60 protein-coding genes, 1 tRNA gene and 1 other RNA gene (2 of these 62 running past the window's edge) are annotated in these 53205 nt (G+C 64.4%); 36 read left to right on the forward strand and 26 right to left on the reverse strand.

Annotated features, from left to right (window positions below):
- A protein-coding gene (locus tag DSM104635_RS06010) for a methylmalonyl-CoA mutase family protein (protein ID WP_158765336.1) crosses the window boundary here: on the reverse strand, positions 1–1881 show its 5' portion. 87 nt of this gene lie to the left of the window's left edge; the window shows 1881 of its 1968 coding nt (coding positions 1–1881); its start codon is at positions 1879–1881; the stop codon falls past the left edge of the window.
- A gap of 157 nt (positions 1882–2038) precedes the next feature.
- On the opposite strand from DSM104635_RS06010, the gene DSM104635_RS06015 reads away from it, so the two are divergent.
- Both DSM104635_RS06015 and ccrA read left to right on the forward strand, forming a co-directional pair.
- Positions 2039–3346: a NupC/NupG family nucleoside CNT transporter gene (locus DSM104635_RS06015; RefSeq protein WP_158765337.1), complete on the forward strand. Its 1308-nt coding sequence runs from the start codon at positions 2039–2041 to the stop codon at positions 3344–3346.
- A gap of 51 nt (positions 3347–3397) precedes the next feature.
- The gene (gene ccrA, locus DSM104635_RS06020; protein WP_158765338.1) at positions 3398–4669 is read left to right on the forward strand and encodes a crotonyl-CoA carboxylase/reductase; all 1272 of its coding nucleotides are present in this window, start codon (positions 3398–3400) and stop codon (positions 4667–4669) included.
- Between the two features lie 48 nt (positions 4670–4717).
- Here the strand turns inward: ccrA and DSM104635_RS06025 are convergent, their stop codons facing one another.
- Together DSM104635_RS06025 and DSM104635_RS06030 are read right to left on the reverse strand one after the other, a co-directional pair.
- Positions 4718–5011 (reverse strand): hypothetical protein, encoded by a 294-nt coding sequence (locus DSM104635_RS06025; protein WP_158765339.1) that lies wholly within the window; start codon positions 5009–5011, stop codon positions 4718–4720.
- 100 nt (positions 5012–5111) lie between these two features.
- Complete coding sequence (locus DSM104635_RS06030) at positions 5112–5555, reverse strand: DUF6841 family protein (RefSeq protein WP_158765340.1); 444 nt, start codon at positions 5553–5555, stop codon at positions 5112–5114.
- A 176-nt stretch (positions 5556–5731) separates the two neighbouring features.
- Between DSM104635_RS06030 and DSM104635_RS06035 the strand changes: the two genes are divergently transcribed.
- The 7 genes from DSM104635_RS06035 (at position 5732) to DSM104635_RS06065 (ending at position 11511) form a co-directional block, all read left to right on the forward strand.
- Positions 5732–6484: a hypothetical protein gene (locus DSM104635_RS06035; protein WP_158765341.1), complete on the forward strand. Its 753-nt coding sequence runs from the start codon at positions 5732–5734 to the stop codon at positions 6482–6484.
- Positions 6485–6487: 3 nt separating this feature from the next.
- Complete coding sequence (locus tag DSM104635_RS06040; protein ID WP_158765342.1) at positions 6488–7213, forward strand: aspartate/glutamate racemase family protein; 726 nt, start codon at positions 6488–6490, stop codon at positions 7211–7213.
- Positions 7214–7314: 101 nt separating this feature from the next.
- Positions 7315–8793 (forward strand): M20/M25/M40 family metallo-hydrolase, encoded by a 1479-nt coding sequence (locus tag DSM104635_RS06045; protein ID WP_158765343.1) that lies wholly within the window; start codon positions 7315–7317, stop codon positions 8791–8793.
- Positions 8790–9770 (forward strand): DUF1028 domain-containing protein, encoded by a 981-nt coding sequence (locus tag DSM104635_RS06050; RefSeq protein ID WP_158765344.1) that lies wholly within the window; start codon positions 8790–8792, stop codon positions 9768–9770. The genes DSM104635_RS06045 and DSM104635_RS06050 overlap by 4 nt, the downstream gene beginning before the upstream one ends.
- A gap of 10 nt (positions 9771–9780) precedes the next feature.
- The gene (locus tag DSM104635_RS06055) at positions 9781–10224 is read left to right on the forward strand and encodes a protease inhibitor I42 family protein (RefSeq protein WP_158765345.1); all 444 of its coding nucleotides are present in this window, start codon (positions 9781–9783) and stop codon (positions 10222–10224) included.
- 34 nt (positions 10225–10258) lie between these two features.
- Positions 10259–10456, forward strand: coding sequence for a hypothetical protein (locus DSM104635_RS06060; protein WP_158765346.1), 198 nt, complete (start codon positions 10259–10261; stop codon positions 10454–10456).
- Complete coding sequence (locus tag DSM104635_RS06065; protein ID WP_158765347.1) at positions 10453–11511, forward strand: Rieske 2Fe-2S domain-containing protein; 1059 nt, start codon at positions 10453–10455, stop codon at positions 11509–11511. The genes DSM104635_RS06060 and DSM104635_RS06065 overlap by 4 nt, the downstream gene beginning before the upstream one ends.
- Before the next feature lies 1 nt (position 11512).
- Here DSM104635_RS06065 and DSM104635_RS06070 read toward each other — a convergent pair whose 3' ends face one another.
- Both DSM104635_RS06070 and DSM104635_RS06075 read right to left on the reverse strand, forming a co-directional pair.
- Positions 11513–11950, reverse strand: coding sequence for a Gmad2 immunoglobulin-like domain-containing protein (locus DSM104635_RS06070; protein WP_158765348.1), 438 nt, complete (start codon positions 11948–11950; stop codon positions 11513–11515).
- 38 nt (positions 11951–11988) lie between these two features.
- Entirely contained in the window at positions 11989–13287 is a 1299-nt protein-coding gene (locus tag DSM104635_RS06075; RefSeq protein WP_158765349.1) for a M24 family metallopeptidase, read from the reverse strand.
- Positions 13288–13438: 151 nt separating this feature from the next.
- Between DSM104635_RS06075 and DSM104635_RS06080 the strand changes: the two genes are divergently transcribed.
- From DSM104635_RS06080 to DSM104635_RS06100, 5 genes are all read left to right on the forward strand, one after another.
- A complete protein-coding gene (locus DSM104635_RS06080) occupies positions 13439–15046 on the forward strand; it encodes an acyl-CoA dehydrogenase family protein (protein ID WP_228445903.1) in 1608 nt (535 codons plus the stop codon).
- Positions 15047–15074: 28 nt separating this feature from the next.
- Entirely contained in the window at positions 15075–15461 is a 387-nt protein-coding gene (locus DSM104635_RS06085) for a VOC family protein (protein ID WP_158765351.1), read from the forward strand.
- 6 nt (positions 15462–15467) lie between these two features.
- Positions 15468–15779 carry a hypothetical protein gene (locus tag DSM104635_RS06090; RefSeq protein ID WP_158765352.1) on the forward strand — a complete coding sequence of 104 codons (312 nt, stop codon included), beginning with the start codon at positions 15468–15470 and terminating at the stop codon, positions 15777–15779.
- A gap of 59 nt (positions 15780–15838) precedes the next feature.
- Positions 15839–16222 carry an META domain-containing protein gene (locus DSM104635_RS06095; protein ID WP_158765353.1) on the forward strand — a complete coding sequence of 128 codons (384 nt, stop codon included), beginning with the start codon at positions 15839–15841 and terminating at the stop codon, positions 16220–16222.
- A gap of 85 nt (positions 16223–16307) precedes the next feature.
- Positions 16308–16577, forward strand: coding sequence for a hypothetical protein (locus DSM104635_RS06100; protein ID WP_158765354.1), 270 nt, complete (start codon positions 16308–16310; stop codon positions 16575–16577).
- 2 nt (positions 16578–16579) lie between these two features.
- Here the strand turns inward: DSM104635_RS06100 and DSM104635_RS06105 are convergent, their stop codons facing one another.
- The 6 genes from DSM104635_RS06105 to DSM104635_RS06130 form a co-directional block, all read right to left on the reverse strand.
- Positions 16580–16978, reverse strand: a complete 399-nt coding sequence (locus DSM104635_RS06105; RefSeq protein WP_158765355.1) for a DoxX family protein — start codon at positions 16976–16978, stop codon at positions 16580–16582.
- 65 nt (positions 16979–17043) lie between these two features.
- Entirely contained in the window at positions 17044–17655 is a 612-nt protein-coding gene (gene recR / locus DSM104635_RS06110) for a recombination mediator RecR (RefSeq protein WP_187448171.1), read from the reverse strand.
- A gap of 5 nt (positions 17656–17660) precedes the next feature.
- Positions 17661–17981 (reverse strand): ribonuclease E inhibitor RraB, encoded by a 321-nt coding sequence (locus DSM104635_RS06115; protein ID WP_158765356.1) that lies wholly within the window; start codon positions 17979–17981, stop codon positions 17661–17663.
- 1 nt (position 17982) lies between these two features.
- A complete protein-coding gene (locus DSM104635_RS06120; protein WP_158765357.1) occupies positions 17983–18168 on the reverse strand; it encodes a DUF433 domain-containing protein in 186 nt (61 codons plus the stop codon).
- 7 nt (positions 18169–18175) lie between these two features.
- The gene (locus DSM104635_RS06125; protein ID WP_158765358.1) at positions 18176–18499 is read right to left on the reverse strand and encodes a YbaB/EbfC family nucleoid-associated protein; all 324 of its coding nucleotides are present in this window, start codon (positions 18497–18499) and stop codon (positions 18176–18178) included.
- Positions 18496–20289: a DNA polymerase III subunit gamma/tau gene (locus DSM104635_RS06130; RefSeq protein WP_158765359.1), complete on the reverse strand. Its 1794-nt coding sequence runs from the start codon at positions 20287–20289 to the stop codon at positions 18496–18498. Before DSM104635_RS06130 ends, DSM104635_RS06125 begins: the two co-directional genes overlap by 4 nt.
- Positions 20290–20417: 128 nt before the next feature.
- Between DSM104635_RS06130 and DSM104635_RS06135 the strand changes: the two genes are divergently transcribed.
- Entirely contained in the window at positions 20418–21830 is a 1413-nt protein-coding gene (locus DSM104635_RS06135; protein ID WP_228446031.1) for a sensor histidine kinase, read from the forward strand.
- On the opposite strand, the gene DSM104635_RS06140 is transcribed toward DSM104635_RS06135, so the two are convergent.
- On the reverse strand, positions 21827–22450 hold the full coding sequence (locus DSM104635_RS06140) for a TetR/AcrR family transcriptional regulator (RefSeq protein WP_228445905.1): 624 nt from the start codon (positions 22448–22450) through the stop codon (positions 21827–21829). The genes DSM104635_RS06135 and DSM104635_RS06140 overlap by 4 nt on opposite strands.
- Before the next feature lie 368 nt (positions 22451–22818).
- Here DSM104635_RS06140 and DSM104635_RS06145 point away from each other — a divergent pair, with 368 nt between their 5' ends.
- The gene (locus DSM104635_RS06145) at positions 22819–24156 is read left to right on the forward strand and encodes a tetratricopeptide repeat protein (protein ID WP_158765361.1); all 1338 of its coding nucleotides are present in this window, start codon (positions 22819–22821) and stop codon (positions 24154–24156) included.
- A gap of 71 nt (positions 24157–24227) precedes the next feature.
- On the opposite strand, the gene ffs is transcribed toward DSM104635_RS06145, so the two are convergent.
- An RNA gene (gene ffs / locus DSM104635_RS06150) (signal recognition particle sRNA small type) lies at positions 24228–24325 on the reverse strand.
- Between the two features lie 117 nt (positions 24326–24442).
- Here ffs and DSM104635_RS06155 point away from each other — a divergent pair.
- The gene (locus DSM104635_RS06155; RefSeq protein WP_158765362.1) at positions 24443–24763 is read left to right on the forward strand and encodes a hypothetical protein; all 321 of its coding nucleotides are present in this window, start codon (positions 24443–24445) and stop codon (positions 24761–24763) included.
- Here DSM104635_RS06155 and DSM104635_RS06160 read toward each other — a convergent pair.
- Both DSM104635_RS06160 and DSM104635_RS06165 read right to left on the reverse strand, forming a co-directional pair.
- Positions 24725–25330 carry a hypothetical protein gene (locus DSM104635_RS06160; RefSeq protein WP_158765363.1) on the reverse strand — a complete coding sequence of 202 codons (606 nt, stop codon included), beginning with the start codon at positions 25328–25330 and terminating at the stop codon, positions 24725–24727. The genes DSM104635_RS06155 and DSM104635_RS06160 overlap by 39 nt on opposite strands.
- 35 nt (positions 25331–25365) lie before the next feature.
- Complete coding sequence (locus DSM104635_RS06165; protein WP_158765364.1) at positions 25366–26337, reverse strand: OmpA family protein; 972 nt, start codon at positions 26335–26337, stop codon at positions 25366–25368.
- Between the two features lie 157 nt (positions 26338–26494).
- Between DSM104635_RS06165 and def the strand changes: the two genes are divergently transcribed.
- Complete coding sequence (gene def, locus DSM104635_RS06170) at positions 26495–27031, forward strand: peptide deformylase (RefSeq protein ID WP_158765365.1); 537 nt, start codon at positions 26495–26497, stop codon at positions 27029–27031.
- Between the two features lie 4 nt (positions 27032–27035).
- On the opposite strand, the gene DSM104635_RS06175 is transcribed toward def, so the two are convergent.
- Complete coding sequence (locus DSM104635_RS06175; RefSeq protein ID WP_158765366.1) at positions 27036–28007, reverse strand: YihY/virulence factor BrkB family protein; 972 nt, start codon at positions 28005–28007, stop codon at positions 27036–27038.
- Positions 28008–28058: 51 nt separating this feature from the next.
- On the opposite strand from DSM104635_RS06175, the gene fmt reads away from it, so the two are divergent.
- The 3 genes from fmt to truA all read left to right on the forward strand — a co-directional run bounded on the left by fmt (position 28059) and on the right by truA (position 30359).
- Positions 28059–28979, forward strand: coding sequence for a methionyl-tRNA formyltransferase (gene fmt, locus DSM104635_RS06180; protein WP_158765367.1), 921 nt, complete (start codon positions 28059–28061; stop codon positions 28977–28979).
- Between the two features lie 65 nt (positions 28980–29044).
- Positions 29045–29611 (forward strand): hypothetical protein, encoded by a 567-nt coding sequence (locus tag DSM104635_RS06185; RefSeq protein ID WP_158765368.1) that lies wholly within the window; start codon positions 29045–29047, stop codon positions 29609–29611.
- A 7-nt stretch (positions 29612–29618) separates the two neighbouring features.
- Positions 29619–30359, forward strand: coding sequence for a tRNA pseudouridine(38-40) synthase TruA (gene truA / locus DSM104635_RS06190; RefSeq protein ID WP_158765369.1), 741 nt, complete (start codon positions 29619–29621; stop codon positions 30357–30359).
- Here truA and dapE read toward each other — a convergent pair.
- Positions 30347–31486 carry a succinyl-diaminopimelate desuccinylase gene (gene dapE / locus DSM104635_RS06195; RefSeq protein ID WP_158765370.1) on the reverse strand — a complete coding sequence of 380 codons (1140 nt, stop codon included), beginning with the start codon at positions 31484–31486 and terminating at the stop codon, positions 30347–30349. The genes truA and dapE overlap by 13 nt on opposite strands.
- 43 nt (positions 31487–31529) lie before the next feature.
- Here dapE and DSM104635_RS06200 point away from each other — a divergent pair, with 43 nt between their 5' ends.
- Entirely contained in the window at positions 31530–32750 is a 1221-nt protein-coding gene (locus DSM104635_RS06200) for a DUF418 domain-containing protein (protein ID WP_158765371.1), read from the forward strand.
- A 20-nt stretch (positions 32751–32770) separates the two neighbouring features.
- Positions 32771–33121: a hypothetical protein gene (locus DSM104635_RS06205; RefSeq protein ID WP_158765372.1), complete on the forward strand. Its 351-nt coding sequence runs from the start codon at positions 32771–32773 to the stop codon at positions 33119–33121.
- Here the strand turns inward: DSM104635_RS06205 and dapD are convergent.
- Genes dapD through rpmH form a run of 8 tightly spaced genes read right to left on the reverse strand, consistent with a single transcriptional unit; the run spans position 33118 to position 39911 of the window.
- Positions 33118–33963, reverse strand: a complete 846-nt coding sequence (gene dapD / locus DSM104635_RS06210; RefSeq protein ID WP_158765373.1) for a 2,3,4,5-tetrahydropyridine-2,6-dicarboxylate N-succinyltransferase — start codon at positions 33961–33963, stop codon at positions 33118–33120. The genes DSM104635_RS06205 and dapD overlap by 4 nt on opposite strands.
- Before the next feature lie 9 nt (positions 33964–33972).
- Entirely contained in the window at positions 33973–34638 is a 666-nt protein-coding gene (locus tag DSM104635_RS06215; RefSeq protein ID WP_158765374.1) for a pyrimidine 5'-nucleotidase, read from the reverse strand.
- Positions 34638–35816 (reverse strand): DUF1036 domain-containing protein, encoded by a 1179-nt coding sequence (locus tag DSM104635_RS06220; RefSeq protein ID WP_158765375.1) that lies wholly within the window; start codon positions 35814–35816, stop codon positions 34638–34640. Before DSM104635_RS06220 ends, DSM104635_RS06215 begins: the two co-directional genes overlap by 1 nt.
- The gene (gene argB / locus DSM104635_RS06225) at positions 35791–36726 is read right to left on the reverse strand and encodes an acetylglutamate kinase (RefSeq protein WP_228446033.1); all 936 of its coding nucleotides are present in this window, start codon (positions 36724–36726) and stop codon (positions 35791–35793) included. The genes DSM104635_RS06220 and argB overlap by 26 nt, the downstream gene beginning before the upstream one ends.
- Before the next feature lie 53 nt (positions 36727–36779).
- Positions 36780–37412, reverse strand: coding sequence for a ribosome biogenesis GTP-binding protein YihA/YsxC (yihA, locus tag DSM104635_RS06230; RefSeq protein WP_158765376.1), 633 nt, complete (start codon positions 37410–37412; stop codon positions 36780–36782).
- Between the two features lies 1 nt (position 37413).
- On the reverse strand, positions 37414–39315 hold the full coding sequence (yidC, locus tag DSM104635_RS06235; RefSeq protein ID WP_158765377.1) for a membrane protein insertase YidC: 1902 nt from the start codon (positions 39313–39315) through the stop codon (positions 37414–37416).
- A gap of 6 nt (positions 39316–39321) precedes the next feature.
- Positions 39322–39741 (reverse strand): ribonuclease P protein component, encoded by a 420-nt coding sequence (gene rnpA / locus DSM104635_RS06240; RefSeq protein WP_158765378.1) that lies wholly within the window; start codon positions 39739–39741, stop codon positions 39322–39324.
- A gap of 29 nt (positions 39742–39770) precedes the next feature.
- Positions 39771–39911: a 50S ribosomal protein L34 gene (rpmH, locus tag DSM104635_RS06245; RefSeq protein ID WP_135212605.1), complete on the reverse strand. Its 141-nt coding sequence runs from the start codon at positions 39909–39911 to the stop codon at positions 39771–39773.
- Positions 39912–40278: 367 nt separating this feature from the next.
- On the opposite strand from rpmH, the gene DSM104635_RS06250 reads away from it, so the two are divergent.
- Together DSM104635_RS06250 and DSM104635_RS06255 are read left to right on the forward strand one after the other, a co-directional pair.
- Positions 40279–41721, forward strand: a complete 1443-nt coding sequence (locus tag DSM104635_RS06250; RefSeq protein WP_158765379.1) for a sensor histidine kinase — start codon at positions 40279–40281, stop codon at positions 41719–41721.
- 99 nt (positions 41722–41820) lie between these two features.
- Positions 41821–42282, forward strand: coding sequence for a hypothetical protein (locus DSM104635_RS06255; RefSeq protein WP_158765380.1), 462 nt, complete (start codon positions 41821–41823; stop codon positions 42280–42282).
- Here the strand turns inward: DSM104635_RS06255 and DSM104635_RS06260 are convergent.
- Positions 42279–44027: a gamma-glutamyltransferase family protein gene (locus DSM104635_RS06260; protein WP_158765381.1), complete on the reverse strand. Its 1749-nt coding sequence runs from the start codon at positions 44025–44027 to the stop codon at positions 42279–42281. The genes DSM104635_RS06255 and DSM104635_RS06260 overlap by 4 nt on opposite strands.
- Before the next feature lie 49 nt (positions 44028–44076).
- Between DSM104635_RS06260 and DSM104635_RS06265 the strand changes: the two genes are divergently transcribed.
- The 11 genes from DSM104635_RS06265 to DSM104635_RS06315 all read left to right on the forward strand — a co-directional run.
- The gene (locus DSM104635_RS06265; RefSeq protein WP_158765382.1) at positions 44077–45087 is read left to right on the forward strand and encodes a P1 family peptidase; all 1011 of its coding nucleotides are present in this window, start codon (positions 44077–44079) and stop codon (positions 45085–45087) included.
- The gene (locus tag DSM104635_RS06270; RefSeq protein WP_158765383.1) at positions 45084–45686 is read left to right on the forward strand and encodes a YdeI/OmpD-associated family protein; all 603 of its coding nucleotides are present in this window, start codon (positions 45084–45086) and stop codon (positions 45684–45686) included. Before DSM104635_RS06265 ends, DSM104635_RS06270 begins: the two co-directional genes overlap by 4 nt.
- 102 nt (positions 45687–45788) lie before the next feature.
- A tRNA-Arg gene (locus DSM104635_RS06275) sits at positions 45789–45865 on the forward strand.
- Between the two features lie 225 nt (positions 45866–46090).
- Positions 46091–47119: a Leu/Phe/Val dehydrogenase gene (locus DSM104635_RS06280; protein ID WP_158765384.1), complete on the forward strand. Its 1029-nt coding sequence runs from the start codon at positions 46091–46093 to the stop codon at positions 47117–47119.
- A gap of 8 nt (positions 47120–47127) precedes the next feature.
- Positions 47128–48369, forward strand: a complete 1242-nt coding sequence (locus tag DSM104635_RS06285) for a thiamine pyrophosphate-dependent enzyme (protein WP_158765385.1) — start codon at positions 47128–47130, stop codon at positions 48367–48369.
- 5 nt (positions 48370–48374) lie between these two features.
- On the forward strand, positions 48375–49388 hold the full coding sequence (locus tag DSM104635_RS06290) for an alpha-ketoacid dehydrogenase subunit beta (RefSeq protein ID WP_158765386.1): 1014 nt from the start codon (positions 48375–48377) through the stop codon (positions 49386–49388).
- A gap of 7 nt (positions 49389–49395) precedes the next feature.
- Entirely contained in the window at positions 49396–50760 is a 1365-nt protein-coding gene (locus DSM104635_RS06295) for a dihydrolipoamide acetyltransferase family protein (RefSeq protein WP_158765387.1), read from the forward strand.
- Positions 50761–51231, forward strand: a complete 471-nt coding sequence (locus DSM104635_RS06300; RefSeq protein ID WP_228445907.1) for a hypothetical protein — start codon at positions 50761–50763, stop codon at positions 51229–51231.
- A gap of 124 nt (positions 51232–51355) precedes the next feature.
- Positions 51356–51547, forward strand: coding sequence for a hypothetical protein (locus DSM104635_RS06305; RefSeq protein WP_158765389.1), 192 nt, complete (start codon positions 51356–51358; stop codon positions 51545–51547).
- 33 nt (positions 51548–51580) lie between these two features.
- Positions 51581–51982 carry a VOC family protein gene (locus DSM104635_RS06310; protein WP_158765390.1) on the forward strand — a complete coding sequence of 134 codons (402 nt, stop codon included), beginning with the start codon at positions 51581–51583 and terminating at the stop codon, positions 51980–51982.
- A gap of 140 nt (positions 51983–52122) precedes the next feature.
- Positions 52123–53205, forward strand: the 5' portion of a protein-coding gene (locus DSM104635_RS06315) for a toll/interleukin-1 receptor domain-containing protein (protein WP_158765391.1). 495 nt of this gene lie beyond the right edge of the window; 1083 of the gene's 1578 nt are visible here — the first part of the coding sequence; it begins with the start codon at positions 52123–52125; its stop codon lies beyond the right edge, outside the window.

Genomic DNA, 53205 nt, shown 5'->3' on the forward strand with positions numbered 1-53205 from the left:
CATTTGTTTGAGGGCGAGCGCATCGGCGGGCGGGATGATGCCGCCGACGACGAGGGGGACGTTGTCTAGGCCCTCGGCGCGCATGAGGCGCACGACTTCTTGCACCAGATCGACGTGGCTGCCGGAGAGGATGGAGAGGCCGACGGCGTGCGCCTTCTTCTCCTTCGCGGCGGCGACGATCTCGGCAGGCGTGAGCCGGATGCCTTCGTAGATCGCGTCCATGCCGACGGCGCGGGCGCGGGCGGCGATTTGTTCGGCGCCGTTGGAGTGGCCGTCGAGGCCGGGTTTGCCGACGAGAAAGGTGAGTTGGCGGCCGAGTTTTTCGCTGAGCGCGGCGACGTCGCGCTTTACGGCCTCGGTATCTTCGCCGCTGGTTTCGATGACGAGTGCGACGCCGGTGGGGCCGCGGTACTCGCCGTAGACTTTGCGCAGTGTGGCGGCCCATTCGCCGGTGGTGACGCCGGCTTTGGCGGCGGCGAGACTGGCGGGCATGATGTTTTTGTCGGCGCGGGCATCGGCTTCGAGTGAGGCGAGAGCCGTTTCAGCTGCGTTATTGGCCCGCGCCGCGCGCCAGGCTTTGAGGCGCGCGATCTGTTCGGCTTCGACGCTGAGATCGACAGTGTGAATGTTCTTTTCGCCGGCTTCGAACGGCGAGGGTTCGCCTTCGGTGAAAGCGTTCACGCCGATGATCTTCTGCGCGCCGCTTTCGATTTGCTCGATGCGGCGGCGGTTGGAGTCGACGAGCGCGGCTTTGAGGTAGTCAAGCGCGGCCGCTGCGCCGCCCATGGCTTCGATGTTGGCGAGTTCGGCGCGGGCGCCGATGGCGAGGTCGCGGACCTTGGCCTCGATGACTTTGGAGCCTTCGAAGATGTCTTCGTATTCTAGCAAGTCAGTCTCGTAGGCGAGCACTTGCTGCATGCGCAGCGACCATTGCTGATCCCAGGGCCGCGGCAGGCCGAGTGCTTCGTTCCATGCTGGCAGTTGCACAGCGCGGGCGCGAGCGTCTTTGGAGAGCGTGACGGCGAGGGTTTCGAGCAGGATGCGGTAGACGTTGTTTTCCGCTTGCTGCTCTGTGAGGCCAAGTGAGTTGACCTGCACGCCGTATCGGAAGCGGCGCGCTTTTTCGTCGGTGACGCCATAACGGTCGCGGCCGATCTCGTCCCACAGCAGCGTGAACGCGCGCATCTTGCAGGTCTCGGTGATGAAGCGGAGGCCTGCGTTCACGAAGAAGGAGATGCGGGAGAACACGTCGGCGAAGCGCTCGGGCGCAATCTCGCCACGCGCTTTGACTTCGTCGAGCACGGCGATGGCGGCGGCAAGCGCGAAGGCGAGTTCTTGCTCTGGCGTGGCGCCAGCTTCTTGCAAATGGTAGCTGCAGACGTTCATCGGATTCCATTTTGGAATCGTCGAGAGGCTCCAGGCGATGGTGTCGGCGGTGAGTTTCAAGCTCGGCGCCGGTGGGAAGATGTAGGTGCCGCGTGAGAGATATTCTTTGAGGATGTCGTTCTGCGTGGTGCCGGTGAGCTTGGCCGGATCGGCGCCTTGCTCTTCGGCGAGCGCGACATAGAGCGCTAGCAGCCAGGCGGCGGGCGCGTTGATCGTCATCGAGGTGTTCATCTGCTCGAGCGGGATGCCGTCGAGCAGTGCGCGCATGTCGCCGAGGTGGCCGACCGGCACGCCGACTTTGCCAACTTCGCCGCGCGCGAGGATGTGGTCGCTGTCGTAGCCGGTCTGGGTGGGGAGATCGAAGGCGACGGAAAGCCCGGTTTGGCCACGGGCCAAGTTCACCCGGTAAAGCTTGTTCGACTCCGCCGGCGTGGAGTGGCCGGCGTAGGTGCGGAAGATCCAGGGCGGGTCCGGGGGGTGCTGGAAGCGAGTCATGGCGCGCCTGTGATCATGGAGCGGGCATTGTTGCCGTGCAACAGAGGGCGCGCGGCGCGCGATTGCGCCTGCCTTGCCGACACCACGCAAAAAGCACCGGCCGCGATTGCAGCGATTGCGCGCGCTTCCTAGCGTCGGCGCTGCCTGAGGGAATCGCATGGTTTATTCGCTCGAAAACGCGCGCAGCTTGATCGCGGTCGTTTTGATCATTGCGATTTGCTGGCTGTTGTCGGAGCGGAAGCGGCGCTTTCCGTTCATGCTCGCGATCGGCGCGCTGGCGGCGCAGGCGGGGCTGGTGCTGGCGCTGTTCGCCATCCCCAACTCACAGGCGATGCTGAGCGGCATGACTGCGGTCGTCGATGCGCTGGCCGATAGCAGCGATCGCGGGGCGCAGTTCGTGTTTGGGCATTTGAGCGGCGGCCTTGCGCCCTTCGCCATGCAGCCTGATGGCGCCGTGTTGCCGTTCATTTTCGGCTTTCGCGTGCTGCCGTTGATCCTGGTGATCTCCGCGCTCTCGGCGCTGCTGTGGCATTGGCGCATCCTGGAATGGGTGACGCGGTTCTTTGGCTTTCTGTTCGAGAAGACGATGGGCCTTGGCGGCGCCTCCGCGCTTGCAGTGGCGGCCAATATTTTCATGGGCATGGTCGAAAGCCCGATCGTCATTCGCGGCTATCTCGACAAGCTGTCGCGCTCCGAGCTGTTCTTGATGATGGTGGTGGGGCTGGCGACGGTCGCGGGCTCGACGATGGTGGCGTACGCCGTGATCCTCGCGCCGGTGCTGCCGAATGCGGCGGGCCATGTGCTGGCGGCGTCTATTATCTCGGCGCCGGCGGGTATTTTGCTCGCGCGCATCATGATTCCTGAAGCGCCGGACGCCGCGCCGCCGGACTATGACGTCACGCTGAAATACGAGAGCTCGAAGGACGCCATCACCAAGGGCGTTCAGGACGGCGTCATGGTCGCGGTCAACGTCGCGGCGTTTCTGATCGTGTTCGTGGCTTTCGTTTGGATCGCTAACCATCTGCTCGCATCGGGACAGGCGGGCGCGGTGCAACTGGGCTTGGTTTCGCCAAGCGCGAGCGTCGTCACGCTTCAGAGCATTTTCGGTTACGTCTTTGCGCCGGTCGCCTGGATCATCGGCGTGCCGTGGAATGAAGCGCTGGCCGCGGGCAACATCCTCGGCACTAAGCTTTTCCTCACCGAGTTCATCGCCTTCATCGATCTCGGCGCCATTCCCGCCGACGCGATGACCGACCGCACGCGCATGATCCTGACCTACGCCATCTGCGGTTTCGCCAACGTCGCCTCCGTCGGCATCATGACCGGCGGCATGACCGTGTTGATGCCGGCGCGGCGGAGCGAAATCCTTGGGCTCGCGTGGAAGGCGTTGCTGCCTGGGTTCATGGCGACACTGATGACAGCCGCGATTGTCGCAGCGTTTCCGGCGGACTTGTTCGGGCGTTGACGCTCCGACCAATGTCGGCCCATTGTGCGCCGCAGCAAATTCGAGAGACTCATGGCCCAGGCGAACCTGAAAGCGGTGAAGGACATCTACGACGTAGGGGAAATCCCGCCCCAGTTTCACGTCCCGGAAAAGATGTGGGCGTGGGCGATCCGCAAGGAGCGGCACGGCCGCCCGCTGACGGCGATGCAGCTGGAGCAGGTGCCGACGCCGCAGATCGGCGAGGACGAGGCGCTGGTGCTCGTGATGGCGGCGGGCGTGAACTACAACGGCGTGTGGGCGGCGCTGGGCGAGCCGATGAGCGTGCTCGATGTGCACAAGCAGCCCTATCACGTCGCGGGCTCTGATGCGGCGGGCATCGTGTGGGCGGTTGGCTCGAAGGTGAAGCGCTGGAAGCCGGGCGACGAAGTTGTCATCCACTGCAACCAGGACGATGGCGACGACGAGGAGTGCAATGGCGGCGATCCGATGTTTTCGCCAAGCCAGCGCATCTGGGGTTACGAAACGACGGACGGTTCGTTCGCGCAGTTCTGCAAAGTGCAGGCGCGCCAGATGATGGCGCGGCCGAAGCACCTCACCTGGGAAGAGAGCGCTTGCTACACGCTGACGCTGGCCACGGCGTACCGGATGCTGTTCGGCTGGCGGCCGAACGTGCTGCGGCCGGGTCAGAACGTGCTGGTGTGGGGCGCATCGGGCGGGCTTGGCGTGTTCGCGGTTCAGCTTTGCGCCGTGAGCGGGGCGCACGCGATCGGTGTTGTTTCTAGCGATGACAAGAAAGACTACGTGCTCTCGATGGGCGCGAAGGCGGTGATCAACCGCAATGACTTTAACTGCTGGGGTCAGCTGCCGAAGGTGAACGGGCCCGAGTTCGGCGACTACATGAAAGAGAGCCGCAAGTTCGGCAAAGCGATCTGGGAAATTACCGGCGGCAAGGATGTCGATATCGTGTTCGAACATCCGGGCGAGGCGACGTTCCCGGTTTCGGTGCTGGTGTGTAAGCGCGGCGGCATGGTCGTGATCTGCGCCGGTACGACGGGCTACAATCTCACCATGGACGCGCGTTTTCTCTGGATGCGGCAAAAGCGCGTCCAGGGCTCACACTTCGCGCACCTATATCATGCGAGCCAAGCCAATCAGCTGGTGATTGACCGCCGGATCGATCCGGCGATGTCGGAAGTGTTTCCGTGGGACAAGATCCCGGACGCGCACGAAAAGATGCTCGATAACAAGCACGCGCCTGGCAACATGGCGGTGCTGGTGAGCGCGCAGCGCAGCGGGCTGCGGACGGTCGAAGATGTCGTGGAGCTTAGCGGTTCGCGCGGCTGATCACGATCCGCCGCCGCCGACATCGGCAGCGGCGGAGTCATCTTCGACCTAAGGCGTTGTGGTCGTGGCGGCGGTGACGCCGCTATCGGTGATCGTGATCGACGTGGTGGCGCCGTTTTGCGTGCCGGTGGCGGTCCATGTGCCATCGGCGTTCTGCATCAGGCCCGTGATGGCGGTGTAGCCTGCGCCTTCGGCGCGCGTGCGCGCGTCGGCTTCCGTAAGCACGACTACCGTCGGCGCTGGGGCTTCGACTGTAGCCGGTTCGGCGGGCGCTTCGACGGTCGTGGTCTGGCCGCAGGCGGCGAGTGCTGCGACGGCGGCGATGGTGAGTAGAGTACGCATGGGGCCTCTCCCTTGGGTTGGAAGCCGGTAAACGGATCGCGGCGCGCCCTGTTCCGCGCGGTGAGCTATGCATTCGCGAATCGGGAACCGCCGCTTTTGCCTAGTTCGGCTTTTCCGCGCCTTGCATCACCGTGATGCGGAATTTCCAGGCGCCGTCGCCTTCGCGAGTCAGCGTGTAGGTTGAGGTTTCTGCGCCGCGCTCCATGCCTTGCACGTCGAGGTAGGGCCAGCGGACGCGGACCATGACGAGGTGATCGTTGATCTCGTCCAGACGGACGATCTGTGGCCTGGTGTCAGTGATGCCGAGTTCGTTGTACTGATCTTTCGCGCCTGCGAAGAAGGCTTCGACTTCTTCGCGCGAGTTGACCGCGCGGGCCATGCCGTCGCCGAGCACGAAAGCGGGCGTCTCCCACATGTCTGCTATCGCAGCGCCGTCGCCGGCGGTGAGTGCTTTGCCGAAGCGATCGAGGAAATTTTGCACGCCGAGATCGTCATCGGGCTGCGCCTGAGGCAGCATGCTTTCCAAGTGCGGTTCGCGCGCCATGAAGGGTCTCCAGGAGGTTCAGAAGGCAAACTCAGGCGATGGCGACGCGTTCCGCCCCTGACGGGATGCTCGCGGGGCGAAGGCTCGCGTGGTTCGGGAGTCTGGCGCGTTAAAGTTGAACGCGCGCCTTCGCGCGCGTAGCGTTGTGTTCCGTTCGGCGAGAGGGACGCCGCGTCGTGCACGCGACAGACACCGTAGCGCTTCATGAAACGCCCGCCGGACGACGCGCCGGCGTGCTGCGCTGGTTTTTTGTCATTCTCGCGGTGTGGTGCATGGCGTTGGCGCTGTCCGGTTTCGGACCGAGCTTTGTCCAGTATCTATCCGGCCGATCGCCATTTCCGCCGATCATCCATTTCCACGGCGCGATCATGATGGCCTGGCTCGTCACCTACGCGACGCAGGCCACCTTCGCCGCGCGCACCGATCTGCGCATGCACAAGAAGGTGGGCCAGCTCGCGATCGGCGTCGCCGGCGCGGTGTGGCTGGCGATGGTGGCCGTCACAATCGTGACGTTGAAGCGGCTCGACCCGACAGTCTATCAATTCCTGGTGCCGCCGCTCTTGGTGCAGGTGGGCGCGATCGTGATGTTTCCGCTCTTTGTCAGCTGGGCCTATCTCGGGCGCCGGAACGCCGGCTGGCACAAGCGCATGATGACGTTTGCAACGTTCACGCTGGTGCAGGCCGCGCTCGATCGCATGGACCTGCTGCCGAACCAAGTCTCGCACGGCTTCCTCGATAGCGCGCTCAGGCTCTACGTGCTTCTGATCCTGCCGCTGATCGTGTTCGACTTTGCGACGCAGCGACGGCTGCACCCGGCCACATTGATGGGTGGGTTCATGGTCGTCGCCATGCATGCCATCATCGCCGCTTTGGTGACCCATCCAGCCTGGAGTGTAGTGGCCAACGCGTTCTGGAACTGGCTAAGATGAGCCGTGCTCCACATCGGTATTCTCGGCCACTCGGCTGACGGCTCGGCGCTCTGCTATCTGGAGACGGTGCGCGAAAGCGCGCGGCGCCTGGGCGATCACACGCATCCCGAGATTACGCTGTCGCTGATGCCGATGGGGCCGACCATCCCGTGGTGGGAAGCCGGCGATCTGGATCAGATCAACGTGCACCTGCGCGCCACGGCGGAGCGCTTGGCGAGAGCCGGCTGTGACTTCTTCGTGTGCCCCGACAACACCGCGCACATTGCACTTGAAGCATCCCGCGAACTTTATCCATTGCCAGGGCTGCACATCGCCGAAGTCGTGGCGCGGCAGGCGAAGGCGGAAGGGCGCCGTCGCATCGCGTTGCTCGGGACGCGCTACACGATGGAAGGCTCGGTCTATACGGCGGCGTTTGCGCGCCATGGTCTGGAGATGCGGACGCCCGGCGCGGCTGACCGTCGGTTGCTGAATGCGATTATTTTCGACGAGCTCTGCCTTGGACGTTTTGAGGAGTCGGCGCGCAGCGAATTCCTGCGCGTGATCGATGCGCTGAAGACTGAAGGGTGCGACGCGGCGGCGCTCTGCTGCACCGAAATCCCGATCCTGATCACACCGGAGATTTCGCCGCTGCCGACGCTGGATTCGACGCGTTTGCTGGCGCACGCGGCGGTGGCCGTGGCCACAGGCCAACAGCCGAAGGCGACATGGCGTGGCGGGCCGCTGAATTGAGCGCATTCTATCGAAGTTCTGGGCGTTGACCTGACTGCGCGGCAGGTCCCTAATCTTGGGTCAAGGGAGCGCGCCGAGACGCGCATAGGGGACGTCTACTTATGGTGCGCTTAATTTTGGCGGCGCTCGCGGTGCTGCTGGTCGCGGTCGCGGGCTTTGTTGGCTACCGGACGTATTCGTTCACGGCGCCACCGCCGCCAGCGGAAGCGGCGATCCCCGATACGAGCGCGTATCAGATCGATGCGAGTGCCGCGGCGATGCGGCTGGGCGAAGCGATCCGCTTCCGTACCGTGTCGTTGGTGGAAGCGACCGACGACCGCGCGCAGTTCGAGCAATTCCATGCGTGGATGCAGGCGCGCTATCCGGCCTTTCACGCGGCGGCACGGCGTGAGGTGATTGGCGAGCTTTCGCTGATGTACACCTGGGAAGGCAGCGATGCGGGACAGCCGCCTATTCTGTTGTTGGCGCACCAGGACGTGGTTCCGGTGCCTGAGGACACGCGCACGCAATGGCAAGTCGATCCGTTCGGCGGCGTGATTCAGGATGACGCGATTTGGGGCCGCGGTTCGATTGACGACAAAGGCTCGCTGGTCGCGCTGCTGGAAGCGGCGGAGTATCTCGCGGCGCAAGGCAAGCGGCCGGTGCGGACGATCGTCTTCGCGTTCGGGCACGACGAAGAACTTGGTGGCGACGGCGGCGCTGTGCTGATGGCGCAGGCGCTTGCCGATCGCGGCATTCGCGCGTGGTTCGTGCTGGACGAAGGCTTGGCGGCGTTGGAGCGGCATCCGCTGACGGGCGGGCCTGCTGCGATGATCGGGATTTCGGAGCGCGGTTCAAGCACGATGCGGGTGCGCGCGGTGGGGCAGCCTGGGCACTCGTCGATGCCGCCGCCGGAGACAGCAGTGTCGCTGTTGGCGGAGGCGATCGATCGAATTCATTCGATGCCGATCGAGCAACGGCTCGAAGGCGGGCCGGCTTTGGGTATGATGCGGGCGTTGGCGCCGGAGCTCTCCTTTACCAATCGCATGGCGGTGTCGAACGAATGGCTGTTTGGGCCGCTGTTGAAGCAGCGCATGGATGGCAATCCAGCGGCGCGGGCGCTGTTGGGCACGACGGTGGCGCCGACGATGGTTTCGGGCGGCTCGCGGCCAAACGTGTTGCCGGCGGAAGCGACGGCGATGATCAATTTCCGCATTCATCCACGCGATACGACGGCGGATTTACTGCGCGAGGCGCGGCAGGCGGTGGCGGATCTCGACGGTGTGACGGTGGAGTGGGCCGATGAGCCGACGGATGCGAGCCCGATCTCGAGCACGACATCGACGAGCTACGGCCTTATCGCGGCGTTGTCGCAGCAGATGATGCCGGACGCGCCGGTGGCGCCGGGGCTGGTGCTCGCGGGCACGGATTCGCGGCACTACACCGATGTCGCGGAGAACGTGTACCGGTATCAGCCGATCATGCTGAACGATCAAGATTTAACGCGGCCGCATGGTTTGAACGAGCGGCTGTCGGTCGAGAACTTCGAGCGCATGATCCGGTTCTATATCGGGTTGATGGAAGCAGGGGCGATGCAATGAGGGCATTGATTGTTGCGTTGGCGCTGTGCGCCGCTGCGCCTGCATTCGCTCAGGAGACGGAGCCGCGCCGCCCTGTGCATACGTTCTCCATCGTCGCGCGCGATGCTGCGACCGGGCAGATGGGTGTGGCGGTGCAATCGCACTGGTTCTCGGTTGGCGGCGTGGTGACGTGGGCGGAGCCAGGCGTCGGCGCGGTGGCGACGCAATCGTTTGCGCTGCGCAGCTATGGCCCGCTTGGGCTGGAGCTGATGCGCAACGGCATGACAGCGGATCAAGCGCTGACGGCGCTGGTTGCAGGCGATGCGCACCCGGAAGGTCGGCAGGTCGGTATGGTCGATGCGCACGGCAATGTCGCGAATCACACCGGGCCGAGTGCGATCCGCGAAGCGTGCGACATCGAAGGCGAAGGCTTCACAGTGCAGGCCAATATGATGGGGCCATCGACGGTGTGCACGGCGATGGCGGCGGCGTATCAAGCGGCGCAAGGCGATCTCTCGGCGCGGTTGATGGCGGCGTTGCACGCGGCGCAGCGTGAGGGTGGCGATATTCGTGGGCAGCAATCGGCGGCGTTGCTGGTGGTGTCGGGCGATCGCGCGCAGCACGCATGGAGCGGGCGGATTTTCGATCTGCGGGTGGAAGATCATCAGCGGCCGATTCAGGAGTTGGAGCGGCTGCTCGGGTTGGCGCGCGCTTACAATCTGATGACCGAAGGCGATGACGCGATGGCGGCGGGCGATGTCGCGACGGCGCGGCAGCGTTACACCGCGGCGATGGCGTTGGCGCCGGACAACCACGAGATGGTGTTCTGGACGGCAGTGACGCTCGCGAGCACCGGCGACGTGGACGAGGCGTTGCCGCTGTTTCGCCGTGCGTTTCGTATGCATCGGCCATGGCGTGAGCTGCTACAGAGATTGCCTGCGGCAGGACAGTTTCCGGATGACCCGGCTTTGATGAGCCGCATCCTGGCGGTGCGATAGGAGTGAACTCATGCGCTTTGCATTTTTCGCGGTCGCGTTGCTGGCCGCCGCGTGCGCGCCGGCGCCGAGTGAAGACGTGGCTTCCGTGAACGGACCGGTTGCCGCGCCGACGCCGGATGATGTCGCGGTGCGCATCACGGCGGAGCAAGCGGGGCAGACGGTCGAGATCGGTGTCAATCAGCGTTTCGCCATCGAACTCGTGGGCGTGCCGACGGCGGGATACGTCTGGGCGCCGGCGCAGATGCCGGCGTTCGTGCAGCGCGCGGGCGAGGCCAGCGGCGCCACCACGCAAGCGCAATCGCAGCCGGGCTTTACCGGCGGCAATCATTGGGAGGTGACGATGTTCGTCGCCACCGCGCCGGGGACGGGCGAGATCGTGATGGAGCAGCGGCGGCCTTGGGAAACCAATGAGGCGCCGAACAACACGTTTCGCGTGACCGTGACGGCGCGCTGACGTTTTGCTCGTTATCGCGCAGACCATTCTTTACATGGCGGCTGTAGGCGGGATTGTCGCCGGGTCGCTGGGGCTGATCTTCTTCGCCGGCGGCGCCATGAACCAGGCGCGGCCGGCGGCGATGCGGATGCGGCGTTGGGGGCTGGCGGCGCTTTGCCTGTGCGGAATCGTCGCCTCAGCGGCGTTGGGGTTTGTCGGCGTGCCCGCGATCCTCTATCTCGCGCAGCAATGAGCGATCTTCTCCGGGACCTTTGGTACTTCGCCGCGCCCTCGCGCGAGCTGAAGCGCGGCGAAATGTTTCGCCGTGAGATTCTGGGCGATCCGGTGTTGCTCGGGCGGGACGAAGAGGGCCGCGCCTTTGCGATGCGCGATATCTGCCCGCACCGCGCCGTGCCGCTGTCGGCCGGGAGGATCGTGTCGAATGATGGCGTGCAGACGGTCGAGTGCCCGTATCACGGCTGGCGCTATGGCACGCAGGATGGCGTCTGCAAGCTGATCCCGTCTTTGGTGGAGGGGCAGCCGTACGACGCGGGCCGCATTCGGGTGCGCCATTTTCCGACGCATGAGGCCAACGGCATTGTGCTGGTGTTCGTCTCCAGCGACCCAAAATTTGCGGGTGCAGCGCCACCGGCGCCGGAGTTTGGTTTGGCGGAGCTGACCGAACCGAAGTTTGTGATCCATCGTGTCTTCGCGGCGGCGATGGACAACGCGGTGGTGGGTCTGATGGACCCGGCGCACGTGCCGTACGTGCATAACCAGTGGTGGTGGCGCCCGCCGAGCACGGGCAAAAAGCTCAAAGAGAAACGCTTCGTGCCGCGTGAACGCGGGTGGTCGATCGAACGGCACAAGCCGGCGTCGAATTCGCTGGCGTATAAGTATTTGTTTGGCGGCGATGTGACGACGGAAATATCGTTCATGCTGCCCGGCTTTCGCTGGGAAGTGGTGGAGACGCCGCGCTCCCGCTTGTTCACGCTGACGTGCCTCACGCCGGAGAACGAGAACTCCACACGCATTACGCAAGTGACGTATTGGCGGGACGCGATTTGGCTCGATCTGATCAAGCCGATCCTGATCCCGGCCGCCAGCGAGTTCCTTGATCAGGACGGCCGCATGGTCGATCTGCAGAACAGTGGGCTGGCGTATAGCCCTTCTATGCTCTGGATCGACGACATCGACGTGCAGGCGAAGTGGTACCTGAAGCTGAAACGCGAATGGGCCAAGAGCCGCGAAGAGAACCGCGACTTCGTCAATCCGATTGAGCCGGTGACTCTGAAGTGGATGAGCTGAGTTAGTTCGGCGCCAGGATCACCGGCACGCGAACTTCGCGCGGCGCCTCGCCCTCGCCGGGCATGTCTTCCTGCAGCACGAGCGTTGCGGGCGTTTCGCGGGTGACGCTGAAGCTCAATTGCGCGTCGAATTCCTTCGGTTCGGCGTTCTCGGTCCAGTTCACGCGCGGCGTCGCTGGCGCCATAGCGATCTCGACGCCCTGCGCATCGACCAAACGCACAGGAAACTGGTTCTCGAAATACCAATTGGCAGGCGCCGTACCGGTGACTGCGAGCGGGCTGGTCACGCGTGCATTCGCCGCTGGCGCCGAGACGGTGGTCAGCGTCGCGTCTGGCGCGAGCGTCGCGCTTTCGGCGGACGGCGCTTCCGGCGTTGGTGACGAAGGCGGCGAACACGCGGCGAGTGCCGCGGCGAGGGCAAGCGATGCAATCAGGCGCATGACGCCTGATCGCACACGAATGCGGCGATTGCCAGACGTTAGGCGCCGCCGGCGATCCAGGCTTCGACTTCGGCCACCGTGCGCGGGACGGATGCGGTCATGTGCTCGCAGCCGTTGCGGGTGATGAGGTACATGTCTTCGATGCGCACGCCGAAGCCGCGATCTGGTAGATAGAGGCCGGGCTCGATGGTGAAGCAGGCGCCGACGGGAAGCGGGCGGTTGTAATCGCCGGCGTCGTGGACTTCGAGGCCGACGAAGTGGCCAAGGCCATGCCAGAATGAATCGATCAGGCCAGCTTGGCGGAACACGTTGTCGGCGGCGTCTTGCAGCGCGCTGTAGTGCACGCCTGGACGCGCGACGCGAAACGCGGCTTCCTGCGCTTGCAGCACCAGTTCGTAGATGCGGCGCTGTTCGTCGTTGAAGCGGCCGCTGATCGGGAAGGTGCGGGTGATGTCGGCGCAATAGTAATCGTATTTCGCGCCGAGATCGCACAGCACCATGTCGCCGGCTTGGATGGTGTTGGTGTCGAGCGGGTAGTGCAGCACGGCGCTGTTGCGGCCGGCGCCGACGATGGACGGGAACGCCATGCCGCGCGCGCCTTCGGCGCGGAATTCGAACTCGATGATGTCCTTCACGTCGTATTCGTGCATGCCGACGCGGGCGCGGCGCATGGCGGCGCGATGGCCGCGTTCGGTGGCGGTGATGGCGCGGCGAATTTTCTCGACTTCGCGCGGCTCCTTCTGTTCACGCATGTAGGGGATCATCATCGCGGATTGTTCGATGCTGACGCCGGGTACGCGAGTTTGGATATTGCGGTAGAGTTCAAGCGCGCGCGGCACAGGCGCGTTGGGGCCAGCGAGCGGTCCCATGAAGCAGAGCTTGCCCGCGCGTGAGGCCATGCCTGTGACTTGGCCGCCGAGGCCGCCCATGCGGCTCACATTGGCGATGCCGGTGATGCGTTCGACTTCGCTGCCGAGCGGCATGCGCGCGCCCTCCCAGCGTTCGCTTTCGATATCGCGGTTGGCGAGGAAGAGGGTTTCCTTGTTGATGCGCTCCTCCGGCGCCAGGACGAGGGCGCAGTTCACTTCGTCGGCGATGCCGGTGAGGTAGAGAAAGTTCGGGTCTTGGCCTTCGCCTTCGAGCGTTGTGGCGGAGTAGATCACGGCGACGCCGCCGCGAATCTGATCCATCAAGCGCCGGCGGCGCTCGCGGAAGACTTCCGGCGGAAACGGCTGTGGCGGCCCGGGGGTGGCGTAGGTGTTCTCTTGTGCGGACGCTTGTCCAAGCGTCGCGCTGGCGCCGGCCAACGATCCCAAAAGCGCGCGGCGATGCATCATAGTCCCGTCCCCCGTCGTTTAAGACGGCGACCGTACCGTAGCGTCGCCCTGACGGGAAATGCGCTCGTCGAATAGTGCGTGTGAATGGCCGCAGGACGCGCGCCGCGAAAGCCGTTTTGCAACTGCGAAAAGCCGGTTAGAGAGCATGGGTATGAGCGATTTGTTCTCCGATCTCGATGCTGTCGTCACAGACGCTTCCGCCTACGCCGATCGCGCGCGGCAGGCGGTGAAGGCGCGCGTGTCGATCAAGGATCGCGCGGCGCTCGATCGCGAACAGCACATCGTCCACGGCCTCGCGTGGGTGGCGACTTATGCAGAGACTTTGCGCGAAGTGCGCGACTGGGCGCGGGCGCTGAAGGAGGCGGGCAAGCTCGGCGAAGTGGAGCAGCTGTTGGCGAAGCTGCTGGCGGCTGAGTACGCGGCGCAGCTCGCGGGCGGCGTGCCGATGACGCAAGTCGAGACGATCCGTCCGGCGGACTTTGGCGTTGAAGCGCCGCGCGTGGCGTTGGCGATTTCGCAGGAGGAGAAAACGCGGCTGGCGGCGTTGCTGCGCGAGGGGCGCGGGCGGGCGACGTTGGAGAACACCGGGCTCGATGACGACTTCGAGTTGATCCGCGATCAGTTCCGCAAGTTTGCCGACGCTGAGGTCGTGCCGTTTGCGCACGGGTGGCATTTGAAGGACCAGCTGATCCCGATCGAGATCGTCGAGCATATGGGTGAGCTCGGTGTGTTCGGGCTGACGATTCCGGAAGCGTTTGGAGGCTCGGGGCTGGGCAAGACGGCGATGTGCGTGGTGTCCGAGGAGCTTTCGCGCGGTTATATCGGCGTAGGCTCGCTGGGTACGCGCTCGGAGATCGCGGCCGAGCTCATTCTCACCGGCGGCACCGACGAGCAGAAGGCGTACTGGCTGCCGAAGATCGCGAACGCCGAAATACTGCCGACGGCGGTCTTCACTGAACCGAACACGGGGTCGGACCTTGCTTCACTGCGTACTCGCGCGGCGAAGGATGGCGATGCGTATGTCGTGACCGGCAACAAGACGTGGATCACGCACGCGGCGCGGGCCGACATGATGACGCTGCTGGTGCGTACCGATGCCGCAAGCACCGATCACCGCGGGCTTTCGATGCTGTTGGCGCCGAAGGCGCGCGGTGATGGCGACGAGCCCTTTCCAACGGAGGGCATGTCGGGCGGCGAGATTGAGGTGCTGGGCTATCGTGGCATGAAGGAGTTCGAGATCGGGTTTGATGGCTTCCGCGTACCAGCGGCGAATTTGCTTGGCGGCATTGAGGGGCAAGGCTTCAAGCAGCTGATGGCGACGTTTGAGAGCGCGCGGATTCAGACGGCGGCGCGCGCGGTTGGCGTGGCGCAATGCGCGCTGGAGCTGGGGCTACAGTATGCGTTGGAGCGTAAGCAGTTCGGCGTCGAAATTTTCAGCTTCCCGCGTGTGGCCAACAAGCTGGTGATGATGGCGGCTGAGATCATGGCGTCTCGGCAGATCGCGTATTTTGCGGCGCGGCGGAAGGACAGCGGCAAACGCTGCGACCTGGAAGCAGGGATGGCGAAGTTGCTGGCGGCGCGGGTGGCGTGGGCGGCGGCGGACAACGCGCTGCAAATTCACGGCGGCAACGGCTTTGCGCTGGAATATCCCATCAGCCGCGTGCTGTGCGATGCGCGCATTCTCAACATCTTTGAGGGCGCAGGCGAAATCCAAGCGCAAGTGATCGGTCGCAGGCTGCTGGAAGAGAGCGTCAACTAGCGGTACCAACGCGGCGGGAGGATTGCCGATGGCCCGCGTCGTCCACTTTGAACTTCACGCCGCAGATCCCGAGCGCGCCATGCGCTTCTACGAAAGCGTGTTTGACTGGCGTTTCAGCAAAATGCCGGGCGAAGGCGTGGCGTATTGGCTGATCTCGACTGGCGAAGGTGATGGCATCAATGGCGGGCTGTTGCCGCGCCAGGGTCCGCCGCCAAGCGATGGCCAACCTGTCAACGCCTACACCTGCACGCTCGCGGTCGATGATATCGACGCTTCAATGAAGGCGGGCGTGGAAGCCGGCGGAAGCGTCGCACTGCCGCGCATGACTATTCCCGGGGTCGGTTATGTCGGGTACCTCAAGGATACCGAGGGCAACATTTTTGGCCTGCACCAGGCTGATCACGATGCGAAGTGAGGTTTGATGCGTCTGGTTCTTGCTCTTGCCGTGTTCGCACTCGCGGCATGCTCGCCGCGTTCGGGCGAATATCCGCCGGACATCGAAATGAACTTCATGCGCGCCTGCGAGGCGCAAAGCACGGTGCCGGGTCTGTGCGCGTGCACTTGGGACAAGATCAAGATGGAGGTGCCCGTCACCGACTTCCAGGCGCTTGAGCTATTGCCTGGCCCGGAGCGACTGGCCCACCCGCTGTCGCAGCAGATCAACGGCTATGCGGTGGCTTGCGGTGCGCAACTCACTCAACAACCAGCTGGGGAACCGGCTGGCGGTCAGTGACGTTGAGGAGCGTCATGGGCGCCGTGCCGCACCGTATCCCTTTGAGGCTGACCGCCTGTATGAGCGCGCTGGTCGCGGCGGCGTGCGCTTCTCTCGCACCTGCACCCAGCTCCGATCTCGCCGGTACGCGCTGGGCGGTGCGGTCGATCAACGGCCAGCCCACGCAAATTCGCACGCCGTCGGTCGAGTTTGCGGTGGAGGATCGCATCGCCGGCGGCGGCGGCTGCAACCGGTATTCCGGCGTCTATGAAGCGGCTGACGGCGCCATCGCCGTACGCGCTCTGGGGCGCACCGAAATGGCCTGCGATACGCCGGTGATGCGCCAGGAGGATGCGTTCTTCACGGTGCTGGATGACGCGGATCGCTATCGCCGCGACGGCGAACAGCTTGTGATCACGGCGGAAGATGGGGGCTCTCTGGTCCTGGCTCCGCTAACGCTTTAACGACGTTCTCGTGGCTCTCCTTTAACGCTATTGGCGCATACTCGCTTCGTGGCGCGGCAAGATTTGCCGAGTCGGGAGTAGGACAATGCGGTGGGCCTTCATCGCCCTCGTGGCGATCGGACTAGCAGGGTGTGGCGAGGCTGCGCCCAATCCGTATCCGGAAGCAGCGCAGGCGCGGTTTGAAGCGTCTTGCCCCAGCGAGAACGCGGTTTGCACCTGCACCTGGGACAAGCTCACGCGCACGATGACGTACGAAGAATACGAAGCTGCGCTCGCGCGCTTCCGCGAGACTGGGCTGATGGAGCCGCGTGTGACGCGCGCGCGCACCGCGTGCGTTGAGCGTCACCGCGAATAGCGTCAGGCTTTTTTGCTGAGCGCCCGATCGAGCGCCCACGGCCCGCCGCCGGCTGCAGCGATGTAGAGGAAGGCGAAGCAGAACAGGATCGCGGCATCGCCCTGGTTTTGCAGCGGGTAGAACGATTGCTGCGCGTGGACCATCCAGTAGGCGACGGCCATTTGGCCTGAGAGCACGAATGCGACGGGCCGGGTGAAGAGGCCAAGCGCCAGCAATGCGCCGCCGACCAGTTCGAGCACGCCCGCGATCCACGTCAGCGTGCCGACTTCCGGCGCTTGCGCGAACATCTCTGTCGGCGGGAAATTCAGCAGCTTTGCGGTGCCGTGCTCCATGAAGAGCAGCGCGCTGACGATGCGGAGGATGCTGAGCAGCGGTCCAGAGAATTTATCGAGAAAGCCCATATCGATCTCCTGTGGCGCCACGCTACCGTGAGGCGACATCTGCGGTCGAGCGAAATGAGTTCCGGTTAGGTCGAGCGGCGGCTTTGTAGCGCCGCGAAGAGCGTGCCGTCGTCGAGAAGATCGAGTTCGCCGCCGACGGGGACGCCGTGCGAGAGGCGGCTGATCGTGATGTTGAGGGAGTGCAGCCGCTCGGCGAGGTAGTGCGCAGTGGTTTGGCCATCGACGGTGGCGGAGAGCGCGAGGATAATTTCGCGCACGCCGGGTGCGCCGGCGCGTTCGAGCAGGCGCGGGATGCGGAGGTCATCGGGGCGGACGCCGTCCAGCGCTGACAATGTGCCGCCGAGCACGTGGTAGCGGCCTTTGAAGGCGCCGGCGCGTTCGAGTGCCCAGACGTCGCCGACTTCGGCGACGACGCAGATCAGGCCGTCATCGCGATCGGGCGCCGAGCAGAGCGCGCACGGGTCCTGCGTGTCGAGCGCGCCGCAATTGGAGCACGGGCGAACTTTCTCAGCGGCTTCCGAAAGCGCGGCGGCGAGGGGGACCATGAGTTGATCCTTACGCTTCATCAGCTGCAACGCCGCACGCCGCGCAGAGCGCGGGCCGAGGCCTGGCACTTTGGCGAGAAGCGCGATCAGCGCTTCTATTTCAGGCGCCGCGATGATGGATTTGGTGCGCATCTTGGTCAGCTAGCGCGGGGTCGAATTAAGACGCCCCACTCCGTACATGCGCCGCCGAAAGGCTCTGCAAGTTCCGACAGATCTGTCTGCATCCGAGTCACAAACTCGTAGGTTAGAAACTCTTCGATCTGCACGACCAATCCGTCCTCTTGAGCGGTGATGGTTGCCAGGGGGAAAGCGGTTGCAATGGCGCTTGCGGCCTGCGGAGCAAGGCGGCTGTTGTGAAAATAGATATCGAAGTCAATCTCTGCACGGTTCGCGAAATTAAATCCCGCTTCCCGAAGTCTGCGCAAGACATCGCCATCCGCGTCTAGCGGCCAATCCATTTTAGCAATCCTCGAGGAACGTCACGACCTGATGGCGCGTCACTGAAGGAAAACCTTCGAGGAAATCATCGATCGTGTCGCCGCCTTCCAGATAATCCAGGAGTGTTTGCACGCGCACGCGCGTCCCTTGGAAGACTGCGGCGCCGCCCATTACATCCTGATCGCGATTGATGGCACTTTCCGGCATGCAGGCCTTAGAACGGCATCTTGAAGCCGGGCAGAATCCCTAGACCGCCGCCCAAGCCCTTCATCTCTTCGTTTTGCGCGTCGTCGAGTTTGCGGCGGGCGTCGTCGTGGGCGGCTTTGATCAGGTCTTCGACGATTTCGCGCTCGTCTTCCTTCATCAGCGATGGATCGATCGAGAGCGACAGCAGCGCGTTCTTGCCGGAGATGCGAAGCTTCACCATACCGCCGCCGGCGGTGCCTTCGACTTCCATGGCTTCGAGCTTTTTCTGCGCCTCGTTGATCTTGGCCTGCATGGCCTGCGCCTGGCGCATGATCTGCGAGATGTCTTTCATCTGTCGGCTTCCTTTTTGCGCGCCGGGGAGGGCGCGGGCGCATCGCGTTGCGGGAAGGGTGCAACATCGCCGCCGCCGTCTTCAACCGGTTGCGTCACCTTGGCGATTTCCGCGCCGGGAAAATGCTTCAGCGCTTCAGCAACGAAAGGCTGGCGCTTCAGCTCTTCAAGCGCTCTTGCTTCCTCGCGTTTGCGGCGGTCGGCGAGGCTTTCGATAGGCGCGGTGGATTCGGTGGTGGAGCGGATGGTCCACTCGAACGGCGTGCGCTCTTCGAGGAACGCTTTGAGCTGGCGCACCAGATCGCGCGGCTGATCGGGATGCGCGATGTAGACGACCTCGCCCGCCGGCGAGAAGCGCGTGACTTTGAGGCGTTCCAGCGCGAGTTCGAGCTCGATATCGCGTTCCTCTGCGACGGCCTTCGTGACGTCCTCGAACGTTTGGAACGGAGAATCGACTGTATGCGCGGGAGGCTGCGCTTGGACCGCCGGCGTCTCGCCGGCGGTTTTGTTTGCTACAGGCTGCGCCGGCGCAGCGTTCACGGTGGGTGACTTTTGCGCTGACGGCGCTGAACCCGCCGGCGAGACGCCGGCGGTCCAAGACGCGCCATCGCGCAGCAGGCGCGCGGCTTCCTCTGGCGGCGGCAGCGATTGCGCGGCGCACAAGCGCACCATCGCCATTTCAACAGCGGCGATGGGGTCTGGGGCCTTGCCGGCTTCTTCTAGCGCCTTCAGCAGCATCTGCCACAAGCGCGAAAGTTGCGCGGGCGAGAGCTGTTCGGCCAAGCCACGCACGCGCTCGACCCAATCGGCCCCACCAATGATGCGGGCATCGGCGCCGAGCGCTTGAGCGCGCGCGGCTTCGTGACCGACATCGAGGAGATCGCGGAGAATGAGCGTTGGGTCGGCGCCGCTGTCGTATTGGTTGCGTACGTCCGTGATCGCGGCCTTGGCGTCCCCTTTGGCGATGGCTTCGAACACGTCGAGCACGCGGCCGCGATCGGCGAGGCCGAGCATGTCGCGCACATCAGCGGCGGAGACTGATGCGCCGGGCTTTTGCACCAAAGCTTGATCGAGCAAGGAGAGGCCGTCGCGGGCCGAGCCTTCGGCCGCGCGGGCAATCAGAGCGAGCGCATCGGTATCGACCTTTACGCCTTCCTTCGCGCAAATGCTGGCGAGGTGTTCGGCGAGCCGCTCGCTATCGATGCGCTTCAGATCGAAGCGTTGGCAGCGCGAGAGCACCGTCACCGGCACTTTGCGGATTTCCGTCGTCGCGAAGATGAACTTCACGTGCGGCGGCGGCTCTTCCAGCGTCTTCAGCAAGCCGTTGAAGGCTTGCGTCGAGAGCATGTGCACTTCGTCGATGATGTAGACTTTGTAGCGCGCCATCACGGGCGCGTAGCGGACGCTGTCCAGGATTTCGCGAATGTCGTTGATGCCGGTGCGGGAGGCGGCATCCATCTCGAACACGTCGGGATGGCGGCTTTCCATGATGGCCTGGCAGTTCTCGCCCATCGGGTCGAGTTCAACACTCGGGCCATTGATGGCGCCGGACTTGTAGTTGAGCGCGCGGGCGAGCAGGCGGGCGGTGGTGGTTTTGCCGACGCCGCGGACGCCGGTGAGCATGGTGGCGTGCGGGATGCGGCCGAGCGCGAAGGAATTGGCGATGGTGCGGACCATCGCTTCCTGGCCGATCAGGTCGGCGAACGTCTTTGGGCGATATTTCCGAGCCAGAACGACATAGCCGCCGTCCGGTTCGTCGCCGAAAAGGCCTGGAGAATTGGATTCGCTCACCCGCCAAACCTAAGGCTTTCGGCCGGAAATACGACCCCTCCGGCAGCGGCGTAAGGCTGCCGTTTACCAGAATGGCACTACCACACAGGCAATACTGATATCGCAGAATTTTGGGGCGAACCTTGGCAGTGGGCAGTGGGCCAGCGTCGCACCGCGTGTGGGTGCTCACCGTCCGCCGCTTCGCGGAACTGGCTTGGACCCGCCACGGCCCGGTTCGCTACGTCTCGGTTGGGCTGACGCCCATCCTGGTCGCACTGTTGACGCCCGGCTGGTGGTGGGCGCTATGCGCGACCGGCGCGATTGTCGGGGCGCTGCTCGACCTGCGAACGCAGGCTGCTTTCACCCGGCTGTGCGCGCGTTTGGACGATCTCGACGACGCCACCATCCGCGCGGCCGTCAATCGGCACATCTGGTCGCTCGCGGCGATCACGGCGGCCTATGTCGCGCCGTACGCAGCGCTCGCCTTCGCCCCGCAGCCGGCGCCGTTGATCGGCTTGTTGTTCTGCGCCGGCACAGCACTGATTTGCGCCACGCTTCACGTCATGACGCCAGCGATGATCGTGCGGACGATCCCCGCTGTAATCGTAGGTCTGGCGATGAACGCCTATGCGTTCGGCTCAGGCTTTTCTGGCGTGGTGCTGGCGATCATGGCCGGTTTGCTGGGCGTGAACGCCATCATGGCGGCGCGAGCGGGCGCGGCCAGTTTCGGCGATTTGATCGGCGCACGCCTCAATGCCGAAGCCGCGGCCGAGGATCTCGAACGGCGCGTTCGGGAGCGCACGACGCAACTCGCCGTCGCCACCAAGCGCGCGCAGGCGGCGAGCAAGGCGAAGTCAATGTTCCTGGCGAATATGAGCCACGAATTGCGCACACCGCTCAATGCCGTGATTGGTTATGCCGAGATCGTCCAGGAAGATCTGGAAAGCGGTGAGACTGGCAGCAGCGCCGCAGACCTTGATCGCATTCGCAACGCGGCGAACCACCTGTTGGCGATGATCAACGAAGTGCTAGATCTGTCGCGCATTGAAGCGGGCAGGCTCGATCTTCGGCCGACGCCGATCGATCTGCATGTGCTGCTGCGCGGCGCAATGGACACGGTGCGGCCGACGGCCACCAAGCAACGCACGGTGTGTCAGGTGAACATTGCGCCCGGGGTGGAGACGCTGGTCGCCGACGAAACGCGCGTACGCCAGTGCGTGCTGAACCTGCTCTCGAACGCAGCGAAGTTCACGCAGAATGGCGTGGTTGCGCTTGATGCGCGTGCATGCCGGATCGGCAGTGTGCCGGGCTTTGCAATTTCGGTGAAGGACACAGGGCCGGGCATGAACGCTGAACAACTGGAGCGCCTGTTCCAGCCGTTCGTGCAGATCGATGCTTCGCATACGCGTGCGCATGACGGCGCGGGCCTGGGCCTGGTGATCACACGACGGCTCGCGCGCGCGATGGGCGGCGATGTACAAGCGCACAGCAAGCTCGGGCAGGGCTCGACGTTTACGCTCTACCTGCCGGCGAAATCCGCACCGGCGCGGGTCGCGGCTTAGCCGCCGAAGACAAGCTTCACGTACGAGCGATATTGCAAGATTTGGCGCGGCAGCACGCCGGGCTCGTGCAAGCTCTTCGACAGAATGATTGCGCCATCCACCATCGCCGAGAGCATGTCGGCCATGTCGTCGAGGCTGACGTCGATGCGTGGCGGGTAACGCACGGCGATGGGATCTAGCCGCTCGCGGAATCGTTTGCGCCAAATGCGGTGGCCTTCCTCCGACATCGTGCGGACTTCGCGGCTGAAAAGGTGATCCTGATAGACGTAGGACGCTACCAGACAGCCAGGATGGCCGTTCGGCAGATCGTTGGTGAGATCGGCGAACAGCTTCAGGAAAATGAGAAAGCTATGAAGCGGATCGTCGCTCAGCTCGTCAGCCTGTTTGAACAGGCCGTCGAACACTCTCCATTCCTCGTCGAGGTAGCGCTGCAGGAGCGCCTTGGCGAGATCGTTCTTGTCCTTGAAGTGGTAGAAGAAGCCTGACTTGGTGATGGCCGCTTCGGCGATGATCTCGTCGAGCGAAGTGCCGGCGAAGCCCTTCGCGAGCACCGCGTCTTGCGCGATGTCGAGAATGCGCCCGCGCGTCGCCTCGCCCTTGCTCAAAACCTTCACGCTCATCTCAAAACCAAACCATAAGTACTGTACTGCGAGTACGGTTCTCTCGCGTCCGTTATCAAACGCAGTCGCGACCCGTTCGTATGTGACAGCTGTAACAGCCGAATTTCAAAGCGAAATTAGAAATGTGCGAGAGCCGCACCATGAGTTTTCTATCTCGACGCGGGCCCGAAGAATACACCTTTCGCCATCCGGACGCGGTGTCCGGTATCGAAAGCAAGGAATTCAGTCATGTCACGCGGCGTAGCCGTTTTGGTGTCGATCATCGTCTTTTGGCACAGCGGCCTGGGCGCGCTGAGCAAGGCGTACGTCGCCCACGGCGAACTGCCGTTCGCCTGATCTGACCCGCTCGCTCCCCCGGAGATTTTCCAATGTTGAAAGACCGCTACGGCAACGCCGCCTCTACCAAGTCCGAAGCCGCAGTCGCCAGATACAACGAGGCGCTCGACCTTATCCGCGTCTATCGCGGCGATCCGATCGCGGCGCTGGATGCGGCGCTTGAGGAAGATCCGGAGTTCGGCGGCGCCTGGGCAGCGCGCGCGGGACTCTTGGTGACCGCGACGGACAAGGCTTATGGCGAAGAAACGGCAAAGAGCCTCCGCGCCGGCGCTGCCGCCAACTTGAACGAGCGCGACTCTGCGCTGCTGAAAGGCGCGCAAGATTGGGCCGAAGGCCGCTACGCCGACGGCACGGCGCGCTTCGCTCGCGTCGCGCAGGAGAATCCGCGCGATGTGCTGGCGCTACAGTACGCGCACGTCGGTTGCTTCTTCCTTGGCCTGCAAAGCGAATTGCGCGACTGGCCGCTGCAGGCGATGCGCGCGTTCAAGAGCAGTGAGGACGGTTACAGCTACATCCTCGGCATGGCCGCGTTTGGCCTAGAGGAATGCGGCGACTATGCCCGCGCCGACATCTATGGCCGCCAGGCGGTTGAGATCGATCCGCGCGATGGCTGGGCGGTGCATGCGGTGGCGCACGTCAACGAAATGCGCGGCGATCTCGATACCGGCATTCCGTGGTTGGCGGACAGCGCGCATCAGTGGGCGCCGGACAGCGGGTTTGCCTATCACAATTGGTGGCACCTCGGGCTTTTGTACCTCGATCGCGGCGACATCGCCGAAGTGCTGAAGCTGTTCGACGAAAAAGTGCGGCCCAATCCGGATCAGCAGGTCCTGATGGAGTGGCTCGATGCCTCGGCGATGCTGTGGCGCTTGAAGCTCGAAGGCGTCGACACTGGCGATCGGTTCGCCACGCTGGCGGTATGCTGGGAGCGTGCTGGCGAGGATGCGTTCTACGCGTTCAACGATTTGCATGCGATCATGGCCTTCCTCGGCGCCGGCCGCATGGCGGATGCAGAGCGCACGCTGAAGGCGATGCGGCAGGCGGCGGCCGATGGCGGCGATAATGGCTACATGACGCGCAAAGTCGGCCTGCCGTTGGCGGAAGCGTTCGTGGCGTTCGAAGCCGGTCGATATGGCGAATGCGTCGAGAAGATCGCATCCGTCCGCGGCATCGCGCAGCGATTTGGCGGCAGCCATGCGCAGCGTGACGTTCTCTCGCTAACGGCGCTGCACGCGGCGCTCCGTGGTGGGTTCGCGCAGACAGCGGAAGCGTTCGCCGCTGAGCGGCTGGCGCACAAGCCGCAAAGTCCTTGGGCCGGGCGCCTCGCGCGCCAAGCCCGTGAGCTGCGTGTCAAAGAACACGCGGCTTAAACCGAACCGGCGGCGGGCGTCCTCCCAACGGCCCCGAGAGTCCGCTGCCGGTTCGACGTTTCCATCGGAGAAGGTGCAGACAGGACGGCGACCCGTACGCAACCCGTTACGGCTGCTTCCTTCCGGACCTGACCGGGTTGGCGGGGCGGCCGTCCGCCGCCTGCCTGCGGCGCTGATATCGCGGTTTCGGGGAACCTCGGCAAGGGGCGGAACGCCGCGTCGGGTGAAGCGTTTCTATCGCGAACCCCGGAACTTGGAGGCCGCGCCCAAAGCGTGGAAACCGCAAATGCTGCGAACCCTTGTGATCACCCTAGCGCTCGGCTTACCGGGCGTCGCCGCGGCCCAACAAGCGCAATTCAACGATTCAGCCGTCGGCATCGAAGTACGTGGTGATGACGGGACCGTCGTTGGCCGCGTCAACGCCGTGCAGCGTGACGCAAACGGGCGGATCGTGGCAGTGGAGATTGCCGGACAGGAGCCGGGCAGCGCGCCTTACGCGGCAAGCGATCTGGTCGCCGATCGCCGCGATGGCCGCAACGCGCTCATCAGCGATCGCCAGCGTGAACGTTCACGCGTCGCCAGCAGCGACCGAACCGCGACGCGCTAGATCGTAGCCCGCTAGCACAAATCCCAAGCCGAATAGGATGCCCGCGACCATGAAGCCGTATGGCTCAGTCGCGGGCGAAAGCCCGAGCGCGCCTGCAGCGACGACGCTCGCAAACCAGCAGACCGGTGCAAAGATCGGCCGCTCGCCGGCGCTGATCCAAGCGATGCTCAATCCCACTAGCGCAATCGTAAGCGTGACTGCGCCTTGCTCATAGGTGCTGAAGCCGAACGGATCTGCGTCAGGTCCGCCGATGAAGGAGAGCGCCGCCAGAGCGATGACGAAGCTGGCGAAGCCTAGAATGCGAAGCCGCGCGGCGCGATCGAGGTAGATGCCGATGATGCCGAAGGTCAACAGCACGTCGATGCCGGTATAGAGCCATTGGAGCGTGATCTCGTCGCTGATGACGGGAAAGGCGACGGTGATGCGGAGCAAGCCGCCGGCAATGGCGGCGAAGCCGGAGAGAGTGAAGAGCTGCGTGGTGTTCATGCCCGGCGTTGTGGCGCTCGCGCCGCGCCGGTTCAACCCGATGCGCTTTGGGCAATCGCGCAGGAAAAAGGGCCCAGCCACCTATGCGGCCAGGCCCTTGCCCCTAACGCCCCGCCTTAGGTGGACGGCGTCGGGTCCGTATCTTCCTCACCTGACGGACCGCCTTCTGGCGGCACGGGTGAGGGCGGCGTGGCGACACCGGGTGTTTCGGGCGCGACCGTAGGCGGAGCGTTCGGCGCCGGCGTTGGCGTAGGCCCCGTTGCTGCCGCAGACGCGGCGGCTGCCGCCGTAGCAGGGCTGCCGCCATTGGCGACACCCGCGAACGCCATGCGCAGATCGAGGCGTCCGGTGCTCGCGGCTTCCGCGTCCGCATTCACTTCCTGGGACACGGTGATCCGCTCCGCTGGGATACCCTGGCGGATCAAGGTTGCGCGCACTGCAGCGGCGCGACGCGACGAAGTGCGGCCTTCCGCGCTATCGACGATCGTCACCGTTTGCAGATCGCATACCGATGCGGCGTCAGCGGCGTATTCGATCGCATTTTGGTTCTGGCGGCTTAGCGCGCTGCCGCGGGCGCCGAAATGCACGGACGTGGTGCGCGCTTCGCACACCGTCGCGGCCGTCACGGGCACCGCGAGCGCTGCATTTTCCTGGGCTTGCACCTCATCAGGCGCCGCGGCTTGCGTTGTGGCGCTCGGCGCCGGTGGCGTCACCGTTTGCGCTTCGGTTTGAGCAGGGACGGCCGGGCTGGCGGTTTGAAGCGGCGGAGCTGCCGTCTGCGGCGTTTGAGGCGCGGCGCCGGCCACGTCCGGCGTTGGCGTCTGCATCTGGGCCGCTCCCGTTGTTTGCGCTTGGACGGCACTAGGCGGCGTTACTGGTGTCGCCGTTTGCGCCTGCGCGGCCGTTTCGGCCTCGGTGGTTACGCCCGCCGTCCCGACCTGCGGTTCCGCGGTGGGTTCCGTTGGCTGTTCTGTGTCCGTTGGCGTTGTGATCGGCGGGGTCGCTGGAACAGACACCTGCGCCATCGCCGGCAGCGCGGCGAAAGTTAGGCCGACCGTCGCTACCGAGGCGAGCAGGAAGCGTTTCATCTGGAAACTCCTTGAGCGGGAACTGAAAACGAGAAAAGGCGCGAGCTTTCGCCCACGCCCCGCACGCTGAATGGCTAACGCCAACTTGGCGCCCGTGTTCCCCGCTATGCACCGGTTTGCTTGACGCCGTGCGCGGCGCTTCATACCTCAGGTTCCCATGGCACTCCGTCCTATCCTCGTCGCGCCCGACCCGCGCCTGAAGCAAAAATCCGCGCCCGTCGAAGGCGGTGTTACCGACGCGCATCGTGCGCTGATGGACGACATGCTTGAGACGATGTACGAGGCGCCCGGCATTGGCCTCGCCGCCGTTCAGATCGGCGAGCCGTTGCGGATCATCGTGATGGATCTCTCGCGCGACGAAGATCCCAAAGAACCGCGCTATTTGGTGAACCCGGAAATCCTCTGGGCGTCGGACGAGCTGTTCACTTACGAGGAAGGTTGCCTCTCGGTGCCGGACATCTACGACGATGTAGAGCGTCCGAACAAAGTGAAGCTCCGCTACCTCGATTATGACGGCAAGCAGATCGAGGAAGATGCTGAGGGGCTCTACGCGGTGTGCGTCCAGCACGAGATGGATCACCTCGAAGGCGTGCTCTTCATCGACCACCTCTCACGACTGAAGCGCGAGAAGGCGCTGCAGCGGCTGAAGAAGGCCAAGCGCGACGCCGACGACGAAAAGGCGCATCGGCTTTAGGCCGCTAACGCCCCGTCACTTGTTTCTGGCCGCCGTCCGCCGCGATCGGCGGCTCGATGGACTCACCCGCAACTACGGGCTGCGCCGGTTTTCCAAGTGCGAAGAATTCGAGTTCCGCGTTGAGCGCGCCGCCAAGCAGAAACACGAGCGCGGTGATGTAGAGCCAGAGCAGCAGCGCCACGACGCTGGCGAGCGAGCCGTAAGCGGCGCCGAATGCGGGAAACTCTCGCAGCGCGAATGTCAGCGCGCTGGAGGCGATCAACCAGAGCAGCGGAGCGAAGATGGCGCCCGGGACCAGCCAGCGCCACGGCGGCGGACGCCGGCGCGGACCCCAGCGATAGAGAATGAGCGCGACCGCGATCGCAGCACCACCCAGCACGGGCCAGCGCAGCACCAACAGCCACACTTCGACGCCGCTGGTGAGGTTGAGCAGCGTCAGCGCGACGGGCGCCACGCCCATCAGGAGGACGGCGAGCACGCTCAAGCCCAGCCCGTAGAGCGTGAACATGCCAGCGGCGAGGAAGCGGCCCAGCACTTTGCGCTGTTCGGCGCGACGATTGACGGCGGTCAGCGCCATCAACACCCAGCGCGTGCCTTGCACCGCGCTCCACAGCGCAAGCAGCAGGTTGAAAGCGGCGCCGGCAAGCAGCGTGTCTTCTTGCGCAAGCAATAAGCGCGAGACCTGCTCGTGGATGATCGTGACTACTGCGTCGGGCGCGATGCCGCCGAGTGCTTCGATCTGCTGGCCGATCCAAGCCGGATCGCCGAACACGCCGACCAGTGCGGCAACCGCGGCCAGACCGGGGATCACTGCCATCAGCGCGAAGAACGCAACGCCCGCGGAAATCAAAGCGAGGTTCGCGCGTTCGGCGGTGGCGCCGACGCCCTGCACGACGCACCACCATTGCGACGGTGTCAGCGACCATGGTCCCGCAACGGGCTCGGGTTGGGTTGGGCAAGCTTGCGCGTCTGTCATCGCGGAACAAACCCGCGTTTTGCTCGGCGGGTTCCGCTATAGGAGGCGGCAATGAGTCTTCGTCTCGCCTTTATGGGTTCCCCTACGTTCGCGCTTCCCGCGCTGGAGGCGTTGCTCGACGCCGACCACGAGGTGGCTTGCGTCTATTCGCAACCACCGCGTCCGGCGGGGCGGGGCAAGCAGGAGCGGCAGACGCCCGTTCATGCGTTCGCCGCCTCGCGCGGTATCGAGGTGCGGACGCCGAAGAGCTTGAAGCGCGCCGAGGAGCAGGAGACGTTCGCGGCGCTGCAGCTCGATGCGGTGATCGTGGTCGCGTATGGGCTGATCTTGCCTAAGCCGGTCCTCGAAGCGCCGAGGCTCGGCGCGTTCAACCTCCACGGCTCGCTGTTGCCGCGCTGGCGGGGGGCCGCGCCGATCCAGCGCGCGATCATGGCGGGCGATCGCGTCACCGGCGTGCAGGTGATGCGGATGGAGGAAGGGCTCGATACTGGGCCTGTGCTGGCGACCGCGGAAACGCCGATCGATGCCGAGGACAATTCGTCGACTTTGCACGATAGATTGGCGGGACTTGGCGCCGGACTTTTGATCGACACGCTCGACAAGCTGGAGCGTGGAGAGGCGAGAGAAACGCCACAAGGCGAGGAGGGCGTTACCTACGCGCACAAGATCACGCCGGCGGAGGCGCGGATCGATTGGACGCGTCCGGCGCGCGAAGTCGATTGCATGATCCGAGGGCTGTCGCCGCATCCTGGCGCTTGGTTTGAACTCGGCGGCGCGCGCATCAAGGTGCTGCATTCGCGGCTCGGTTGGGGCGAGGGCGAGCCGGGCGAAGCGCTCGACGACGAGCTCCTCATTGCCTGTGGTTCAGGCGCTGTACGCTTGCTGACAGTGCAACGCGAAGGCCGCGCGCCGCTCGCGGCCGAGGCATATTTGCGTGGCGCCCCGGTTTCGGCAGGAATCCGGCTGAGATAGCTCGATTGAAGCCGCCGATTGAAGCTCTTGGGGCGAGCGGCTATGACGAAGGCGCGGAGGGATTCATGAAATTGCGCATCGCTTTGATCGTCTTGGCGCTGGCTGCCGCCGGGTGCGACCGGCAGGCGTCGACGTCGGGCGGCGCGGACGCTCCGCAGCTCGATGCGCCAGCGCCCGAAAACGAACCGGCGCGCCAATTTACAGCCGCCAACGATGGCGCGCGCGCGGCGGCGGGCGAACTCTCAGTCTCAGTGTCGCTGCGCCTACCAGACGCCGGGAACGCTGACGGCGACGCGCAGGAAGTGCTGACGCTGCGCGGCGGCAATGGTTTGGTTGTGGAGTCAGAAATCACGGGCTCGGTGTCGCCGGCGACGCAAGTCGGCGGGCAGACGCTGCGCGCGCTGCTGAGCATACCGGTCGAGGAGCCGGGGGTGCTGGTCTATCGCGTCGTGAGCGAGACCAAGCCGGAAGGCGGCGGCGGGCTGTGCGGCGCCGATGCGCCGGCGTTCTTGGTGGTCTGGGAGCCGGCCGGGCCGGGCGAACCGGTGATGAAGCTGCTGGGCCTGACCGGCGGCCAACCCGGCGCCGCGAATTCGCGCGCGTGCACGATGCTGGAATATCGGCGCGGCTGAGGCCGCGATGCGATTTAAGCTGACGCTTGAGTATGACGGCCGCGCCTTCCTCGGATGGCAGCGCGTCATTCATGGCGCTAGCGTGCAGGGCGTGCTTGAGGATGCTGTCGAACAGCTAACGGGCGTACGGGCTGAAGTGGTTGGAGCGGGGCGCACTGACTCAGGCGTGCATGCGATGGCGCAGGTCGCGCATGTGGACATCGACAAGACGGTATCGACTGACCGTGTCCGCGATGGTTTGAACGCCTTAGTGAGGCCGCATCCCGTTTCCGTGTTGAGCGTCAAAGAAGCTGCGCCGGAGTTTCATGCGCGGTTCGACGCAGTGCGGCGCGTGTACCTCTATTCGATCCTCAATCGCCGTGCGCCTGCGGCGCTTGCGCGGGGGCTTGTGTGGTGTGTTTCGCGCGCTCTCGATGTTGATGCCATGCACGCTGCGGCTCAGCGACTGATCGGTCACCACGACTTCACCACGTTTCGCGACAGTCACTGCCAAGCCAAGAGCCCGGTGAAGACGCTCGACCGTCTCGACGTTTCTCGCGATGGTGAGACAATCCGGGTGTGGTGCGAGGCGCGGAGCTTTTTGCACCGCCAGGTGCGCTCGACGGTGGGGACGTTGGTTGAGGTCGGCTTGGGCAAGATGAGTGCGCAGGATGTGGCGGACGCGCTCGCCGCCGCGGATCGCACGCGCTGTGGTCCGGTAGCGCCGTCCGACGGCCTGTATCTGCTGCGCGTGGATTACGCGAAGTAGCGGCGCAGCACCGCTTCGTAGCAACGCGCAAGCGCGCGGACGTCATCGACGGCGCAATTCTCATCGACCATGTGCGCGGTCTCGTTGCGAAGGCCGAGTTCGGCGACCGGGCAATAGAGGCGGATGAAGCGCGCGTCGGAGGTGCCGCCAGTGGTGGCGAGGACGGGGCGGATGCCGAAGGCTTCCTCGACCGACGCGACGATGAGATCGGTGAACGGGCCGGGGTCGGTGTAGAACGCCAGGCTCTGAGACGGGATCACGCGCGCGTAGCTCACGCCGGCGCGGTCGGCGTTGGCCTTCGCGGTCTCATCGATCCAAGCCAACAGCGTTTCAGCGGTATGGTTGGTGTTGAACCGAATGTTGAGCTTCGCGGCGGCTTTCTGCGGGATCACGTTGTGCGCCGGATTGCCGACGTCGATGCTGGTGACTTCCAGGTTTGACGCATCGAAACCCGGTGCTCCGTCGTCGAGCTTGCGCGCTTTCAGCGCCGCGAGCGTTTGCAACAATGGCGTCACGGGGTTCGCTGCGCGGTGCGGGTAGGCGACGTGGCCCTGTTTGCCATCCATGGTGATGGCGACGTTGAGGCTGCCACGGCGGCCATTCTTGATCATATCGCCGACGCTGGTCTCGCTGGTCGGTTCGCCGACGATGCAGTGATCGATCTTCTCGCCCTCTTCGGCGAGCGCTTCGAGCACGCGCTTGGTGCCGTCGATCGCGGGGCCTTCCTCGTCGCATGTGAGCAAGAACGAGATCGAGCCGCGCGGGGCGCCTTGTCGCAAAAAGTTCTCTGTACCCGCGATCATGGCGGCGATGGCGGTCTTCATGTCAGTGGCGCCGCGCCCGTAAAGCACACCGTCGCGGATGTCGGCGGCGAACGGATCGCTGGTCCAGCCTTCGCCCGGCGGGACGACATCGAGGTGCCCGGCGAAGCAAAAATTCGGCGCCGCATTGCCAAGGCGCGCATAAAGATTTTCCACAACGCCAAACCTGTAGCGCTTGGTGCGGAAGCCGAGCTTCGTCAGCGCCTGCTCGGCGATGTCCATAACCCCAGCTTCCGCCGGTGTAATCGACGGACGGCGCATTAGGGCCTGGGCGAGCGGAATGGGATCGGCGATAGTGTCGGCCATCACTGCGATCTAGCCTTGGATCGAGAGCGGGGGAAGCGTCGCCATGAGCCTGACGACCGAAGGTACGCCGAGAATCGAAAGCCTGGATGTTCTGCGCGGCTTCGCGATCCTGGGCATCTTGATCGTCAACGCACCGTACTTCGCGTCGGTGTGGCAGGCGGCGATTTTGCCTAATTCAGTGCCGCATTTGTCGATCGACGAGAGCACGCTGTGGTCGTGGCTCGTCATGTACACGTTCTTCGAGTTCAAGTGCATCACGCTGTTCTCGATGCTGTTCGGCGTCAGCATCTATCTTGTCGGCGGTGAACGTAGCGACAAAGAAAAGGGCAAGCAGCTGCGCCGGCGGCTCGGCTGGATGGTGTTGTTTGGGCTCATCCATGGCGCGCTGATCTGGTATGGCGACATTCTGTTGGTGTACGCGCTGACGGGCTTCCTGGTGTTGCTGGCGCGCTCGTGGCGGCCGATGACGCTCCTGATCGTCGGCCTCATCCTCACCCTCAGCTTGAGCGGGCTGCTCGGGTTGATGATGCTGGGCGGTGATCACATGCCGGCGGAGCTTGCCGCAAAGCAGGCGGCGGCGTTCGCGGTGACGCCCGAGGAATTCGCCGCGCTCAAAGCGCGGATCACCGGCGGCTTTGTCAGCACGGTCTCCACCAATTTTGAATGGTGGGCCGCGTTTGCTAGTCAGTCATTGTTCATTATCCCGCGCACAGCGGGTGTGATGATGATTGGCCTTGCGCTGTTCAAGTGGGGCTTCCTGGCCGCGCGCAGCCCGGTCTGGGTTTATGTGGTTTTCCTTGTGCTCGGCGCTGCTTCCTTTGCGGTGACGTGGATGGAAGGCCTGCGTGAGTTCCAGTCTGGGTTTGACCGCCATCAGGTGCAAGGCGAGGGCATGCTGGTGCTGTCACTGGCGTCGCCGTTCGGGACGCTGTTCTATGTCAGCTTGCTCATTCTGATCATGAAGTCGGGTGTACTCGGCTTTTTGCTCAAGATACTAGCTGCGACCGGGCGCATGGCGTTCACCAACTACATCGCTCAATCGCTGATCATGACGACGACCTTCTGGCATTTAGGCCATTTCGGCGAAATCTCGCGGCCCGAGCTTTGGCTTGTCGTCGGCGGCGTGTGGCTGGCGGAGCTGATTTGGTCGCCGCTGTGGCTCTCGATGTTCGCGATGGGGCCGTTGGAATGGATGTGGCGGTGCTTGACCTACAAGCGCTGGGTGCCGATTACGAAGAGCAAAGCCGCAGCTGCGGTCGCATAACAATAATGGTGGAGGAAACGATGAAGAGATTTGCTGTGGTGCTTGCGTTTGGTGTGGCCCTGGGCGGCGGCGCTGCGTTCGCGGACACGATCCAGAACGGCTACGGCAACACGTTCGTGGTCACCAGAGCCGACGGCGCCGTGGTCCGCTATCAGTTCAACGAAGACGGCACCTTCGGCGGCGTTGCGCCGGGCGGTTCGACCATGGCCGGCACCTACACCATCGCGGACGGTCAGCTCTGCTTGATCCCGCCAAGCGGCGCCGCGCCGCAATGCACGGCGATAGCTGCAGACAAAAACGTCGGCGATACCTGGACGCAAACCGGCACGGACGGCACTGAAATCAGTGTTACGCTGGAAGCCGGGCGCTAGTCGCGCAGTAGCTCGTTCACACCAGTTTTCGCGCGCGTCTGTGCATCGACACGTTTGACGATCACGACGCATGCGAGGCTGGGGCCGTGGCCGCGCGGGTCTGGCATCGAGCCGGGCACGATTACGCTATAGGCGGGGACTTCGCCGCGCGTGAACTGGCCGGTCTCGCGGTCGACGATCTTGGTCGATTGGCTGATGAAGGTACCCATGGCCAGCACCGCGCCTTCGCGCACGATCACGCCCTCGGCGACTTCCGAACGTGCGCCGATGAAGCAGCCGTCTTCAATGATGGTGGGGTTGGCTTGGATCGGCTCCAGCACGCCGCCAATGCCAGCGCCGCCGCTGATGTGCACGTTCTTGCCGATCTGTGCGCAAGAACCGACGGTGGCCCAGGTGTCCACCATCGTGCCTTCATCGACGTAAGCGCCGATGTTTATAAACGACGGCATCAGCACGACGTTCTTACCGATGAAGCTGCCGCGGCGCGCGACCGCGCCCGGCACGGCGCGGAAGCCGGCCTTCTCAAATGCGGCGTCGCTCCAACCGAGGAATTTGGAGGGCACCTTGTCCCAATAGGGGCCGGGCGACGGATCACCGTTGCCGCCGACGGCGCCGATGAGTTGGTTTGCAGTGATGCGGAAGGAAAGCAGCACGGCTTTCTTCAGCCATTGCTGCGTTGTCCATGCTCCGTCAGCGCGCGCCGCGACCCGCGCCTGGCCGCTATCGAGTAGCTCAAGTGCTGCTTCGATGGCTTCGACGTCGGCGCCTTTGCTCTGCGGCGAAAGCTCGGTGCGCCGTTCCCAGGCGGCTTCGATTTGTTGGGCGAGTTGGTCGTGGGCCATGGGAAGGAATTACGGTGCTTGGGTCGGCGAGGCAACGCCGATCCAATCGCTGAGCAGGTGCTTCAAATCGCGCGACCAGTAATCGACATACGCTGGACGCGGTTCGGGGCAGTCGGCGCCGATGAGGGCGGTGGTGAAGCCCATGGCGTGCGCCGGCGGCAGATTGCGGAGCGAGTCTTCGATCAGCACGGCTTTGCGTGGATCGAAGCCGCACGCCTGCACTAGGCGCTCGTAGCTTTCGCGTTGCGGCTTTGGCGCGAGCCCCGCGCTTTCAATGTCGAACACAGTGTCGAAGAGATCGGCGAGGCCGAGGCTTGCGAGCACGCGCTCGGCGTGACCGCCGCCGCCATTGGTGTGGATGATGCGCCGGCCTGGCAGCGCCTCGATCAAGCCGCGCAATTCTGGATCGATCATCAACACGGAATGGTCCGCCGTGTGCACGTCGCGCAGGAAATCCGGCGCGTCGATAGCATGGTGACGGACTAAGCCAACGATCGTCGCGCCATATTCGTGGAAGTAGCGCTCGCGCAGCTCGAGCGCGGCATCGGTTTCGACACCGAGCGTGCGGGCGATGTAGGCCGTCATGCGCTCGCCGATCTCGTCGTAGAGCACCGGCGCGGGGTAGAGCGTGTTATCGAGATCGAACACCCAGACGTCGATGTGCGCGAGGCTCATCAATCGCCGCTGCCGCGATCCTGAGTGTCCGCGCTCTCCGGCACAAGGCCGCGGCGGGGCGCGTCACGCGCGGTAGGCGCGTCGCCCGCGTCTCGCGCGACTTGCAGCGCGCGCGGCTCTTCGCCGACAGGCAGGAAGTCGCGGTCTTCGAAGTCCACAACCAGGCCATCGCGATTGCGTGCAGAGATCGGGGTGAACAGCATGGTGTCGTAGTAGCGCGTCTCGCAGGCTTCGCGGCCGAGGATCGCGAAGCGCGCGCCGCTGGTGCAGAACGGCTCGCCGCCGGCGGCGAGTTGGCGGATGCCGTCAGGCGCTTCCAGGCTCGCGTGTACAAAGTACACTTCCTGGATCAGCACTTCATCGATGGTGCGGACGCAGCCGCCGGGATTGAGCGGCCACCAGCCGCGGCTTTCCCAGCCTTCGCCACGGCGGCGCGCAACAGCCGTCCACATGCGGCCGCGGGCGCGGTTGCAGAGCGTGAGGCCGACTTGCTGTGCGCGGCGGCGCGCCGCGGTTTCGAGCGCGTCGATCAGCTGGTTTTCGCTGGCGCTCGGCGCGAGGCGCGCCGATTGCCGGAATTGCGCGATGGCTTGGGCGATGCGGCGCGGATCGGCGCCGCGGCGGCCTTCGCGCAGATCGTAGCCGGCGTCATCGAGCAGGCGCTGCAGGCCGATCTGGCGCGCGCGCGCGATGGTGTAGGGTGTGGCTTCCGCGAATGAGGTGCGCCAGCTGTCGCGCTTATTGATCTGGACGCGGCGGAAGCGGCGTTCGTCGAGGCTCATCGCCGCGCATTGCGGCGGGTTCTCGATGGTGAAGGAGGAAGAGGAGTCCACACAGAGCCGGGCGTCACCGCCCCATTGGCGGCGGCCCCCGCGATGCGCCGAGGAAGTGCGGGCGTAGAGATAGTGCGTGCCGCGCGCGAGTGGAGCGCCGACGGAGATGCGGCATTCACCCGGGCGGAGCCGGGTCCAGCCTTGCACGACGATGGCGCGGCCGTCGGGACGGCCAGTGGCGGCTTCGAGCACGAAGCTGGTTTCGTTGCACAGCTGCCAGCCGTTGGCTTGGCGCTGTTGCTGTTGCGCGGTGGCGTGACCGGCGAACGCAAGCAGCGCCGCGAAAGCAGCGCATACGATCGCGGCGAGAACGCCCGGTCTAATGAATGAGCGTGCCAGCGCCATGTTCTGTGAAGAGTTCCATAAGCAGGACGTGCGGCGTGCGCCCGTCGAGGATGACGGCGGCCGGTTTGTGTTCGGAATGTTCGGCTTCGCTCTCGTTGCCTTCGAGCGCGCTGATGCAGGTCTCAAGTTTCGGGATCATGCCGCCCGTGGCGACGCCTGTTTCGATCAGCTTGCGCGCTTCGGCGACCGTCATCTTCTCGATTAGCTCGCCATTGCCATCGAGCACGCCAGGGATGTCTGAAAGCAGCAGGAAGCGCTTTGCGTTGAGCGCTTTGAAGACGGCGCCGGCGGCGGTATCGGCGTTGATGTTGTAGGTCTTGCCGCTGTCTTTCTCAACACCGATCGGCGCGATCACTGGGATATAATCTTCCGGCGCGTTGATCAGCGCCTGAATCAAAGTCGGGTCGACTTCGGTGGGTTCACCGACGAAGCCGAGATCGACCACTTGTTCGATCATGCTGTCGGGATCCTTGCGCGTGCGCACGGCTTTCTCGACGGTGATCAGGCGCGCGTCTTTGCCCGACAAGCCAACGCCGCGCACGTCCGCTTCGCGGCCGGCAGCCGTGATCAGGTGCGCGAGTTCTTTGTTGACGCTGCCCGAGAGCACCATCTCCGCCACTTCCATCGTCTCCGCGTCAGTGACGCGAAGCCCGTCCACGAATTGCGATTTGACGCCCGCCCGATCGAGCATGCGGCTGATCTGCGGGCCGCCGCCGTGCACGACGACGGGGTGAAGGCCCACCAGCTTCAAAAGGACGACGTCTGCGGCGAATTTGCGGGCGGTTTCTGTGTCGCCCATGGCGTGACCGCCATATTTCACCACCACGATCTCGCGGTCGTAGATTTGGATGAACGGCAGCGCCTCGGCGAGTGTCTTCGCCTTGGTCAGACCGTCTTCGAGCGCCTTCAGGCGATCCTTCGGAGGAAGCTTGCTCACGGGCGGTTCCTAAGCGGTAACGCGCCCTAGGCCAAGGCCGCGATTTCAGCGCGCAGACGCTCAATCCCCAGGCCGGTTTCAGAAGAGGTCGAGATCACCTCGGGATGTGCGGCTGGCCGTTTTACGATGGCTGCAGTGGTGGCCGCTGCGGTCTCCGCGAGTTCGGTTGGCTTCAGCTTGTCGGCTTTGGTGAGCACGAGTTGATAGGTGACGGCCGATGTGTCGAGCGCATCCATGACATCCTTGTCATGCGGCTTCAGGCCGTGACGTGAATCGATCAGCAGGATGACGCGCTTCAGCGACGGGCGCCCGCGCAGGTAATCCCGCGTGAGCGCGGTCCAACGTTCAATGTCGGCGCGGCCGGCTTTGGCGTAGCCGTAGCCGGGGAGGTCAACCAGGCGCAGCGTGTCGCCAACGCGGAAGAAGTTGAGTTCACGCGTGCGGCCGGGTTCGGTGGAGGCGCGCGCGAGTTTCAATCGTCCGGTGATGGCGTTGACGAGGCTCGACTTGCCCACGTTCGAGCGCCCCGCGAACGCAACTTCAGGCAGCGAAGAGTCCGGCAGGAACTCCATGCTTGGCACGCCGCGCTCGAACTCGATTTGTCCCGCGAACAACAGGCGGCCCGTTTCGAGCCACTCGGCTTCTTCCTCCGGCGTCACACTATTCCGCCGCGCTCGGTTCACTCTTCCCGAATCGTTTCTTTAGGAACGTGTCGAGCTGCGTCTCGACGCCTTGCCGGCGCATGATGACGTATTGCTGCAGAATCGAGAGCGTGTTCGACCAGGTCCAGTAGATCACCAGGCCCGCCGGGAAGGCGGCGAACATGAAGGTGAACAGGATCGGCAGCAGGCGGAAGATCTGCGCCTGCACCGGGTCGGTCGGCGGCGGCGACAGCGCCTGCAGCGCCCACATCGAGAGCCCGTACAGGATCGGCCAAACGCCGATCATGAGAAACCCGCCGATCAACGGCACAGTTGACGGGTCGAATGGCAGCAGGGTGAACAGGTTGAAGATCGACGTCGGATCGCGCGCTGAGAGATCTTGGATCCAGCCCACGAACGGTTCGTGCCGCATTTCGATGGTGACGGTAAGCGTTTTGTAGAGCGCGAAGAACACCGGAATTTGCAACAGGATCGGAATGCAGCCCGAAACTGGATTGATCTTCTCGGTCTGATAAAGGCGCATCAGTTCTTGTTGCTGCCGTTGCTTGTCGGCGGCGTAGCGCTCCTGGAGTTCCTTCATCTTCGGCTGCATGCCGCGCATCTTCGCCATCGCCTTGAAGGATTGGTACACGAGCGGGAACAGCAGCAATTTGACGACGACAGTGGACGCCAGAATCGCCAGGCCGAAATTGAAAATGATGCCCCAGCCGGCGAAGGTCTGGCCGAACCAATGCAGCATCGCGAAGAAAGGACGCGTAAGGAAATAGAAATTGCCCCAGTCGATCGCCCAGATGAAACGCGGGATCTCCAGCGCCTGCTGGTAGTCGTTCAGCAAATCATAACGCTTGGCGCCGGCGAACAGATGCTGCGTGTAGGTGACTTGCGCGCCGGCGCCGACTTGATGCCAATCGCCGCGATAAGCGGCGCGGTATTCGTTGGTCGCGCCGTCGGCGCCGGCGTCAAAGTAGGTCGAGGTGCGCTCGTTCTGCGCGGGGATGATTGCGGTGAGCCAGTAGTGGTCGGTGATGCCGAGCCAACCGCCTTGGCCCTGCATGTCTTCGATGCGCTCATCCGCGCCGACGCGGCCCCGTCCGCGATCGCGGACGTGTTTGCCGGCGTTCTCGAACGTGACCTGATGTGAACTGTTGTTTTCGCCGAAGGCGCCAATGAGGCCTTGGTGCACAATCTGGTTGCGCACGTAGTCTTCTGGCATGCCCTCGCGGCGAACGGTGCCAAACGGGCGCACGGCAAGGGCGCCGCCCGACGTGTTGGTCACGACATCCGTGATCGTGAACATGAAGTTCTCGTCGATCGCGATGGTGCGTACGACGGTGACGCCGTTGCCGGCGTCGAGCCTGAGCGTCACCGGCGTTTGCGGTGTAAGCGTCGCGGCGCCTTCACCAAGCGACCACGCCGAACGCGCGTCAGCAACGGTGGACACCGCCTCGCCGGACTGCATTTCCCAGCCGAAGAAGGCGTAGTGGCCGAATTCAGTGTTGCTCGGCGCGAGCAGCGTCACTTCCGGGCTGCTGTCATCCACGGTGCGGTGATAGCCGCGCAGGTTGAGGTCATCGATGCGCGCGCCTTCGAGCGAGATCGAGCCATCGACGGCGCCGGTGTCAATCGGGACGCGCGAGGCGGTGGTGGCTGCGAGCACCTGTTCACGCTGCACGGGCTCTGTCGAACTCGGCGCATCCGGCGTGCCGATGGCGTCGCCTTGCGCTTCCGCTGTCCGCGCCGCGTCCTGCGACTGCTCGATCTGGGCGCGCTCGGCCTGCGCGCGTTCGCGGGCGGGACCGGCATAGAAAAAGTCAAAGCCGATGAAAATCCCGATCGACAACACGATCGCCAGGATCACGTTTCTCGTCTCGTTGGGCCCTTGCCCGCCGCTAGGTTGCATTTTGGGTCAATCGCTTTCGGTCGGCGTTTCGCGCTCAGGGTGGGATTGCGCGCGCGGGCGGCGCTCGGATGTCGCGCCGGCTTGCAAGTCGGCGGCGAGCCTTAACAACGCGCTCTTAAGATCGTCAAGCAAGGCCGCCCAGTCGGCGTCCGGGGTGGATTGACGCGCCACCAGGACGTAGTCGACCCCAGCCAGGCCATGTTTCGGCAAAAGCTGGCGCGCGGCCTCCCGGAGCCGGCGCTTGGCGCGGTTGCGGATGACGGCCCCGCCGACCTTCTTGCTGGCGGTGAAGCCGATGCCCATGGGGCCGTCCTCGGCCCGGCGGCGGGCCTCGACCAGGAGATTAGGCCGGGCCGCGCGAACGCCAGCGCGCACATGCAGGAACTGGGCGCGCTTGGTCAGACGTTGGAGGCTGGTTTGGCTCATTTTGCCGGAGATGTACCCCGGCGCCGGGATCAGGCCGAGAGCTTCTTGCGGCCCTTGGCGCGGCGGCGCGCCAGCACCTTTTGGCCGCCAGCGGTGGCCATGCGGGCGCGGAATCCATGGCGGCGCTTCCGCACGAGCCGGCTCGGCTGATAGGTCCGCTTGGTGCTCACGACGCGCCTCGATCTCTTTTGGGCAGTAAAAATGAAGGCGCGGGGATTACCCCAGCGCCTCCCGAGCGTCAAGATGATCAGCCCTGAACTAGGGCCTGGATGATGATGAAGACGATAGCGACCGCCCAGAGGGCGCCAAAGTAGACGAGCGTTCGCGACAGGGTCCGTTTCTCGGTGGACATGGGGCGCTCCTTGGGGAGGGGGCGGGAGCAGGCACTCCAATCGCCAGCAAGCCATAACGAGGCCGACGATATCCATAGCGGGGAACCCTCGTTCTGCGAATGAAATTACTGTTGCGGTTCCCAGCGGCTCCCAACGGTTCCCGCCGGGGACAAGGGCTTGCCCTTGGGCTAAGGGCTTGGAGACGATGGCCAATCCCGACATTTCGCCGAGCCGGCCGGGTCCGATCCAGAGCATCCGCAACTTCGTGGACAGCTTGGCCGGCCGCCTGCTCGGGCTGACCGTGATCGCGGTGCTGGTGGGCGAGGCGCTAGTGTTTGCGGGCGCCCTGGCCGGGTTCCACGAGCAATGGCTGCGGGAACGCATGAACCTGGCGCAGATCGCGGCGCTGGCGCTGGAGGTTTCCCCCGATCTCGAGATCGCGGAATCGCTTGAGTACGAATTGCTGACCAACGCCGAAGTGCAGCGCGCTGCGCTGCAGCGGGCCGGCGAGCGGGTGCTGCTGTTGGAAGATCCGAATGTCGTGCCGACCGAACCGTTGGTGACCTACGATTATACGCAGGCCGACGAGGCGCGCCCGTTCTGGTGGGCGGTGGAGAGCTTCTTTGCGCCGCCGGGGCGGGTGCTTCGGGTGCTGTCGCGGCCGCGTTTTGAGAGCGGCGAGTTCATCGAGATTGTGCTGAACGAAGCGCCGCTGAAGCGCGCCATGAACGAATTCGCGCAACAGTTTCTGCTCGCATCGACGTGGATTCTGATCGCGGCGGCGGCGCTGATCTATTTCATGCTGACGCTCGCGTTCGTCGGTCCGATGCACGATCTCACGCGCGCCATAGAACGTTTCCGAGACAAGCCCGAAGACGTGTCGATCGCGTTTCCCCGTAGTTCACGCGGCGACGAGATCGGCCGGGCGCAGCGCGCAGCCGCGGATATGGCCGAGCAGGTTCGCAACGCGTTGCGGCAGAACGAGCGGCTCGCAGCGCTTGGCGGCGCTGTTGCGCGGATTGGCCACGATTTGCGCAATATGCTCTCCACAGCGCAACTCGTGGCCGATCGTTTGAAAAACTCCGAAGATGAGGAAGTGCGCCGCTTATTGCCGCGTTTGGAGCGCACGATCGATCGCGCGGCCGGCCTCGCGTCGAGCACGCTGAAATACGGACGCGCGGATGAGAAAGCGCCGGAACTGGAGCGGGTCGATGTTGCGGTCGCAACTGAGGATGCGGCGAGCGACGCGCTCGGTGGCTTTGAGGGCGTAAGCTATCGCGGCGACATCGAACCGCGGCTGGCGTGCGTGGCGGACGCAGAGCACTTGAATCGCATTGTGGTCAACCTGATGCGCAACGCGGCGCAGGCGATGGTGGATCACGATCGCAGCGACAAAACGATCGTTGTCCGCGCCGTGCGCGTGGAGGGCCGCTGTGAAATCGATGTGATCGACCATGGGCCTGGCGTGCGCGAGAATTTGCGCGCGCGTCTGTTTGAGCCGTTCGTGTCGGCAGCGCCGGAAGCGGGCGGCACCGGGCTTGGCCTAGCGATCGCGCGCGAACTCACGCGCTCGATGGGAGGCGAATTGGAGCTGACGCGGACCGGCGCCGAGGGCACGACGTTCCGGATCACGTTGCCAGCGGCGTGAGCGGCGACCAACCGACCGGCGCGCGCGACTGACACTTGTCATGATATTATTGTCAGGCGATAATTAATCATCGCCAACAAGAAATATCGGAGAAAATCCATGCGTTGGGCGTTAGCCGCACTCGTTGTCATGATCGCGGGCGTCGCCGTGGCGCAGCCATCGCGGCGCTACGACCTCTACATTTTCGACACCGGCGATGGGCGGGAGATTTACGCCGTCGCCGCTGCTGGCCGGGCGTCCGCGCTCGAGGTGCGCGGCTGTGGCGATGTGAGTTTGATCGCGGAAGCCGCCGAGATGGTGCATGAGCTGCGCGTGCGGCGCGCGCGCGACGACGACAACGTCATCATCGTTCACGGCCGCAACTCGCGCACCGAACTCGGTCCATGCGGCGCCGACGAAGATTCGGAAAATCTGGATGAGGAAGCGCAGCGAGAAGACGACGCGACATCGCTCGTCGTCATCGAGAACATGTCGCCGTCGCAGACACGCAACACGCTGCGCACACTCGACGCGGCGCCCGTCGCGATCCGCGAACGGATGATCGCTGATCTAGGGCTTTAAGGCGCTGGCTGAATGTGACCAACGATGCCTTCGCGGCGTGGGTCAGCGCCGCCGACGAGGCCCTGCGGCGTGACGCGAATGGCGTGAATGCCGGAATCCTCCATGGCGCCGACTTCGCGGAGCTGCCAGCCGCGCGCGGTAATCGCGTCGGCGATGCCTGCCGGCAGGCGCGATGGCTCGATAACGACCGATGACGTGCGCGCTGTGGCGTTGGAAAGATCGATCGCTTGTTGCGGCGTCAGACCCCAATCGAGGATGCCGATCGTGGTGCGCGCGACGTAGCCGATGATCGAGGAGCCGCCGGGCGAGCCGATTACGAGCGCCAGTTCGCCGTTGCGGTCGGTGACAATCATTGGCGACATCGAGGAGCGTGGCGCTTTGCCTGGCTCAACAGCATTGGCGACGGGGCGTCCGTTGAGTGTCGGCTCGAAGGCGAAGTCCGTCAGCTGGTTGTTCAGGAAGAAGCCCGCAACCATGCGCTGCGCGCCGAATGCGGATTCCACTGTCGCAGTCATCGACACGGCGTTGCCCCAGGCGTCGACGATGGACACGTGCGACGTGCCGCTATCCTCGCTGAACGCATTGCCCCAGCGATCGTAAAGCTCTTGTCCCACCGGCATGCCGGGCAACACTTGCGTCGGCGCGTGCGCGACATCGATCTGCTGGGCGCGTTGATCCAGATATTCCGGTGCAATCAGTTCGAGTGTGGGAACTGTCGCGAACTGCGAGTCGGCCATGTAGTGGTCGCGGTCGGCGTAGGCGAGGCGGCTGGCCCATAGGAACGCCGACCAATCATCGGCGTTCTCGGCGCCGCCGGGCAAGGGACGCGCGCGCTGATAGAGGCCGAGGATCGCAAGCGTCGCGTTGCCTGATGACGGCGAGCCGACCGTGCAGGCGCGATAGACGCGATAAACGCTGCACACAGGCTCCATCCGGCGCGGCGTGACCGCGCGCAGATCGTCGAGCGTGAGCGTGCCGCGGCGTGGATTGGCTTGGGCTGCGGCGACGATGGCGTCAGCGATCGGCCCTTCGCTCAACGCGCTCGGGCCGCGTTCGGCGATAGCGCGCAACGTGCGTGCGTAGTCGGGATTGCGCAGCAGATAGCCGACAGTGCGCGGCGCGCCGGCCGCGTCAAAGAAATAGGCGCGCGCCGCGAAATCCGCGCGCAGACGTCCGCGTTCGCCATAAGCGGCGATCAATCGCGCCAAACGCGGCGAAACTTCAAAGCCGTCTTCGGCGAGTTGCATTGCGGGTTCAACAAGGCGCGACCACGGCAACCGGCCGTGCTCGTCGTGCGCCAGTTTGAGCATCGCCACCAAAGACGGCGCCCCGATTGAACGGCCGCTCGCTTGCGCGTCCATGAACGGCAGCGGCCGGCCGCGATTGTCCAAGAACATCGTGGGTGTTGCGCCAGCCGGCGCGCGTTCGCGGCCGTCATAGGCGCTGATGGCTTCACTGTGGTCGTCGTAGAACATCAAGAAGCCGCCGCCGCCGATGCCAGACGATTGCGGCTCCACCAACCCCAGCACGAACTCAGCGGCGATCGCTGCGTCCACGGCGTTGCCGCCTTCGCCCAAAATCTGAATTGCGGCGTTGACCGCGTGCGGATTGGCGGCGGTGACCATTGCTTCGCCGCGCGCGGGTGGCGGCCCTTGCGAGTCCGGCGCGGATGCGGATGCGCAGGCAGCGAGCGCGAGCGCGATGAGCGGCGCGGCGAGGCGCTTCAACGATTGCTTGTCAAACATGCAGGCGCTTCCTACGAGGGCGAGGTTTAACAAACGCGGAAGCAAGCCCATGGCGCGTCCCGGCCCGACCAATACTTTGTGTGATGTGGCCGGTTTGTCCATAGGAACAGCCGAAGACTCCGATGCGCTGACGGGCGTCACCGTGATCGTGCCCGAGACGCGTGCGGTGTGCGCGGCGGATGTGCGCGGCGGCGGGCCAGGTACACGCGAAACTGACGCACTGGCGCCGGGCGGCATCGCTGGCGCCGTTGACGCCGTCGTGCTCGCGGGGGGCTCTGTGTACGGACTCGCCGCGGCGGATGGCGTCACCGCAGCGATGGGCGCGGAAGGCAAAGGCTTTGGGCTGATCGACTTGCCCGGCGTGCCGCGCTCGCCAGTGATTCCAGCTGCGATCCTCTACGACTTGGCGAATGGCGGAAACAAAGCGTGGGGCGATGCGCCGCCCTACGCCGCGCTCGGCAAGCGCGCGTACGCGGCGCGCTCACGCGACGTGAAGCTTGGCAATGTCGGCGCCGGGCTCGGCGCCAAAGCCGGCGCGCTGAAAGGCGGTCAGGGCACCGCGTCGATTGTTACGAGTGACGGCTTCACTGTCGCCGCGTTGGCGTGCGTGAATTGCTGGGGGTCGACGACGATGCCGGGGCAGCGCGCGTTCTGGGCGGCGGCGTTCGAGATCGACGGCGAGTTCGGCGGCGTCGCGCCGCTTGCTCTGCCGTTCGATCTGGAGGAGTGGGGCGGCGCCAAGATGCAAACAGCGCCGCGCGCTAACACGACAATCGCGTGTGTGGCTGTCGACGCAGATCTCACGCCGACGGAGATCAAACGCGTCGCGCAGATGGCGAGCGCGGGGCTAGCGCGCGCGATCCGTCCGGTGTTTGCGCCGTTCGACGGCGACGTCGTGTTTGCGCTCGCGACGGCGGCGAAGGTAACGCCCGAACCGCGGGTGCTTGCCGTTGCTCGCTTTGGCGCGTTGGCGGCGGATTGTTTGGCGCGCGCAGTGGCGCGGGCCGTTTATGCTGCGGAAACCGTCGGTGTTCACAGCGCGTGGCGCGAACTCTCTTGAAGAGGCCGGTCACAGTAAAGGCCGAGAAGGTTCACACCTTCAAGACCGAGGGCGCCTTCTACAAATGGCTCGCCAAGCATCACGGCGACGACGAAGTCTGGATCAAGATCCACAAGGTGAGTTCGGGATTGAAGTCGATCACGCCGAAGGAGGCGATCGATACCGTCCTGTGTTGGGGCTGGATTGATGGCGTCCGCAAGAGTCTCGACGACACCAGCTATCTGCAGCGCTACTCACCGCGCACCAAGACGAGCATCTGGAGCAAGATCAACGTCGACAACGTCGCGCGTTTGATCCTTGAAGGCCGGATGACCGAGCATGGGCTGAAGCAAGTCGAGGCCGCGAAGGCGGACGGTCGCTGGGCGCGCGCTTACGGCAGCGGCCAGGGCATGAAGATCCCGCCTGATCTTCAGGCGGCGATCGACGCCGATCCCAAAGCGCGCGCCATGCTGAAGAAACTCAGCGCACAGAACCGCTTCGCGCTCGCCTTTCGCGTCCACAACATGAAGACGGAGACGGGTCGCAAGAAGAAGGTCGCCGACTTCGTCGCCATGCTCCGGCGCGGCGAAACGATCCACCCGCAGCGCGACAAGCCCTGAGCCCGCAGGAACGAGCGGTAGGTCGTCCTGAACCGCCGCCGCCGGCCCGGCCACTGCCGCCTTGCAACCGCCATCACGGGAGGCTATGCACCGCGCCTTCGCGCGCCCTTAGCTCAGCTGGATAGAGCACCAGACTACGAATCTGGGGGTCAGGAGTTCGAATCTCTTAGGGCGCGCCATTTCCCGGTAAAATATACCCTCTCACGGCTTTGACGCGGTGATTTTTCACCGGATTTTCGACGAATATTGCGCGAATGCGTCGGCTGTGGTTGTTGCCGCGCAAATAGGCAGCCCTAGCGTAAGAGCGGCCGTCGGAGCGAAGCGTCCATCATGAAATCGTCGCGCCGCCGGGTCGTAATCACGCTCGGGCTTTCTGTGCTCGCCCAGCTTCCGGAGCCGCTTTGATGATCAACTGGAAATCGCATCCGTCGTTCGACGGGCACGAGGACGTCGTATTCGTAGGCGGCGAAGCGCAAGGCTTTGCCGGCATCGTTGCAATTCACTCAACCGCCATCGGCCCCGCCGCAGGCGGTTGCCGCATCTGGGATTATGACAGCGCCGACGATGCGTTGACCGATGCGCTCCGCCTCTCGCGCGGCATGACCTACAAGAACGCCATGGCCGATCTGCCGCTCGGCGGCGGCAAGGCCGTGATCTACCGGATCAACACCGATCGCGTGGACGCCTTCCAAAAGTTCGGCGACGCGGTCGAAAAACTGAACGGCCGCTACATCACCGCCGAAGATGTGGGCGCCAGTGTCGCCGACATGCGCGCCATCGCCCGCTCGACCTCTTACGTTGCGGGCATCCCAAAAGAAGCTGGCCAAGCGGGCGGTGATCCATCGCCGATGACGGCGCTGGGTGTGTTCGTCTCGATCAAGGCGCTGCTCGGCGGCTCTGTGCAGGGCCGCACGGTGGCTGTGCAGGGCGTGGGCGCGGTGGGCTACAATCTCTGCAAGCTGTTGGCGGACGAGGGCGCAAAGCTCATTATCGCCGACGTGAACCAAACCAATCTGCATCGAGCTCAAGCGCTAGGCGCGGAAATCGCGCCGGTGGACCAAATCCACGCCGCGGGCGCCGATCTCTACTCGCCGTGTGCCCTTGGCGCGGGGCTCAACACGCGCACTATCCCGGAACTCGGCGCGAAGTTTGTGTGCGGCGCAGCGAACAACCAGCTTGAGACCGAAGATGACGGCGCTCGCCTGGTGGAACGCGGCATCACCTATGCGCCGGATTATGTTGTCAACGCGGGCGGCATCATCAACGTGTCGGCCGAGTATTTGGGTGAGGCGGCTGATGTCGTCGAAGGCCGGGTGCGGGCGATTGCGCCGCGCTTGCTGCTGGTGCTGGAAAGCGCCAAGAGCAAAGGCCTGACGCCGCACCAAGCTGCCGACGCGATCGTGCGTGAACGTCTCGCCGCCGCGAGGAAGTGATGGACGACATGAGCCGCAAACCGAACGCGCTTGATCTGCACGTGCCGTCGCCGCGCACGCGGCCGGGCGACAAGCCGGACTTCAGCGGCTGGAGCTTTCCCGAACCGGGCGACACGCCGCGTCCGGACATCGACGAAAGCGCGGTCGAGCTTCGCGAGTACGCGTACGGCCTGATCCGTGTGCTCGACATGGAAGGCAATGCGCTCGGACCCTGGACGCCGCACCTCGCGCCGGAAACGCTGCGCCGCGCCATCAAGTACATGCTGCTGCTGCGTGCGTACGACGAGCGCATGCATCGCGCGCAACGTCAGGGCAAGACGTCGTTCTATATGCAATCGCTTGGCGAAGAGGCGATCTCGATTGCACAGGCGATGGCGCTCAACGCCGACGACATGTGTTTCCCGTCCTATCGCCAGCAAGGCATCCTGATCGCGCGCGACTATCCGCTGATCGACATGATGCACCAAGTCTACTCCAACGCGAGCGACCCGATGCGCGGCCGGCAATTGCCGGTAATGTATTCGTCGAAGAAGGACGGCTTCTTCACAATCTCCGGCAACCTCGCGACGCAAGTGCCGCAAGCGGTGGGCTGGGCGATGGCGTCGGCTTATGCGGGTGACGGTCGCATTTGCGCGACGTGGCTGGGCGAAGGCTCGACGGCGGAAGGCGACTTCCACGCGGCGATGACGTTTGCGGCAGTGTACCGGGCGCCGGTTATCATCAACGTCGTCAACAATCAGTGGGCGATCAGCTCGTTCCAAGGCATCGCCGGCGGTGAGAACACGACGTTCGCGGCGCGTGGTGTCGGTTACGGCATGCCGCCGCTGCGCGTGGACGGGAACGACTTCCTTGCCGTCTATGCGGTGACGCAATGGGCGGCCGAGCGCGCGCGCGCGAATTTGGGCCCGACGCTGATCGAGCACTTCACCTATCGCGGCGGCCCGCACTCGACGTCTGACGATCCCGCGCGTTATCGGCCAGCGGATGAAAAAGCGTCCTGGCCGTTGGGCGATCCGATCGATCGGTTGAAGACGCACCTGATCTCGATCGGCGAATGGTCCGAAGGCCAACACAAGGAAGCGCAAGAAGACGCGCAGGAAACCGTGCGCGCGACCGGCCGTGAAGCCGAGAAGGTTGGCGTACTTAGCGTCGAGGCGCCATCAACGCACACCCGCGCCAGCATGTTCGAGGACGTTTACAAAGATCTGCCCTGGCACTTGCGCCAGCAGCGCGACGAGCACGGAGTCTGACGCCCATGGCCACGATGACCATGATCCAGGCGCTGAACTCAGCGCTCGACAACATGATGGAACGCGATCCGAACGTCCTGACGTTCGGCGAAGACGTCGGCTATTTCGGCGGCGTGTTCAAAGTGACGGAGCATTTGCAGAAGAAGTACGGCGCCAAGCGCTGCTTCGATGCGCCGATCAACGAGAACGGCATCGCTGGCGTTGCTGTCGGCATGGCCGCCTATGGTCTGCGTCCCGTGATCGAAATCCAGTTCGCGGACTACATGTATCCCGCTTACGACCAGCTGGTCAGCGAAGCGGCGCGGCTGCGCTATCGCTCGGCTGGCGACTTCACTGCCCCGCTTACGGTGCGTATGCCGTACGGCGGCGGCATTCGCGGCGGACAAACGCACAGCCAATCGCCGGAAGCTCTGTTCACGCACGTCGCCGGTTTGAAGACGGTGATTCCATCGACGCCGTACGACGCGAAAGGGTTGCTGATCTCGGCGATCGAAGAAGACGATCCGGTGATCTTCATGGAGCCGAAGCGGATCTATAACGGCCCGTTCGATGGTTTCCACGATCGCCAAGTTTCGCCGTGGTCGAAGCATCCGGCCAGCGACGTGCCGGAGGGCTATTACAAAATCCCTCTAGGCAAGGCGAACATCGTGCGCCCGGGCGAGGCGGTGACTGTGCTTGCATATGGCACGATGGTTCACGTCGCGAAGGCGGCCGCTGAAGAAAGCGGGATCGACGCGGAAGTGATCGATCTGCGCACGCTGCTGCCGGTGGACATCGATACAATCGTAGCGTCGGTCGAGAAGACCGGGCGCTGCGTGATCGTGCACGAAGCGACGCGCACGTCTGGCTACGGCGCGGAGTTGAGTGCGCTGGTGCAGGAGCATTGCTTTTATAAGCTCGAGGCGCCGATCCAACGCGTCACGGGCTACGATACGCCGTATCCGCACTCGCTTGAGTGGGAGTATTTTCCGACGCCGCCGCGCATCATCAAGGCGATGCGCGCCGTCGTGGACGCCTGAGGGAATAATGGGCCAATTCGTTTTCAAACTGCCGGATGTGGGCGAAGGTACGGCTGAGGCCGAGATCGTCGCGTGGCATGTACGCGTGGGCGATGTCGTCAAGGAAGACGCGCCGCTCGTGGACGTGATGACGGATAAGGCGACGGTGGAGATGACCGCGCCCGTTTCCGGCAAAATCGTGTCACTTCACGGCGAGCCTGGCGACATGGCGCCCGTCGGCGGCCAGATCGTGGTGTTCGAGACCGATGGCGAAGAGGTTTCCTCCCCCGCAAGCGGGGGAGCAAAAGGAAACGGCGCCGAGCCTAAGCCACGCATCCGCGCACAAGCAGGCGCGACGTGGTCCGAGGACGAAGTGAAAGCGGCGATGCAAGGCGGCGCTCCGCAGGCGAAGGCCGTGCCGGCGGCGGCAATGCCGGGTGCTGCGCAGAAAGCTAAGGCGCCCGCGCCGTCGCAAGCTGTCGCTAAGCCGGCGGGGCGTGATGCAACAGTGCGCGAATGGTCGGAGGCGCAAGCGTCGCCGGCCGTGCGCGCGCGTGCGCGGAAGCTGGGCCTCGAGCTTGGCCAAGTGCGCGGCACAGGCCCGGAGGGCCGCATTACGCACGAAGATCTAGACGCGGTGCTTGTGCCTGCCGCCGGCTCGCGCCGCGGCGGTTCGGCTCTGACCGAGAAGAACGGCGTGGAGCCGGTGAAGATTATCGGCCTGCGGCGCAAGATCGCGGAGAAGATGCAGGACGCCAAGCGCCGCATTCCGCACTTTGCGTACGTCGAAGAATGCGATCTCACCGAGCTTGAAGAACTCCGCGCGCACCTGAACGCCACCAAGCGCAGCGATCAGCCGAAGCTGACGCTATTGCCGTTCCTGATGCGGGCGCTGGTGCTCTCGCTGCCGGATTTCCCGCAGATCAATGCGCGCTTCGATGACGAACAGGGAATCGTCTATCGCCACGACAACGTCGATATTGGCATCGCCACGCAAACAGATAACGGCCTGATCGTGCCGGTGGTGTGCCACGCAGAAGCGCGCGACGTGTGGGATAGCGCCACCGAAGTCTCGCGCCTCGCCGCCGCGGTGCGCGCCAATACGGCGACGAAGGAAGAGTTGTCCGGCTCCACTATCACCATCACCTCGCTCGGCGCGTTGGGCGGCATCGTTACGACGCCAGTGATCAATCACCCGGAAGTGGCGATCATTGGCGTCAACAAGCTAGTTGAGCGCCCGGTGGTGAAGAACGGCGCGATCGTCATTCGTAAGATGATGAACCTCAGCTCGTCGTTCGATCACCGCGTGGTCGATGGCTACGACGCAGCCGCGTTCATTCAGCGCGTCAAAGGCATGCTGGAGCATCCGGCGGCCTTGTTTATTGATCGGTAAGTGATGCGCATTCTCGTCGCCATCGGTGCAATCGCACTTTGTGTCGCCGGCGCGGCGTTGGCGCGGGAGGAGCCGCAAGCCAATCCCGAGCTGGAGTATGAGCGCCAGCCGACAGGGCCGGACTATGCGCGCAATTTTCCGCCAGGATACAATGCGCCAGGCTCGGCAGGCTTAGTCGTCTTGTGTTGCAGGCCAAATGCGGAGCGCGGACTGAGCTGTGATGTGGCGTTCGAAGCGCCGCGTAACGTTGGATTCAGTCAAGCGACGCTCAACATTGTCCGGCGTTTTCGCCTTACGCCTGAATCCTACGCCGCCTATCAAGCCGGCCCGCGCCTGCCAATCAGACGTACGATCCATTGGATAATGAATCCGAAGCCTGAAGGGTGGGACGACTACGCCGCGCAGGTCCGAACCGCGACAGCCGAAATTTGTGAACCGCCTCCTGCGAGCCCGACGCCGAGCCCGAATTGACCGACTTCACCGAAGCCGCCGCCAACAATCGCCGCGTCACGCGCCTCACCGCGCTGATGGCTGGGCATGGCTTGACGTTCCTTCAGGACTCTACACCTTCTACGTCGACACCGTGCAGGGCCTGATGATGCCGCACTTGCGTGCGCAGGTGGTGACGTTCGGCGTTGCGATGCTTGCGGGTGTTGCGCTCGCGCATGCGGGGTTGGTTGTGCCGGATGCGCGCCCGTGGACGCGGCGCGTGCTTGAAGGCGCTTCGGGGGCGCTGCTGCTGTTGACGTGGTTCGTGTTGGGGAACGCGTTCCTCAATCTGCACTGAGGAACTGGCGGTACAACGCGACGTTTACGATGCATGCTCGATCACACCGGAATCGTCGTCACCGATCTCGATAAAGCGCGCCGCTTCTATGATGCGATTGCCAAGCCGCTGGGCTTGATGACGGCAGACAACGGTCCCGACGCATTTCTGTTGGGCAGGAGTCCAACCGAATACCCATATCTTTGGATCGGCCGGTTGATCCCGTCTTACTGGGTCGAAGGTTCTCGACCTGGCATCAATCAGATGCACGTTGCGTTCGCGGCGAAGACGAAAGCCGCGGTCGATGCATTTTATGCGACGGCGCTGGAGGCCGGGGGCAAGGACAATGGCCTGCCGGGGCCACGGAAGGGCGCGGATCAATATTATGGCGCGTTCGTGCTGGATCCCGACGGCAACAACATCGAGGCCTGCTATCGCGGCCCGGACGCTGTCTAACGCTCTGTCATAGAGCGAAAAAACGACATTCCCCACGCAGCCGTGACCGGCGTCATCTTCCCGCCGCGCTTGCAAGCGCCTATTGGGGGGGCAGGGACAACTCGAGGCGGCGCTAGAACGCGCCGAGGCAGGGGCGCGTCATGGCGGACATCTTCATTTCTTACGCCAGCGAGGATCGCAATCGGGTGCGGCCGCTCGCGGAAGCTCTGATGTCGCGTGGCTTCAATGTGTGGTGGGATCGCTCGCTCTCGGCGGGCCAGGACTACACCGCCATCATCGAGAAAGAGCTGAAGAGCGCCAAAGCGGTGATCGTGGTGTGGACGCGGTCGTCGTCGGCCTCGACATTCGTGCGCGACGAAGCAGGCCGCGCACGTGACGAAGGCCGGCTCGTGCCGGTGATGTTCGACCGCGTCGAGATCCCGCTCGGCTTCGGCGCCTTCCAGGCAGAGGATTTCACCAACTGGAACGGCGGCGCCAACGCCCCGCAACTGAAGCTGCTGGAAGAAGTGCTGAAGGCGAAGCTCTCCGGCCGCGATGTGAATGTCGCCGAGATCGAGCGCCGCCGCCGCCGCTTGGGCGCGCGTATCCGGCTGGTGTCCGTTCTCACGGTGATCGCGCTCATCATCGGTATCGCAGCGGGTGGTCGCTACATCTTCGCGCCGCCTGACACCGAAGTGACGCAGGAAGATCTGCGCGCCGAATTGCTGCGCTTGCTCGCTGAAGGTCAGCTGACGCCCGAGCAGGCGATCACACTTGCCGAATTGCTGGAAGCTGGCGCGCTGGGCGAAACACAAAGCGCGTCGAACGAAATGGCCCCCGGCGCATCTCCCGCGCCAAGCTCCGAAGCGCGCTTAGACGAAGGTGCGGTGAGTGAAGCGTCATTCGATGCGACCGCGAGCGAAGCATATCGCGCCGCCTTCGCCGCGCTGGCCGCACACCCCGATGCGCAGGTCCGCATTGCCGTGGCGCAAATGGCTGCGGACGGCACGCGCCCGGCTGCAATGCAAACGCTCTGGGCCTACGCGCAAGCGCATCCGGACGATCCGCTGCGTGATCAAATCTATCTGCTGTGCGGCTCCGTCGGCGAAGCCAACGGGGATCCGCTGGGTCAACGCGCGCTGGAGCAGGCGACCAACCTCTCACCGCGCGATCCTGGCGTGTGGCGGATGCTGTCGCGCTCGTACGCGCGGGCCAACCGCGCCACGGAAGCCACCGCGGCGGCG

Origin of the sequence: Terricaulis silvestris (assembly GCF_009792355.1) — a bacterium.
In the GTDB taxonomy this organism is placed as follows: domain Bacteria; phylum Pseudomonadota; class Alphaproteobacteria; order Caulobacterales; family Aquidulcibacteraceae; genus Vitreimonas; species Vitreimonas silvestris.

Excerpts from the sequence above, each read along its gene's own strand:
- DSM104635_RS06125 (WP_158765358.1), bottom strand. The coding sequence starts at position 18,499 with ATGAAAGACATCTCGCAGATCATGCGCCAGGCGCAGGCCATGCAGGCC.
- DSM104635_RS06255 (WP_158765380.1), top strand. The coding sequence starts at position 41,821 with ATGCGTTGGGCGTTAGCCGCACTCGTTGTCATGATCGCGGGCGTCGCC.
- DSM104635_RS06115 (WP_158765356.1), bottom strand. The coding sequence starts at position 17,981 with ATGGATTGGCCGCTAGACGCGGATGGCGATGTCTTGCGCAGACTTCGG.
- DSM104635_RS06140 (WP_228445905.1), bottom strand. The coding sequence starts at position 22,450 with ATGAGCGTGAAGGTTTTGAGCAAGGGCGAGGCGACGCGCGGGCGCATT.
- DSM104635_RS06200 (WP_158765371.1), top strand. The coding sequence starts at position 31,530 with ATGAGCCTGACGACCGAAGGTACGCCGAGAATCGAAAGCCTGGATGTT.
- DSM104635_RS06260 (WP_158765381.1), bottom strand. The coding sequence starts at position 44,027 with ATGTTTGACAAGCAATCGTTGAAGCGCCTCGCCGCGCCGCTCATCGCG.
- recR (WP_187448171.1), bottom strand. The coding sequence starts at position 17,655 with ATGCGCACCAAATCCATCATCGCGGCGCCTGAAATAGAAGCGCTGATC.
- DSM104635_RS06100 (WP_158765354.1), top strand. The coding sequence starts at position 16,308 with ATGCGGTGGGCCTTCATCGCCCTCGTGGCGATCGGACTAGCAGGGTGT.
- dapE (WP_158765370.1), bottom strand. The coding sequence starts at position 31,486 with ATGGCCGACACTATCGCCGATCCCATTCCGCTCGCCCAGGCCCTAATG.
- DSM104635_RS06305 (WP_158765389.1), top strand. The coding sequence starts at position 51,356 with ATGATGCCGCACTTGCGTGCGCAGGTGGTGACGTTCGGCGTTGCGATG.
- DSM104635_RS06220 (WP_158765375.1), bottom strand. The coding sequence starts at position 35,816 with ATGGCGCTGGCACGCTCATTCATTAGACCGGGCGTTCTCGCCGCGATC.
- DSM104635_RS06215 (WP_158765374.1), bottom strand. The coding sequence starts at position 34,638 with ATGAGCCTCGCGCACATCGACGTCTGGGTGTTCGATCTCGATAACACG.
- DSM104635_RS06050 (WP_158765344.1), top strand. The coding sequence starts at position 8,790 with ATGAGGGCATTGATTGTTGCGTTGGCGCTGTGCGCCGCTGCGCCTGCA.
- DSM104635_RS06250 (WP_158765379.1), top strand. The coding sequence starts at position 40,279 with ATGGCCAATCCCGACATTTCGCCGAGCCGGCCGGGTCCGATCCAGAGC.
- DSM104635_RS06070 (WP_158765348.1), bottom strand. The coding sequence starts at position 11,950 with ATGCGCCTGATTGCATCGCTTGCCCTCGCCGCGGCACTCGCCGCGTGT.
- DSM104635_RS06055 (WP_158765345.1), top strand. The coding sequence starts at position 9,781 with ATGCGCTTTGCATTTTTCGCGGTCGCGTTGCTGGCCGCCGCGTGCGCG.
- ccrA (WP_158765338.1), top strand. The coding sequence starts at position 3,398 with ATGGCCCAGGCGAACCTGAAAGCGGTGAAGGACATCTACGACGTAGGG.
- DSM104635_RS06205 (WP_158765372.1), top strand. The coding sequence starts at position 32,771 with ATGAAGAGATTTGCTGTGGTGCTTGCGTTTGGTGTGGCCCTGGGCGGC.
- DSM104635_RS06265 (WP_158765382.1), top strand. The coding sequence starts at position 44,077 with ATGGCGCGTCCCGGCCCGACCAATACTTTGTGTGATGTGGCCGGTTTG.
- DSM104635_RS06085 (WP_158765351.1), top strand. The coding sequence starts at position 15,075 with ATGGCCCGCGTCGTCCACTTTGAACTTCACGCCGCAGATCCCGAGCGC.
- DSM104635_RS06155 (WP_158765362.1), top strand. The coding sequence starts at position 24,443 with ATGCTGCGAACCCTTGTGATCACCCTAGCGCTCGGCTTACCGGGCGTC.
- DSM104635_RS06015 (WP_158765337.1), top strand. The coding sequence starts at position 2,039 with ATGGTTTATTCGCTCGAAAACGCGCGCAGCTTGATCGCGGTCGTTTTG.
- DSM104635_RS06185 (WP_158765368.1), top strand. The coding sequence starts at position 29,045 with ATGAAATTGCGCATCGCTTTGATCGTCTTGGCGCTGGCTGCCGCCGGG.
- DSM104635_RS06095 (WP_158765353.1), top strand. The coding sequence starts at position 15,839 with ATGAGCGCGCTGGTCGCGGCGGCGTGCGCTTCTCTCGCACCTGCACCC.
- rnpA (WP_158765378.1), bottom strand. The coding sequence starts at position 39,741 with ATGAGCCAAACCAGCCTCCAACGTCTGACCAAGCGCGCCCAGTTCCTG.
- DSM104635_RS06290 (WP_158765386.1), top strand. The coding sequence starts at position 48,375 with ATGGCCACGATGACCATGATCCAGGCGCTGAACTCAGCGCTCGACAAC.
- dapD (WP_158765373.1), bottom strand. The coding sequence starts at position 33,963 with ATGGCCCACGACCAACTCGCCCAACAAATCGAAGCCGCCTGGGAACGG.
- fmt (WP_158765367.1), top strand. The coding sequence starts at position 28,059 with ATGAGTCTTCGTCTCGCCTTTATGGGTTCCCCTACGTTCGCGCTTCCC.
- DSM104635_RS06045 (WP_158765343.1), top strand. The coding sequence starts at position 7,315 with ATGGTGCGCTTAATTTTGGCGGCGCTCGCGGTGCTGCTGGTCGCGGTC.
- truA (WP_158765369.1), top strand. The coding sequence starts at position 29,619 with ATGCGATTTAAGCTGACGCTTGAGTATGACGGCCGCGCCTTCCTCGGA.
- DSM104635_RS06080 (WP_228445903.1), top strand. The coding sequence starts at position 13,439 with ATGAGCGATTTGTTCTCCGATCTCGATGCTGTCGTCACAGACGCTTCC.
- DSM104635_RS06030 (WP_158765340.1), bottom strand. The coding sequence starts at position 5,555 with ATGGCGCGCGAACCGCACTTGGAAAGCATGCTGCCTCAGGCGCAGCCC.
- DSM104635_RS06105 (WP_158765355.1), bottom strand. The coding sequence starts at position 16,978 with ATGGGCTTTCTCGATAAATTCTCTGGACCGCTGCTCAGCATCCTCCGC.
- DSM104635_RS06280 (WP_158765384.1), top strand. The coding sequence starts at position 46,091 with ATGATCAACTGGAAATCGCATCCGTCGTTCGACGGGCACGAGGACGTC.
- yidC (WP_158765377.1), bottom strand. The coding sequence starts at position 39,315 with ATGCAACCTAGCGGCGGGCAAGGGCCCAACGAGACGAGAAACGTGATC.
- DSM104635_RS06090 (WP_158765352.1), top strand. The coding sequence starts at position 15,468 with ATGCGTCTGGTTCTTGCTCTTGCCGTGTTCGCACTCGCGGCATGCTCG.
- DSM104635_RS06025 (WP_158765339.1), bottom strand. The coding sequence starts at position 5,011 with ATGCGTACTCTACTCACCATCGCCGCCGTCGCAGCACTCGCCGCCTGC.
- DSM104635_RS06060 (WP_158765346.1), top strand. The coding sequence starts at position 10,259 with ATGGCGGCTGTAGGCGGGATTGTCGCCGGGTCGCTGGGGCTGATCTTC.
- DSM104635_RS06310 (WP_158765390.1), top strand. The coding sequence starts at position 51,581 with ATGCTCGATCACACCGGAATCGTCGTCACCGATCTCGATAAAGCGCGC.
- DSM104635_RS06065 (WP_158765347.1), top strand. The coding sequence starts at position 10,453 with ATGAGCGATCTTCTCCGGGACCTTTGGTACTTCGCCGCGCCCTCGCGC.
- DSM104635_RS06075 (WP_158765349.1), bottom strand. The coding sequence starts at position 13,287 with ATGATGCATCGCCGCGCGCTTTTGGGATCGTTGGCCGGCGCCAGCGCG.
- DSM104635_RS06120 (WP_158765357.1), bottom strand. The coding sequence starts at position 18,168 with ATGCCGGAAAGTGCCATCAATCGCGATCAGGATGTAATGGGCGGCGCC.
- DSM104635_RS06165 (WP_158765364.1), bottom strand. The coding sequence starts at position 26,337 with ATGAAACGCTTCCTGCTCGCCTCGGTAGCGACGGTCGGCCTAACTTTC.
- DSM104635_RS06295 (WP_158765387.1), top strand. The coding sequence starts at position 49,396 with ATGGGCCAATTCGTTTTCAAACTGCCGGATGTGGGCGAAGGTACGGCT.
- DSM104635_RS06285 (WP_158765385.1), top strand. The coding sequence starts at position 47,128 with ATGAGCCGCAAACCGAACGCGCTTGATCTGCACGTGCCGTCGCCGCGC.
- def (WP_158765365.1), top strand. The coding sequence starts at position 26,495 with ATGGCACTCCGTCCTATCCTCGTCGCGCCCGACCCGCGCCTGAAGCAA.
- DSM104635_RS06175 (WP_158765366.1), bottom strand. The coding sequence starts at position 28,007 with ATGACAGACGCGCAAGCTTGCCCAACCCAACCCGAGCCCGTTGCGGGA.
- DSM104635_RS06145 (WP_158765361.1), top strand. The coding sequence starts at position 22,819 with ATGTTGAAAGACCGCTACGGCAACGCCGCCTCTACCAAGTCCGAAGCC.